Here is a 56,822-nt window from a genome sequence, read left to right on the forward strand (position 1 = left end):
GTGGAATTGCACACCTCAAATACATAGCTGAGTGCTCTGCCCATCGTTGGTTAGGTGGGGTTCATGGAGCGATTACGGTGATCTCGGGGAATTGGCGCTCTACAGCGCGGCGGATTGCGTCTTCCATCGAATGGCCATCTGGTTGCCGGCGAGGGCCACAAACATCCCCGATTCAAGAAGTACGCCCTCTGGCTTACCACCGGGGAGACGGCGCCCAGCTTCGATCAAGTTAGCCCGGAGTGATCCATGACGATCAAGAAGCTGGACGATGGACAGTGGCTGATTGATTGCCGGCCAGAAGGTCGCTCAGGGCCCCGGATTCGGCGCAAGGTGGCCTCTAAGAACGAGGCCATGCACCTTGAACGGCGGATCATGGGAGACGGGTCAAAGGGTGAGTTTAAGAAACAGCCGAAGTTGGACGAGCGTCGACTGAGCGACCTAGTGCGGCTGTGGTATCGATTGCACGGGCAGAATCTGAAAACGGGACTAGAGCGCGAACGGCTATTGCTCGCTATGGCTGAGCGGATGGGGGATCCCAAGGTCCACAAGTTCACTTCCAATCACTTCGCGGCGTACAGAGCGGAGCGGACTGAGGGTAAGTACACTAGAAGTACACCTGGTCGTGGATTCAGCAAGAGTAAAGGCATAGTCAAACCAGTCAGCGCAAATATGCTCAATCATGAGCTAGCCTATCTGTGTGCAGTGTTCAACGAGTTGGAACGGCTTGGTGAGTGGTCAGGTGAGAATCCCTTGGCCAGAGTGCGCAAATTGAAGTTTGACGAAGCTGAGATGGCTTATTTGGACAGCGACCAGATCCAACCTCTCCTCGACGCTTTGGGCAAAGATGATGCAGATGTTCGCCTCATCGCTGAAGTCTGTTTATCCACAGGGGCGAGATGGGGAGAGGCAGAAGGTCTGAAGCCACGACAAGTTAGAAATTGCTTGATTCATTATAGTAAGACGAAATCTAGTAAAAATCGAACTGTTCCGATAAGCGAGGGGTTACAGAGCCGATTAAGCTTGGCTTTACTTTTCAAGCCGAGCTATTCAAAATTTCGCGATGTAGTGGTAGCTACCGGTTTAGAACTTCCTGAAGGGCAACTGACCCACGTTCTTCGTCATACATTTGCCAGTCATTACATAAAAAATGGTGGGGATATTCTGACCTTGCAGAGAGTTCTCGGTCACGCGTCGTTGGCAATGACTCAAAAGTACGCGCATTTCAGTCCCGGGCATCTGGCAGGTGTTGTTAAGCTAAACCCAATCGATTGGAGGAAGGCCAATGAGTGTTGAGGAGTATGATCGAAAAATAAGAAGTATCAAAAAAGAGTTGAGCTTTTATAGTCCTCAATCGATTTTGCGGCAAGTGTTAGGTCAGATGCATTGGGCTCAGTCAGACGAAAATGTTCAGACCGGAATGCCTTGGATTGTATTGTTTTTTCTTAAGCTCGGAATGCTAGAAGGTAAGAGTACCGGTAGGGAAATGTCCAGGCAGGAATTTAATATTCTTGTGAATAGGCTGTTCCGCATGCAGCACCTTGCCTGTCCCATAGAGTTTGGTGGATTCGAGCTGAAATTGAGGTCGATGTTTCTTAATCAATTCTTTTATCAAAGAACCATCCCTGAACAGATTAAGAGTTTGGCAAGGCAGTCAAAATTGTTTTCTGGTGACAATAAAGAATACTCGAAGCGCTTCTCTGAGGCATTTGGAATTAGTATCAACGATTTCTATAATATCAGTATGTATTTTGTTGCGATCGTTGGGCTAGGGGCAAAGGGGCTGATTTCTGTCAATTTGTACCAAATGGTACTCTCGTTGACCCCAGCGGTGAATATTGTGACTCTGGCAAATTACTTGCTTCTGGTTGGTGTGAGAAGTGAGGATCTTCCAACATTTTTTGCTGGGCATAAGTTAAAGTTTGAATTGAATCAGCAAAGCGAATATTTTCAGCCTACACCATTGAAGTGGAAGCCCATTATATTGGATGGCGAAGAGGTCATCATATTTAATGTGGAGTTGTTCTTGAGTGCTATTGGGATGTTAATGCCTGGTCTTATGAAAAATTTGCCTGGCTGGGATTTCAAAGGACATTTTGGAAGGGATTTTGAGCTGTATGTGGGTGGATTTCTTTCGGAGGTTGGAATTCCTTTTAAAAACGAGGATGACCTGAAAGCTATTTTTCGTGCCGAAAGCATGCGTGGCGGTAAGGTTGCAGATTTTTTAGTTTCCGAAGGTGCGAGTAATCTTATTGTTGAATGCAAGGCGATCGAACGTAGTGATATTGTTTCCTCGGTGTTCGAGACTGAGGTTCTCAGAAAGAATCTTGAAGAAAGTTTTTTGAAGTCAATTGTTCAATGTCAGAGCACGGCATTTAGGTTATCTAAGGTGAAAAGCTATGATGGTAAAAAATTCCAAGCTGTTGTAGTGACTCACGAGGATTTTTGGATTTCTTCAGCCGCAGACTTTGAGAGATATATTGACGCGGGGCTCTCGGAGCGGCTGATAGTTGAATATAAATATCTTCCTATACCTCTGACTGAAATTTTGTTTTTAGATGTCAATACTTGGGAAAGTATGTTGGCATCAATTGCTCACCTGGACGTCGAGCTTAGTGTGCTCGTGGACGACTGTGCTAAAGCCCTCACAACACCAGAAGGTAGAAGGTTCACTGCTAGCCAAGCTATGAATGAAAGGTTATCAAAGCGGGTCTATGGCGTTCACTCGCTCACTGAGCATGCAAAGTCGTGGCTAACTTGGTTTGAAGCAACAGTGGAGTCCAATAAAAAGATTTGGCAAGGCAAGGCGGTCGCACTGGTAGACGTCCGAAACCGGTTGCTTCGGTATCTGCATGCTCGGTTTGATGAGGCAAAAGCTGATTGAGTGGACGCTTTGTGGACGATTGGAGGAATGCCGCTTTAGACCGTACGAGCTGTAAAACGGGCAAAGCCGCGCAGTGCGCGGCTTTGAAGGTGGTGGGCCCACACGGACTCGAACCGTGGACCAAAGGATTATGAGTCCTCTGCTCTAACCAACTGAGCTATAGGCCCCAGAGGTCGGCCGGATTATAACGAGGGTTTGCTAAGGGTGCCATCTGAAAGATCCGACAGTGCTATACGAAGAAAGGTGGCGGCGAATTCGTCGGCGGGCAGGGGCAGGCTGACGATGTAGCCCTGGATCTGTTCGCATCCTTCTGCGGCGAGGAAGCGTTGCTGGGCCTGGTTCTCCACGCCTTCGGCGATGATGGTCAACTGCATGCTGCGGCCCAGGGCAATGATGGCGCGGGCGATGGCGGCGTCGTGGGGGTCGTCGGGCAGGCCGCGGATGAACGACTGGTCGATCTTGAGGATGTCCAGCGGCAGGCGCTTCAGGTAGCTCAGCGAGGAGTAGCCGGTGCCGAAGTCGTCGATCGCCAGTTGCACACCGAGGTGCTTGAGCTGGTGCAGGATGGCCAGGGCTTCCTCGGCCTGGCTCATGATGAAGTTCTCGGTGATTTCCAGCTGCAGGTCGCCGGCCTTGAGGTGGAAGGTCTTGAGCAGGTGCTCGATCCGCCGGGTCAGGCTGGGCTGGCGCAATTGAGCACCTGCGAGGTTGATCGACAGCGGGCCGAACGCCTGGTAGGTGCGTTTCCAGGTGTGCATCTGCTGGCAGGCCTGCTCCAGCACCCAGTCGCCGAGCTGGAGGATGCTGCCGTTCTCTTCGGCCAGGTGAATGAACTGCTCCGGCGGCACCTCGCCGAAGGTCGGGTGGTTCCAGCGGATCAGCGCCTCGGCACCGACCAACCCCTGGGTCTTGAGGCTGAACTTGGGTTGGTAGTACAGGCTCAGTTCGTTGCGTTCGATGGCGCGGCGCAGCTCATGCTCGAGGAAAATACGCTCGCTGGCCTGGGCAGTGAGGTCGAGGGTGTAGCTTTCGACGCGGTTGCGGCCCTTGGCCTTGGAGCGGTACATCGCGGCGTCGGCGTTGCGGATCAGTGTGGCGACGTCGGTGCCGTCCTGCGGGTACAGGCTGATACCGATGCTGGCACTGGTGAAAAACTCGTGCTCGCCGGCCTGAACCGGGGCGTGGAAACACGCCAGTAGCTTGTTGGCGATGGCGCTGGCGTCGCTTGGGCGATGCAGGCCGGGCAGCAGGATGATGAATTCGTCGCCGCCCAGGCGGGCGACGGTGTCGACATCGCGAACCTGTTCTTTCAGGCGTTGCGCGATGCCTTTGAGCAACAGGTCGCCGACCGGGTGGCCGAGGCTGTCGTTGATGTGCTTGAAGCGGTCGAGGTCGAGGAACAGCACGGCGCCCTGGCGGCTGGAGGCCTGGGCGCAGGTGAGGGCAGCCTGCAGGCGGCTCTCGAACAGGGTGCGGTTGGGCAGGCCGGTGAGCGGGTCGTGGTGCGCCTGGTAGTCGAGCTTGGCCTGGGCGTGCTTGAGGCTGGAGATGTCGGCGAACACGGCGACGAAATGGGTGGTCTCGTGCTCACTGTTGCGTACGGCGCTGATGGTCAGCCAACTAGGGTAGAACTCGCCGTTCTTGCGTCGGTTGCAGATCTCGCCCTGCCAATGGCCTTCGGCGGTGAGCTGATGCCACATGGCGACGTAGAAGGCGCTGTCATGTTGACCGGAGGCGAGCAGACGCGGGGTCTGGCCAAGGGCTTCGAGCTCGCTGTAGCCGGTGATCTCGCTGAAGGCGCGGTTGACCGCGCTGATGCGCTGTTCGGTATCGGTGATCAGCACACCCTCGGCGGTGTTCTCGAAGACCGTGGCGGCCAGTTGCAGTTTTTCCTGCATCATGTGGCGCTCGGTGATGTCGCGGGTGATGGTCAGCATGCAGTCGATGCCGCCGATCGGCAGTGGCCGAGCGGACATTTCACACAGGCGGATCTGGCCGTCGCTACGGCGGATATGGCAACTGAAATCGCGCGCAAAACCATCGCGCTTGAGCAGTTCGATCAGCCGATCACGTTCGTTGAGGTCGGCCCAGATGCCCAGGTCGAGGCTGTTGTGGCCAAGATTCGGGTTGATGTCGTAGCCGGTCAGCCGGCAGAAACCTTCGTTGGCTTCCAGCAGCAGGCCATCGCTCTGGCGCGACAGCAGCAAGCCGTCGGGCGATGCGTGGAAGGCCTTGGCGAACTTCTCTTCGGAAGTCTGCAACTGTTGCTGGGTTTCCTTGAGCTGGCTGATGTCGCGCACGGCAACCACCAGCGCCGGTGTGCCGTCCAGGTCGAAGCTTTCAGCGGAGGTGAGGCCTGTGAATAACTCGCCGTTGCTGCGCCGGAAGCTCATTTCCAGATTGCGGATGCCGCCCAGTTGCATGCGCTCAAGGATCGTCGGGCCGGAGCCCGCAACGCCCCACAGGTCCAGTTCTGTGGCGGTGCGGCCTATGACCTGGGCTGGGCTCAGGCCGATCTGCTCTTCGAATGCTTTGTTGACCTCCAGCAGGCAGCCGTCGCTGTGGCGGGCGATGAGCAGGATGTCGGGGCATTGCTCAAAGACCGAGGCGAACTTCTGTTCGGATAGGCGCAGGGCATCCTCGGTACGTTTGGTTTCGCTGATGTCGATCATCAGGCCGCGCATCAGCGGCTTGTGGCCTTGCTCGATCATGCTGACGATATTGCGTACCCAGAGGATGTGCCCGTCGGCACGTATTACGCGATAGTCGAGGCTGTGGTCGCGCCCGGCGGCGGTTTCGGCATCGCAGTAGGCCTGGGCCCAGAGGGCGTCTTCGGGGTGCAGGATGCCGCGCCAGAAGCCGGGTTTGAGCCATTCCCGCAGCGGATAGCCGAGCAGGCCCTCGGCGTGCGGGGAGACGTAGCTGTAGGTGAAGTCGTTGGCGTCGGCCTCCCAGGCGATGGCCGAAAGGCTCTCGATCAGGCTGCGGTAGTGGTATTCGCTGCTGCGTAGCTCTTGCTCCAAGGCGATCCGCCGCGAAATCTCCGAGCTGAGGCGGCGATTGATGCGCAGCATGGCGGCGAGGATCAGCAGCACAACGGCCAATGTCGGCAGGCCATAAATCACTAGGTCGCGCCATAAGCTCCGTTGATCGACGACGTTGCCAACCCAGCGCTCCTGAATGTCACTGATTTCGGTACTGCTCAGGTCGGCCATGACTTTGTCGAGAATGCCGATGAGGATTTTCTGTTCTCGTGGGGCGGCCATGGCCAACTGATAGCGGTAGGGCGTCTCGCCACTGACGTACAGGCCATCGAGCTTGAGCTGGCGTAGGCTCCAGATGCTCGATGCAAGGTCGCCAACCACCGCATCCACTTCGTCGGTAGCCAACGCCTGCAGGGCTGAACTCACATTGGGCAAGGCCACCAGATTGAGATCCGGGTGGTGGGTACGCAGCAACTCATGGGGAGCGTAGTTTTCCACGACCGCGATTTTCAGGCCGTACAGGTCTTTGAGGGTGCGTGGCTGAGGGCCGCCCTCGTGGGCGAGGATGACGATGGGGAAATCGAGGTAGGGGCGGGTGAAGGCCAGGTAGGATTGGCGTTCGGGCGTCGACATGATGCCTGGAAGCAGGTCGATACGGTTCTGTCGTGCTTGCTCAAGTACTTGCGACCAATTGCTGGGCTCGATCGGCTGCAGCGTGACGCCCAGGCGTTGCTGGATCAGGGCAATGTAGTCGGCGGCCAATCCCTGATAGCGACCTTCCTGGTCGCGAAATTCGAATGGCGGCCAAGACGCATCCACGCCCAGGCGCAGCTGCGGATGGGCGTTGAGCCAGGCTTGTTCTTCGTCCGTCAGGGGCAGGGCGCCGGCCGCTGTGTTCCAGATCATCAAGAGCAGCAGCAGAAGTGCCGGCATCAAGGGCATGGCGACCTCTCTCTATCAGGGGGCTGATTCGAGTGTAGACGGACGCGGGTGAAGAGTGCCGGTGAATGCGGCAGATTGCCTGCTGCTTTTTGTCGCCCATGAAAAACCCCGGCCTGGGCCGGGGTTCGTCATCACTCGTCGAGGAAGGAGCGCAGATGCTCGCTTCGCGTCGGGTGGCGCAGCTTGCGCAACGCCTTGGCTTCAATCTGACGGATCCGCTCGCGGGTCACGTCGAACTGTTTGCCGACTTCTTCAAGTGTGTGGTCGGTGTTCATGTCGATACCGAAACGCATGCGCAGCACCTTGGCTTCGCGTGCGGTCAGGCCCGAGAGCACGTCGCGAGTGGCTTCCTTGAGGCTTTCGACCGTGGCCACGTCGATCGGGGACTGCATGGTGGAGTCCTCGATGAAGTCGCCCAGATGCGAATCTTCGTCGTCGCCGATCGGGGTTTCCATGGAGATCGGCTCTTTGGCGATCTTCAATACCTTGCGGATCTTGTCCTCAGGCATTTCCATGCGCTCACCCAGCTCTTCCGGGGTCGGTTCGCGACCCATTTCCTGCAGCATCTGTCGGGAAATACGGTTGAGCTTGTTGATCGTCTCGATCATGTGCACCGGAATCCGGATGGTGCGCGCCTGGTCGGCGATCGAACGGGTGATCGCCTGGCGGATCCACCAGGTGGCGTAGGTCGAGAACTTGTAGCCACGACGGTATTCGAACTTGTCCACCGCCTTCATCAGGCCGATGTTGCCTTCCTGGATCAGGTCGAGGAACTGCAGGCCGCGGTTGGTGTACTTCTTGGCGATGGAGATCACCAGACGCAGGTTCGCCTCGACCATTTCTTTCTTGGCGCGACGGGCTTTCGCCTCGCCGATCGACATGCGACGGTTGATCTCTTTGATTTCCGCGACGGTCAGGCCGGTCTCGGTCTCAAGGTCGATCAGCTTCTGCTGGCAGGCGACGATCGCGGCGTCCTTCTCACCCAGGGCGGCGGCCCACTTGGTGCTGCGCTTGGCGAGGTCACCGCTCCAGGTCTGGTCGGTCTCGTTGCTCGGGAACAGGCGCAGGAAGTCGGCACGCGGCATGCGGGCATCACGCACGCACAGTTGCATGATCGCGCGCTCCTGCTGACGCAGGCGGTCAAGGGCACCGCGGACACGCTCGACGAGCACGTCGAACTGCTTGGGCACCAGCTTGATCGGCATGAACAGATCGGCCAGGGCCTGGAGCGCCGCAACGCTTTCCTTGCCACTGCGACCATGCTTCTTCAGGACCTTGTTGGTGGCCTGGAGCTGGTCGGAGACGGCACCGAAACGCTGACGGGCAACTTCTGGATCGGGGCCGCTTTCGCCCTCTTCCTCGCTGTCGTCGCTGTTTTCGTCGCCTTCTTCTTCGTCCTCCGACTCTTCCTTCGCCGCTGCAGTCTTGGCGCCTGGGATCGGTACTTCTTCGGTAGGCGCGGCGATATTGTCGTCAGGGTCGATGTAGCCGCTGAGAACGTCCGACAGACGGCCGCCTTCGGTCGTTACACGGTCGTACTCGCCGAGAATGTGATCGACGGTGCCCGGGAAGTGAGCGATGGCGCCCATGACTTCGCGGATACCTTCCTCGATGCGCTTGGCGATTTCGATCTCGCCTTCGCGGGTCAGGAGCTCGACGGTACCCATTTCACGCATGTACATGCGTACCGGGTCGGTCGTGCGGCCGATATCGGTTTCAACGGCCGCCAACGCTGCGGCGGCTTCTTCGGCTGCGGCTTCGTCGGTGTCGGCTTCCGCCAACAACAGGGCATCCGCATCCGGAGCACTCTCGAATACGTTGATCCCCATGTCGTTGATCATGCGGATGATGTCTTCCACCTGTTCCGGATCTGAAATATCCTCAGGCAGGTGGTCGTTGACCTCCGCGTAAGTCAGGTAGCCCTGCTCACGACCGCGGGTGATCAACTCTTTGATACGAGATTGCTGTTGCGCTTTTCCGGACATAACACCCTATCCACTGAAGGTCTTGGCGGGCAAAAAACAAGCCGAGGATTATACCCGAGCATGGACCTCACGCGCCAGATGAGGTCGGGGTTTGTGCGGGAACATTCCTGCTGAGCAGGGCGAGCAACTGGGATTTTTCCTCGGTGCTCAACTCACTTTGACGTGCTTTCCTGAGCAGATGTTCCAAGCTTCGCTCGCGCTGGCGGGCTGACAAGCTAGTTATGGTGTCGAAAAACTGTTGTTCAAGGTTATCGGCATCGATCAGCCATTCCTTCTCTGCCAGCGCCCGCAACAGACGCCCCTGTTCGGTGCCGTGCCAGCGTGCGATCAGCTGCATGGAGCTTAGCCCAGGATTCTTCTGCACGGCTTCGATCAGGGCCACCAGCAACTGGCTGTAAAGATGTTCTTCGTCGGCGAAATGGCTCGCGTCCTCGACCTTTCCGGCCAGCAGCGGATGGTGCAGCAATGTGCGCAAGGCCGCGAGCGCCGGGGGTTCGACCGGTGCCGGTGTGCGTGGAGGCGCTTCGTCGCGCTGCCAGCCCTTGCCGCCCTTGCGGTTCTTGTCCCAAGGCTTGCCATTGCCATCCCAGGGCTTCTTGCCACCCCCCTTGTTGGGTGTCCAGGGGCGCTGCTCCTGCTGGGTGGGGGCGTAGTCGTAATGCTGTTCGCTGAAGTCCGGCGTGTAGCTGGCCATGGCATCGTAGTCATAGCCTGGATCATAGTCCGGTACGCTGGGTGCGGGCGTATTCTGCGCCAACTGCTCCATTTGTTGCACATCAAGACCAGTAATTTCCTTCAAGCGATTGCGCATTAACTGGCGCAGATTGGCGCCCGGAATCTTTTCGATCAACGGTGCAGCCAGGGTCGCCATGTGCGCCTTGCCTTCCAGCGAGCGTGGGTCGGCTTCGCTGGCCAGTTGCTCGAAGAAATAGTCGGCGAGCGGCTGGGCGTGCTGATGGATGCGGGCCTGGAAGGCGTCGGTGCCTTCGGCGCGGACCAGCGTATCCGGATCTTCCCCTTCGGGCAGGAACAGGAAGCGCGCACGCCTGCCATCCTGCAGGTTCGCCAGGGTGGCCTCCAGTGCGCGCCAGGCCGCCTTGCGCCCGGCCTGGTCGCCGTCGAAGCAGAACAGCACGTTGGGCACCACGCGGAACAATCGCTTGAGGTGCTCTTCGCTGGTCGCGGTGCCAAGGGTGGCCACGGCGTTGCGCAGGCCTTGCTGGGCGAGGGCGATCACATCCATGTAGCCCTCGACCACGATGATTTCGTCGAGGTTGCGGTTGTGCTTGCGTGCCTCGAACAGCCCGTACAGTTCCTGGCCCTTGTGGAACACCGGGGTTTCCGGGGAGTTCAGGTACTTGGGCTTGTCATCGCCCAGCACGCGCCCGCCGAAGGCGATCACCCGGCCTCGACTGTCGCGGATCGGGAACATGACCCGATCGCGGAAGCGATCGTAGCGCTTGCCGGTCTCGGCGTTCTCGATCAGCAGGCCGGCGTCGATCATCACCTTCTGTTGCAGGGTGTCGGCGCCAAGGTGCTTGAACAGGTTGTCCCAGCCCGGCGGGGCGAAACCCAGGCCGAAATCACGGGCAATTTCGCCAGACAGGCCGCGGCCCTTAAGGTACTCGACCGCTGCCTTGCGTGTCGGATGGTTGCGAAGCGCCTGGCGATAGAACTCTGCAGCCGCTTCGAGCAGCGGGTACAGCGGCGAATCAGTGGGCTGGCGCGGCTTTTGTCCGCGTCGTCCCTCTTCGCGCGGCACTTCCATGCCTGCGGCGCGGGCCAGTTCCTCGACCGCCTGGGGGAAGTCCAGGTTGTCGTGGTCCATGATGAAGCCCAGGGCGTTGCCCCCGGCGCCACAGCCGAAGCAGTAGTAGAACTGCTTGTCGGGGCTGACGGTGAAGGACGGCGTCTTTTCCTTGTGGAACGGGCAGCAGGCCGAGTGGTTCTTGCCGGTCTTCTTCAGTTGGATGCGCGAACTCACCACGTCGACAATGTCGGTGCGGTTGAGGAGGTCGTCGATGAAACTCTGGGGAATCAGCCCGGCCATGGCAGTCTCGTTATCTGGCTACTGGCAAGTCTAATCGCTGGAGAGAGCAACAAGGGAGATGCGTGTCTGCGTTTCACCTGCCGCATCGGGCATTCTGGTGAGGCGTATGAATTCTGCCCATGGGCGTTTGCCGGGGCGCCCAAGGCACATGACCGAGGGGGTGAAGCGACAACTGCCATTAGCCCGGCACGAGGCCGGGCTGGGCAGAAGCTTTGCGTAGAACGTCTGTATTAGTACAGACGAACGGCGCGGCGCTGTTCGCGCTGAACTTTCTTGGCGTGACGCTTAACAGCGGCAGCAGCTTTGCGCTTACGCTCGGCGGTCGGCTTCTCGTAAAACTCGCGGCTACGAACTTCAGCCAGTACACCGGCTTTTTCGCAGGAGCGCTTGAAACGACGCAGAGCTACGTCGAAGGGTTCGTTCTCTTTAACTTTGACGGCTGGCATCCAGGGCTACCTTAATTCATTACCGGGGTAGACGTGCTCCTGGCAAAACAAAGGTGTGCTGGAGAACGTCGGTTTTCAAGGGTTGCGGATGTTAACCCTTAGCGTGGCGGAATGCAAAGCCTCTGATCGAAAACCGCTGGTCGGCACTCTGCACGGGGACTAGAATGCGCGGCTTCGAATTCAGCCTCCACAAGGCACGGACCCATGCTAGTACTGGGATTGGAAACATCCTGCGACGAAACTGGCGTCGCATTATACGACAGTGAGCGCGGCCTGCTGGCCGATGCGCTGTTCAGCCAGATCGACCTGCACCGCGTCTACGGCGGCGTGGTGCCCGAGCTCGCCTCGCGCGATCACGTCAAGCGCATGCTGCCGTTGATTCGCGAAGTGCTGGATGAAGCCGGCTGCATCGCCGCCGACATCGATGCCATTGCCTACACCGCAGGCCCCGGGCTGGTCGGTGCGCTGCTGGTTGGCGCCTCCTGTGCACAGGCGCTGGCGTTCGCCTGGGACATTCCGGCAATTGGCGTTCACCATATGGAAGGCCACCTGCTGGCGCCGATGCTCGAAGAGCAGCCGCCGCAGTTCCCGTTCGTCGCCTTGCTGGTATCCGGTGGTCACACGCAGTTGGTGCAGGTCGATGGCATCGGCCAGTACGCGCTTCTGGGTGAAAGCCTGGATGACGCGGCAGGCGAGGCCTTCGACAAGACGGCCAAGCTGATCGGTCTGAATTATCCCGGCGGCCCCGAGATCGCTCGCCTGGCCGAGCAAGGTACGCCCGGACGCTTCGTATTCCCGCGGCCGATGACCGATCGCCCGGGGCTTGAGTTCAGCTTCAGTGGCCTCAAGACCTTCGCCCTGAACACCTGGCAGCAGTGCCGCAATGCCGGTGACGACAGCGAGCAAACCCGTTGCGACCTGTCGCTGGCATTCCAGCAGGCGGTGGTGGAGACTCTGACCATCAAGTGCAAGCGTGCCCTCAAGCAGACTGGCCTCAAGCGCCTGGTCATCGCCGGTGGCGTGAGCGCCAACAAGGCGCTGCGGGCATCGCTCGAGGACATGCTCGCGAGCATCAAGGGCAATGTGTATTACGCGCGTCCGAAGTTCTGCACCGACAACGGCGCGATGATTGCCTACGCCGGCTGCCAGCGCCTGTTGGCCGGGCAGCAGCAGGATCTGGCGATCAGTGTGCAGGCGCGTTGGCCCATGGAGCAGTTGCCGCCGCTGTGAGGCCGAGTTTTTCCCGCGAGTGATTCAGAAATGTCGTTCGCGGCCGGCAAACAGGTCGCGCAGGTTGCTACGGTGTCGCCAGACTATAAGTACTGTCAGCACCGTCATTGGCAGCAGCGCGGCCGGTTCGCGCCAGGCCAGCAGCGGCAGGGTCAGCGGCGTGGCGATCAAGGCCGCCAGCGAGCTGGTGCGGGTGAGGTAGAAGGTCAGCAGCCAGGCGCCGATCGCCAGCAGCGCGGCGGGGAAGTACAGGCCCATGAGCATGCCCGCCGCAGTGGCGACGCCCTTGCCGCCCTGGAAGCGGAAGTACAGCGGAAACAGGTGGCCGATCACGGCGCACAGGCCTATCCAGGCCTGGGCCTGCAGGCTCAGGCCGGCAAGGCTCGCCAGCAGCACGGGCAGCAAACCCTTGCACAGGTCGCCGAGCAAGGTGAGGATGGCCAGCTTGCGGCCTGCCAGGCGCAGCATGTTGGTCGCGCCGGCGTTGCCCGAGCCGCTGGAGCGCGGGTCGGGGTTGCCACTGAGGCGGCTCAGGACAATGGCGAAGGACAGCGAGCCGAGCAGGTAGGCGAGCAGCGCCAATAACCAAAACATGCTAACTATTCCGGGCGGGGACGCCCTGATTCTAACGGCGCCAGTCGCCCTTGTCGTGCTGTGGAGAGAAGTGCTTGGACAGAGTGTTCATCGAGGGACTGGAAGTCGATACCGTCATCGGTGCCTATGACTGGGAGCGGGATATTCGCCAGTGCCTGCGCCTGGACCTGAGTTTTGCCTGGGACAACCGCCCGGCGGCGGCCGGTGACGACCTCAGCCTGGCGTTGGACTACGCCAGTGTCTCGGCACGTATCCAGGCCTTTGCCGAGCAGTCGCGCTTCGAGCTGGTGGAAACCTTTGCCGAGCGCCTGGCGGCGACCTTGATGGAAGAGTTCGAGATTCCGTGGATGCGGTTGAAACTGACCAAGCCCGGTGCCGTACCTGCGGCTCGGGGTGGCGTGGGCGTGGAGATCGAGCGCGGATGTCTCTGAGCACGGTTTACCTGGGGCTGGGCAGCAATATCGACCGCTACCGGCATCTGTGCGCCGGGCTCGATGCGCTGGCGCTCTTTCTCGGTGACATGCGCTGTTCGCCGGCGTTCGAGAGCCAGGCGGTGGGGATCAAGAGCGGGCCGTTCATCAACTTCGTGGTCACGGGCAAGACCGACCTGCCCCTGATGGAGCTGGATCGCCGACTCAAGTTCATCGAGGCGGACAACGGGCGCTATGCCCCGGGGCGCAAGGGCTTGCCGCTGGATATAGACGTATTGATGTATGACGATCTGCACGGCACGTTCGATGGGCTGGTGTTGCCTCGGGCCGAGATCCTGAAGAATGCGTTCGTGCTGTGGCCGCTGTCGTTGCTGGCGCCGGAGCTGGTGCATCCGGGGGCGGGGAAAAGCATGGCGCAGTTGTGGCAGGAAGCGCAGATCGATCAGGTGTTGGCGCCGATCGACTTCGAGTGGCGTGGGTTGCAACTGACGCCTGCGTAAGCCTTGCCGACCTCTTCGCGGGCAAACCCGCGAGAAGGCCGGTCGAGTCAGCTGGCTCGGTAAGCCACGAGCGCTTTCAGGCGTTGGCCTTTGAGTGCCTCCCCCAGGCCCTGGCCGGTGAGCCCCGCCTCCACCAGCGGCTTCACATCCACCGACCGCGCTGCTGCCGCAGCCCCGCGCAGATAATCGGCCTGTGGATAATCCGTATCACCCTGCGACATCGCACAGGCAGCGATGAAGTCCTCGAACCGCTGTGGCCTTCGATAAACGTCGAACTTCTGCAACATCTCCAGTAGCTCCACAGGCGTTAGCTGCAAGGCGTCGTCAGCCTGCCTGGCAAATTCCCCTACCAGCACGGCCAGTTCCTGGCATTCCCGCGGCGCCTTGAAGCGTTGGTTCAGCGCCTTGATCTGCGCCGTTTCCAGGCCCCGCAACAGGCATGCCCAGCGCACGGCCAAAGGCTGCTGATGTTGGGCTGCCTGGCGCAGCGCCGCCAACGTGCCCGCGTTATGCTCCAGTTCGGGCATGAGCTCCTTCAGGGCGCCACATTCACGCAGCACCTGGATAAACACCTGCGGCTCGCTTTCCAGTAACGCCCGTTCGATCTCCTTCCAGCTGCGTTCGGCCGTCAATGCCTGCAGCTCACCTGACTCGGTGATCTGGCGCATGAGCTCGAGGGTGTCGTCGGCAACCTGAAAACCGAGCGGCGCATAGCGGGCGGCAAAGCGGGCAACGCGCAGTACGCGCAGAGGATCTTCGGCAAACGCCGGGGAAACATGGCGAAGAATGCGCTTATCCAGATCAACTTTGCCATGGTAGGGGTCGTACAGGTTGCCTTGGTCATCCTCGGCCATCGCATTGATGGTCAGGTCGCGGCGTATCAGATCTTCCTCGAGTGTGACTTCGGGGCTGGCGTGAAAGGTGAATCCGCCATAGCCGCGACCGCTCTTGCGCTCGGTGCGCGCCAGGGCGTATTCCTCGCCGGTTTTCGGGTGGATGAAGACGGGGAAATCCGCGCCTACCGGGCGAAAGCCCTGAGCCTGCATCTCTTCGACCGTAGCGCCGACCACCAGCCAGTCGATATCGCTGACCGGGCGCCCGAGCAGACGGTCGCGAACCGCGCCGCCAACTTTATAGATGTGCATGTACAACCTCCGTGACTGCCGACAGCATACCTTGTCGGCAGTCACGAGGTCTCAGAGGTGGTGGATGACGGCGAGGTCCATGCGGCCGTAGTCGCCTGGCTCTCCATGCTCGCCGCGGGGCGGCATGTGGTGGGTCTTCATCACCTGATCGCCCTGTACGGTTTCCAGGTGGATGTCGAAGCCCCACAGGCGGTGCAGGTGCTTGAGCACTTCCTCGGTGGAGTCGCCCAGCGGTTTGCGGTTGTGCTGCTGGTGGCGCAGGGTGAGCGAGCGGTCGCCACGGCGATCGATGCTCCAGATCTGCACGTTGGGCTCGCGGTTGCCCAGGTTGTACTGCGCCGCCAGTTGTTCGCGGATGGTGCGATAGCCTGCCTCGTCGTGAATCGCTGGCACCAGCAGGTCGTCGCGTTGGTCGTCGTCGAGGATGCTGAACAGCTTGAGGTCGCGGATCACCTTGGGGGAGAGGTACTGAAGGATGAAGCTCTCGTCCTTGAAGCTGCTCATGGCGAACTTGATGGTCGACAACCAATCGCTGCCGGCGATTTCCGGGAACCAGCGACGATCTTCTTCCGTCGGGTGCTCGCACATGCGGCGAATGTCCTTGTACATGGCAAAGCCCAGGGCATAGGGGTTGATGCCGCTGTAGTAGGGGCTGTCGAAGCCGGGCTGGAACACCACGCTGGTGTGCGACTGCAGGAACTCCATCATGAAACCGTCAGTGACCAGGCCTTCGTCGTACAGGTCGTTCATCAGTGTGTAGTGCCAGAAGGTCGCCCAGCCTTCGTTCATCACCTGGGTCTGGCGCTGCGGGTAGAAGTACTGTGCGATCTTGCGCACGATCCTCACGACCTCACGCTGCCAGGGCTCGAGCAATGGCGCGTGTTTCTCGATGAAGTACAGGATGTTTTCCTGGGGTTCGGCGGGGAAACGCGCGTCGTCCCTGTCGCTGCCCTTTTCCGTGCCCTTGGGGATGGTGCGCCACAGGTCGTTGATCTGCCGCTGCAGGTGTTCCTCGCGCTCCTTCTGGCGCCGGCGTTCTTCCTCGGCGGAGATGGGGTAGGGCCGCTTGTAGCGGTCGACGCCGTAGTTCATCAGGGCATGGCACGAGTCGATGAGGTCTTCCACGGCATCGATGCCGTGGCGTTCCTCGCACTGGGCGATGTACTGCTTGGCAAACACCAGGTAGTCGATGATCGAGCTGGCGTCGGTCCAGGTGCGGAACAGGTAGTTGCCCTTGAAGAAGCTGTTGTGCCCGTAGCAGGCGTGGGCGATCACCAGCGCCTGCATGCAGATGGTGTTTTCTTCCATCAGGTAGGCGATGCAGGGGTCGGAGTTGATGACGATTTCGTAGGCCAGGCCCATCTGTCCACGGCTGTAGGACTTTTCGGTGCTGAGGAATTGTTTGCCGTAGGACCAGTGGTGATACCCCAACGGCATGCCCACCGAGGCGTAGGCGTCCATCATCTGTTCGGCAGTGATCACCTCGATCTGGTTGGGATAGGTATCCAGCGCATAGCGCGCGGCCAGGCGGCTGATTTCCCGGTCGTAGGTCTGGATCAGCTCGAAGGTCCATTCCGAGCCGGTGGAAATGGGTTGGCGTCTCTGTGCTCTGGCGGTCATGTGGCTAACCTGCGCTGGAAGAGTTCACGGAAGACCGGGTAGATGTCACCGGCCGAGACCAACTGTTGCTGGGCGAAGGTGTCGGGAAACGCTTCGCCGATACGTTCGTACTCGTACCACAGTGCCTGATGCTCACGGGGGGTGATCTCGACATAAGTGTAGTACTGCACGTGCGGCATGATCTGCTTGGTCAGGATATCGCGGCAGATGGGGGAGTCGTCGTTCCAGTTGTCGCCATCCGACGCCTGGGCGGCATAGATGTTCCAGTCGCTGGCCGGATAACGCTCGGCCATGATCTCCTGCATCATCTTCAGGGCGCTGGAGACGATGGTGCCGCCGGTCTCGCGCGAATAGAAGAACTCTTCTTCATCCACTTCGCGGGCGCTGGTGTGATGGCGTATGAACACCACCTCGATGCGTTCGTAGTTGCGCTTGAGGAACAGGTACAGGAGGATGAAGAACCGCTTGGCGATATCCTTGGTGGCCTGGGTCATGGAGCCGGAGACGTCCATCAGGCAGAACATCACTGCCTTGGAACTGGGGTTGGGCTGCTTGACCAGCAGGTTGTATTTCAGGTCGAAGGTGTCGAGGAAGGGCAGGCGGTTGATGCGCGCCTTGAGGCGTACGATCTCGGCCTCGACCTCCTGGATGTCGGTGAAATTGTCGGGTTCCTCGACTTTCAGCCGCTCCAGTTCCTTTTGCGCTGCGCGCAGCAGGCCGCGGCTGCTGCCGGTCAGGGCGATGCGTCGGGCATGGGCCGAGCGCAGTGTGCGCACGATGTTGATGCGTGACGGGTTGCCCTCGTTGGCGATACCCGCGCGTACGGTCTTGAAGGTGTCGGCGCCGGTCAGGTGACGCTTGACCAGGTTGGGCAGCTCCAGGTCTTCGAACATGAATTCGAGGAACTCTTCCTGGGTGATCTGGAAGACGAATTCGTCCATGCCCTCGCCGGAATTACCGGCCTTGCCGCGCCCGCCACCGCCACCACCGCCTTGCGGACGAGCGATATGTTCGCCTGCTGTGAATTCCTTGTTGCCCGGATGAACGATGGTCTGCTTGCCGCCACGGCCGTGGTGCAGCACCGGTTCGTCGATATCGCGTCCGGGGATGCTGATCTGCTCACCATGCTCCATGTCCATGATGGAGCGGCGGCTCACCGCCTCTTCGACGGCCTTCTTGATGTGCTCACGGTACCGGCGCAAAAAACGCTGGCGGTTGACCGTGCTCTTGTTCTTGCCGTTCAGGCGTCGGTCGATTACGTAGCTCATGGTGCCTCCGCTAAGAGCAGCTGCAAGCGTCAAGCTGCGAGACAAAACAGCCACTAGCACCGCAAGCCGAGGCGCAGACCTGACGGTCGCGCCATGCAGCTTGCAGCTTGTGGCTGACAGCTTGTCGCTTTATTGCGATTTCCTGACCCGCAGATACCATTCCGACAGCAGGCGAACCTGTTTGTCGGTGTAGCCACGTTCCACCATCCGGGTGACGAAGTCGTTGTGCTTCTTCTGGTCTTCCTTGCTTGCCTTGGCGTTGAAGCTGATGACTGGCAGCAGGTCTTCGGTGTTGGAGAACATTTTCTTCTCGATCACCACCCGCAGTTTCTCGTAGCTCAGCCAGCTTGGGTTCTTGCCATTGTTGTTGGCGCGGGCGCGCAGCACGAAGTTGACGATCTCGTTGCGGAAGTCCTTCGGATTGCTGATGCCGGCCGGTTTCTCGATCTTCTCCAGTTCTTCGTTGAGGGCGATGCGGTTGAGGATTTCGCCGGTTTCCGGGTCGCGGTATTCTTGGTCCTGGATCCAGAAGTCGGCGTACAGCACGTAGCGGTCGAAGATGTTCTGGCCGTATTCGCTGTAGGACTCCAGGTAGGCAGTCTGGATTTCCTTGCCGATGAACTCGATGTAGCGCGGCGCCAGGTACTCCTTGAGATAACGCAGGTAGCGTTCGCGTACTTCGGCCGGGAATTGCTCCTGTTCGATCTGCTGCTCGAGCACATAGAGCAGGTGCACCGGGTTGGCCGCCACTTCGTGCGGGTCGAAGTTGAACACCTTGGAAAGGATCTTGAAGGCGAAGCGGGTCGACAGGCCATTCATGCCTTCGTCGACGCCAGCGGCATCGCGGTACTCCTGGATCGACTTGGCCTTGGGATCGGTGTCCTTGAGGTTTTCGCCGTCATACACGCGCATTTTCGAGTAGATATTCGAGTTTTCCGGTTCTTTCAGGCGCGAGAGTACGGTGAACTGGGCGAGCATCTTGAGGGTGTCTGGCGCGCAATGGGCCTTGGACAGCGAGCTGTTGACCAGCAGTTTGTCGTAGATCTTGATCTCGTCGCTGACCCGCAGGCAGTAGGGCACCTTGACGATGTAGATCCGGTCGATGAACGCCTCGTTGTTCTTGTTGTTGCGGAAGGTATGCCATTCCGACTCGTTGGAGTGGGCCAGCAGGATGCCGGAATAGGGGATCGCCCCAAGGCCCTCGGTGCTGTTGTAGTTGCCTTCCTGGGTGGCGGTGAGCAAGGGGTGCAGGACCTTGATCGGTGCCTTGAACATCTCGACGAACTCCATCAGGCCCTGGTTGGCCCGGCACAGCGCACCCGAGTAGCTGTAGGCGTCGGCGTCGTTCTGCGGGAATTCTTCGAGCTTGCGGATATCCACCTTGCCGACCAGCGCCGAGATGTCCTGGTTGTTCTCGTCGCCGGGTTCGGTCTTGGCGATGGCGATCTGGTTGAGGATCGAAGGGTAGAGCTTGACTACCTTGAACTTGCTGATGTCGCCGCCGAACTCCTGCAGGCGCTTGGTTGCCCAGGGCGACATGATGGTGTTCAGGTAGCGCCGCGAGATGCCGTACTCCTCTTCGAGAATGGCGCCGTCTTCGGTGGCATTGAACAGGCCCAATGGCGACTCGAACACGGGCGAGTCCTTGATGGCGTAGAACGGCACTTTCTCCATCAGCTGCTTGAGTTTTTCGGCCAGCGACGATTTACCGCCACCTACCGGGCCCAGCAGATAGAGGATCTGTTTCTTCTCTTCCAGGCCTTGGGCGGCGTGGCGGAAGTAGGACACGATCTGGTCGATGCACTCTTCCATGCCATGGAAGTCGGCAAAGGCCGGATACCGGCGGATCACCTTGTTGGAGAAGATGCGCGACAGTCTGGAGTTGCTTGAGGTGTCGATCAGTTCCGGCTCACCGATTGCCAGCAACAGCCGTTCAGCGGCCGATGCGTAGGCACTGCGATCCTCTTTGCACAGCTCGAGGTACTCCTGCAGCGAGAGTTCTTCCTGGCGCGTTGACTCGAAACGTTGTTGGAAGTGGCTAAAAATGCTCATGACGTCACCTCGCTCGATACGTGGAGACGACGCCGGATCAGTCAGCTGATGCTGGCATGCAAGCGGCTTTCACCGATTGCTGTTTACCCCCCAGAACACCTTGGAACGCTACCGATGACCCGCACGCCGGTGTACCGGCTCTCCCCTTTTTTGGATGGCCTGCGCTTAAGGATAGTTGGTAATACGCAAGGTCAAGGGCGAGGGGCCGAGAAGTTGCTTTCGACCGTTCGTCAGGTAAGGCGCAAGCCCGCTGGTTGCGCGGGCTTGAGGGGAAATGAAAAAAATTATTCGGCGCTGCCTTGGGCGGTTTCGGCCGGATAGGTGGCGCGCCACAGCTCGAAGCCGCCGTCGACGCTGTAGACGTCCGAGAAGCCCTGGCCTACCAGGTAGGCGGCGGCACTCTGGCTGGAATTACCGTGATAGCAGACCACCAGCGTCGGGGCGTCGAGGTCGGCGTTGCGGATGAAGTCGGCCACCGAGTGGTTGTCCAGGTGCCGGGCACCGGTGATGTGGCCGGCAGCGAAGGCCTGGGGATCGCGAATGTCGACCACCACCGCACCTTGTGCACGCAAGGCCAGGGCCTGTTCCGGGGGGATGCGCTTGAATTCGCTCATGGGTACGCTTTCCTTCAGGTTTGATCGTTGATTCTAGTGGGTTCAGGCGCCGTACGTACGGAGCCTTCGTCGGTGCAGTCGCAGCGGTGGTATTCGCCGCTGTCCAGGTTGTACAGGGTCATGGCGCCGCCCCACACGCAACCGGTGTCCAGGGCGATGACGCCCGGCTCGTCGACCTTGCCTTCGAGGGCGGCCCAATGGCCGAAGATGATCTTCACGTGGCGCGAGCGACGATCCTTGTGGGCGTACCAGGGCTTGTAGCCTTTGGGGGCGCTGTCCAGGCCTTCCTTGCTCTTGAGGTCGAGCTTGCCGTCGGCGGTGCAGAAACGCATGCGGGTGAAGTAGTTGGTGATGACCCGCAGGCGCTCGACGCCGCTGAGGTTCTTGCTCCACTTGTTCGGTTCGTTGCCATACATGCCGTCGAGGTAGAGCTTGAGCCGGTTGTCGTCGCGCAGCACCTCTTCCACCTCTGCTGCCAGTTCCAGGGCCTTGCCCAGTGTCCACTGGGGTGGGATGCCGGCGTGGGCCATGGCGATGCCCCGGGCCTCGTCGTAATGCAGCAGCTTCTGCCGACGCAGCCAGTCAAGCAACTGGTCGGCGTCTGGCGCTTCGATGATCTCGCGCAGGGTGTCGCTTTTCTTCAGGCGCTCGATGTTCTGCCAGGCTGCGAGCAAGTGCAGGTCATGGTTGCCGAGTACGCAAACCAGCGACCCGCGGATCGCATGGAGGTAGCGCAGGGTTTCGAGCGATTCCGGGCCGCGGTTGACCAGGTCGCCCACCAGCCACAGGCGATCGGCCTTGGGATCGAAGTTGACGCGTTCGAGCAGGCGTTTGAGCGGTTGCAGGCAGCCTTGCAGGTCACCGACGGCGTAGGTGGCCATCAGTGCAGGGCTCCAGGCACGGCCAGGCGGAACGGTGCGATCTCGGCGTCGAAGCGCTTACCGTCTTCGGCGAACATCTGATAGCTGCCCTGCATGGTGCCGACACGGGTGCTGATGACTGCGCCGCTGCTGTAGGTATGGCTTTGCCCAGGGGCGATGGTCGGTTGTTGGCCGATGACGCCATCGCCGCGGACTTCCTCGACAGTGCCGTCACCATTGGTGATCAGCCAGTGGCGGGCCATCAGCTTGGCCTTGAGTGTGCCGTTGTTCGACACCGTGATGGTGTAGGCGAAAGCGAAACGGTTGTTATCGGGGTCGGATTGCTCTTTGAGGAAGCGGGTCACGACGCTGACGTCGATCTGGTAGCGGGGGTCGGACATGCAAGGGCCTTGGGCGAACGGGAGCATTAACGCGATTGTCGCAGTCTAGGCCATTGAGAGGGGAGAGAGCCAGCGGTGGGCACTGTCATCGGTGTTGGGTGCTTCGCGGGTAAACCCGCTCCCACGAGGGGGACGGGTTGCCCGCGAAGGGGCAGAAAAGGCTGGGTCAGCCTTGCTGCAGTGCCAGTTGATCAGCCAGACGCACGAAGGCCGCCAGGTCCAGCTGTTCTGGGCGCAGGCTGCCATCGACGCCAGCCGCTTCGATGGCTTGGCTGTCGAGCAACCCCTTGAGTGTGTTGCGCAGGGTCTTGCGGCGCTGGTTGAAGGCTTCGCGCACCACTTGCTCGAGCAGTTTCGGATCCTTGGCCGGGTGCGGCAGCACTTCGTGCGGCACCAGGCGGACAATGGCCGAGTCCACTTTCGGTGGCGGATTGAACGCGCCAGGGCCCACATTGAACAGGTGTTCCACGCGGCAGTGGTACTGCACCATGATCGACAGGCGCCCCCAGTCCCCGCCGCCCGGGCCTGCGGCCATGCGCTCGACCACTTCTTTCTGCAGCATGAAATGCATGTCGCGGATCAGTCCGGCGTGAGCCAGCAGGTGGAAGATCAGTGGCGTGGAGATGTTGTAGGGCAGGTTGCCGACCACTTTCAGGCTGCGCGGCGGCACGCCCAGGGTATTGAAGTCGAACTTCAGGGCATCGCCTTGATGCAGGCGGAAATTGTCGCGATCGGCGAACTTGTGCTGGAGGATGGGGACCAGGTCCTTGTCCAGCTCGACCACGTCGAGTTGCGCGCCGCTGCCCAGCAGGCCCTCGGTCAGGGCGCCCTGGCCCGGGCCGATCTCCAGCAGGTGCTCGCCAGCCTTGGCGTTGATCGCCCGCAGGATGCGGTCGATGATGCCGGCGTCGTGCAGGAAGTTCTGGCCGAAGCGCTTGCGCGCCCGGTGTTGGTAGTGCTCGTTCATGGTCGGTTCTCGGCCATCTGGTAGGCGGTTTCCAGGGCGACGCGCAGGCTGCCGGTGTCGACCTTGCCGCTGCCGGCCAGGTCCAGGGCGGTGCCGTGATCGACCGAGGTGCGGATGATCGGCAGGCCCAGCGTCACGTTGACTGCGGCGCCGAAGCCCTTGTACTTGAGTACGGGCAGGCCTTGGTCGTGGTACATCGCCAGCACTGCGTCGCAGTGCTCCAGATATTTGGGGGTAAACAGGGTATCGGCCGGCAACGGACCGCGCAGGTCCATGCCCTCGGCGCGCAGGCGCTCGAGCGCGGGCTCGATGATGTCGATTTCTTCGCGGCCAAGGTGGCCGCCTTCGCCGGCATGCGGGTTGAGGCCGCAGACCAGGATGCGTGGTTGGGTGATGCCGAACTTGTCGTGCAGGTCGGCATGCAGGATGCGCGTGACGCGCTCCAGGCGTTCGGCGGTGATAGCGTCGGCGATGTCGCGCAGCGGCAGATGCGTCGTTACCAGCGCAACACGCAGACCGTGGGTGGCGAGCATCATCACCACCTGGGCTGTCTGGGTGAGGTCGGCGAGGAATTCGGTATGCCCGGAGAAGGCGATACCGCTCTCGTTGATCACGCCCTTGTGTACCGGGGCGGTGATCATCCCGGCGAAGTCGCCGTCCAGGCAACCTTGGCCCGCGCGGGTCAGGGTCTGCAGGACGAAGGCTGCGTTGCGTGAGTCCAGTTGGCCGGCAGTTACAGGCGTTGCGAGCGGTGTGTCCCACACGTAAAGACTGCCTGCGGGTGCTGGTCGGTCTGGCCAGGCATCCGGCGAGACCGGCAGCAGCACAACCGCCAGCCCCAGCTGCGCGGCCCGCTCGGCGAGCAGGTCACGGCTGGTGATGGCGATCAGGGGGTGCGGCTGAGGCTCTGCGGCGAGCAGCAGGCACAGGTCTGGACCTATGCCGGCTGGCTCACCGGGGGTGACGGCGAAGCGCAGGGGCTTCACTGGGTCGCCTGGTCGGCGCCAGGCAGCTTGATCTCAACGTAGGCTTCGTCGCGGATCTGGCGCAGCCAGGTCTGCAGCTCTTCGTCGTATTTACGGTTGCGCAGTACGTTCAGCGCCTGCTGCTCGCGGGCCTGTTCGGTACTGTCGGTGGCGCGACGGCCGAGTACTTCCAGAACATGCCAGCCGTACTGGGTGCGGAACGGTTTGGTCACTACGCCTTGCTGGGCGTTGGCCATCTGCTCGCGGAATTCCGGTACCAGGCTGTTCGGGTCGACCCAGTTCAAGTCGCCGCCGTTGAGTGCGGAACCTGGATCTTCCGAGAAGCTTTTCGCCAGTTGGGCGAAGTCTTCGCCGTTCTTGATGCGATCGTACAGGCGTTCGGCCAGTTGCTCGGTTGCCGCATCGCTGCGGATCTCGCTGGGCTTGATCAGGATGTGACGGACATGGACTTCGTCGCGCAGTACGCTTTCGCTGCCACCGCGCTTCTCCTCGAGCTTGAGGATGATGAAGCCGTTGGGGATGCGAATCGGCTGGGTGATGTCACCGATGGCCATGCTGCTGAGCATCTTGGCGAAGTCAGGTGGCAGTTGGCCGGCCTTGCGCCAGCCCATCTCGCCGCCTTCCAGGGCGTTTTCGCTGGCCGAGCGGGCGATGGCCAACTGGCCGAAGTCGGCGCCCTGGCGCAGTTGCTGGTAGACCTCGCCAGCCCTGCGTGCCGCAGCCTGGATGGCGTCCGAATTGGCGCTTTCCGGGGTCGGGATCAGGATGTTGGCCAGGCGGTATTCTTCGGACATCTGCATCTTGCCCAGGTCGGAGTTAAGGAAGTTCTTCACTTCCTGCTCGGACACCTGGATGCGCTCGGCCACGCGACGCTGGCGGACGCGGCTGATGATCATCTCGCGCTTGACCTGATCACGGGCGTCGTCGAACGACAGACCATCGTGAGCGAGGGCTGCACGGAACTGATCCAGCGACATGCCGTTGCGCTGGGCGATGGTGCTGATGGCCTGGTTGAGTTCTTCGTCGGTGATGCGAATGCCCGAGCGCTCGCCGATCTGCAGTTGCAGGTTCTCGACGATCAGGCGTTCCAGTACCTGCTGTTCCAGGGCGCCGGCAGGCGGCACGCCACCGCCGCGCTTGGCGATGGTCTGCTGCACTTCGTGTACGCGCTGGTCCAGCTGGCTTTGCATGACCACGTCGTTGTCGACGATGGCCACCACGCGGTCCAGGGGTTGCGGCGCGGCATGCACCGCACCGCTCAGCATTACGGCGCCCAGCATCAGCGGGCGCAGACGATCAATAAGCTTGCTCTTCACGGGTACGGTAACCTTGAATGCCTTGGTCCAGGAACGATTCGACCTTGTTGCCCACGACGCCGCCGAGGCCTTTGAGGACGATCTGCAGGAATACGCCGTGGTCGCCCTTTTCGTTCTGCGGCAGGGCCTGACTGAAGTCGTCGGTGTCGAGCCAGTAGCGGTTGATCAGACGCAGCTTCCAGCAGCAGCTGTCGTACTCGAAACCGCCCATCGCTTCGAGGGTGCGGTTGCGGTTGTAGTCGTGCTGCCAGCGGGCAATGACGCTCCATTGCGGCACGATCGGCCAGATGACCGAGAAGTCGTGCTGCTGGATCTTGTAGTAGTCCTTGATGTAATTCGGATCGCCCGGTGTGCCGTAGTCGCCGCCGCCGACCTTCCAGGTGCCGGTAAGCGAGTCGTACGAAATCGTGTCGTTGCGGTAGCGATAACCGAGGTTGACCACCTTGTTCGGGTTGTCTTCAGGCTGGTAGTGGAACATCGCGCTGCCCGAACGGGTGCTGCGGCTGTCCGGATCCCAGTTGAAGTCCGAGTTGAAGCGCCAGTCGCGGTTGAAGGCGTACTGATACACCAGAGCGTAGGGCGAAACATTGGACTTGGCGTCGTCGCGGGTGCGGTAGTCGATACCCGGCAACTGCACCTTGCGGTCTTCGAAGTAGTAGGCCTGGCCGATGCTGAAGCGCTGGCGCTCGAAGCCGTTTTCCTCGATCCAGCGCGTAGTCACGCCCAGCGACAGCTTGTTCTCGTCGCCGATACGGTCGATACCGCTGAAGCGGTTATCGCGGAACAGCGAGTCGTAGCTGAACAGGGTTTCGCCGGAGTCGAACAGCGGGATGTCCTTCTGGTCCTTGTTAGGGACATAGAGGTAGAACAGACGTGGTTCGAGGGTCTGGCGATAGTTGGTGCCGAACAACGAGGTATTGCGGTCGAAATACAGGCCGCTGTCGACGCTGAAGATCGGGATGTCGCGGTTCAGCGAGCTGTGGTAGCTGCCGTACGCAGGGTTTGCCGACTGAGCGATTGCCTGGGCTTTGCCCTGGCTGTCTAGATCGAGATCATAGCTGGTGTAAGCGTACTTTAGCTTCGGCGTAATGTAGCCATAGCTGGCTTCCATCGGCAGGCTCATCGCTGGGGCGATATTCAGGCGGGTGCCGTTGGCGCGGGCGATGCCGGTCACGCTCTCGTCAATGCGACGACCACCGAGAACATTGCCAAATGGGTCCGTGACAACGCCCAAAGACGCATCAGGCTGACCATCCTTGTTGAACACAAGGTCATTCTTCAAGTTACGATCAAAGCGCACAGCCTCGGTGTCGTAAGAGAAGTTAAAGCCGGCAGGATGATATGGCAGCATCCCGTTAAGCGTAATTTGCGGCAGACGATCATATGGCGTGATCTGCGAGATGGTGGCCATCTCGAACGCATGCACGTTCAACCGCGCAGTGTAGGAGTCGCCGCGATAGGTCAGCGCACCCTGCTGGTTGATGAAGTCACGCTTCTGCACGCCGATCTGGTCGGACTCCAGGTCCTGGAAGTAGAACGGGTCGCTGATGTCGGTGTAGTCCACCTCGGTCATCAGGCGCTCATCCAGGCCGCCCTTGTGCTGCCAGTTGACCATCCAGCGTTCTTTCTTGTAGTCCGTCTGCTTCTCGCGGTCGTTGCTTTCGTCGTTGAGGTAGGCGCCGCCGAACTGACCTTCGCTCGACTTGGTCAGGTAGCGGAATTCGCCTTCCATCAACAAGCCGCGCTTGGCCATGTAGCGCGGATACAAGGTGGCGTCGTAGTTCGGCGCCAGGTTGAAGTAGTACGGCGTGACCAGCATGAAGCCGGTGTCGCTGCTGGTGCTGAACGACGGCGGCAGGAAGCCGGACTGGCGACGGTCGTCGATCGGGAAGTAGATGTACGGTGTGTAGAACACCGGAATATCCTTGACCCGAAGGGTGACGTTGGTGCCGGTACCGAAGCCGGTGGCCGGGTTCAGGGTGATGTTGTTGCCCTTGAGCTGCCATGCGTTGCTGCCCGGCTCACAGGTGGTATAGGTACCGTCCTTGAGGCGGATGATGGCGTTTTCTGCACGCTTGGCGTATAGGGCCGAGCCGCGGATGTGCGACTTGTGCATCACGTATTCGGCGTTGTCGACCTTGGCTTCGCCAGTATCGAGCTGGACCTCGGCCTGGTCGCCCACCACCAGCGTACCGTTGTCGCGAATCTTGACGTTGCCCTTGAGCTCGCCACGGTTCTCGGCCTGGTAGAGGTTGGCTTCGTCGGCTTCGGCCTGCATGCTGCCCTGGCGCATGACCACGTCACCGGCCAGAGTAGCGATCTGCTGCTCCTGCTGGTACTTGGAGACCTTGGCGTTGAGGTAGGTCGGCGACTCGTCCTTGGGCGTGGAGTCGTTCATGCCCGGACGGATCGGCTCGACGTACGCGCCGCCGCAATACGGGCCGGTCTCGGCCAGCTGGGCAGCAGTGAGCTTCTCGCGGGGGACCCAGTCCAGATGGCTGTAGTCTTCGCTGCGCGATTTCAGGCCGCGGCCCTTGCTCTCGGTGACCAGTACCGGCTTGGGCTCGGCACTGCCAGCCGCCTCGGCGGTCTGGGCCTCGGTGCCGCCACTGAGCGCGGCGCCATCGTGCACAGGGCGTGGCGGCAAGTTGCTGGCTGCAGTCTTGGGCTTGCAGTCCCAACCACCGGAGGCGGACACTTGGCAGTCGAACTGCTCGGCAGCCACCACGTACGACGTGGCCAGAGGTTGCAGGGCCAGCAGACCGCCAGTGACCAGCAACGGAAACTTTCTACGAAACGCGGGGGATTTCAATGCCATCTTATTAGTCCGGGCTTCCTGCGTGCCATCTGCCCGCGTGTGGGGCCGCACGCCTCTCGATGGTCTGAAAAAGATGCTGGATAATAAAGCATGACCCGCTTGACGGCTAGGGGCCGTCGGAGACCCTTGTAATGCCTGATCATGATGTACGCCTGCAACAGCTGACTGTGTGGCTCGAAGAACAGTTACAGAATCTTTTTCGCGAAAACGCCTGGGGCGACGTGCCCGCGGGCAGTCTGACCGCCGCCAGCAGCGACGCGAGCTTTCGCCGCTACTTCCGTTGGGAAGGCGGCGGACACAGCTTCGTGATCATGGATGCGCCACCGCCGCAGGAAAATTGCGCACCTTTCGTCGCCATCGACCATTTGCTGGCCGGCGCCGGTATCAACGTGCCGGCGATCCATGCCCAGGATCTGGAGCGCGGCTTCCTACTGTTGAGCGACCTAGGGCGTAAGACTTATCTGGAAATCATCGGTGACGACAACGCCGATAGCCTGTTCGCCGATGCCATCGATGCGTTGCTGGCCCAGCAGCAACTGCCGATGCAAGCGCCGCTGCCGAGCTACGACACCGCGCTGCTGCGCCGCGAACTGGAGCTGTTTCCCGAGTGGTATGTGGGGCGTGAACTGAAGCTGGCCTTCACCGAAGCGCAGCAGGCCAGCTGGCAGCGTATCAGCCAGCAACTGATCGACAGCGCCCTGGCCCAGCCCAAGGTGCTGGTGCACCGCGACTACATGCCGCGCAACCTCATGCAAAGCACCCCCAATCCAGGCGTGCTGGACTTCCAGGACGCCGTCTACGGCCCGGTAACCTACGACATCACCTGCCTGTTCAAGGATGCCTTCCTCAGCTGGCCGCTGGCGCGTGTCGATGGCTGGTTGCGGGATTATTGGGACAAGGCGCGGGCCGCAGGGATTGCGGTGCAGCCTGAGTTCAAAGAGTTCCAGCGTGCCAGCGACCTGATGGGCGTGCAGCGCCATCTCAAGGTGATCGGCATCTTCGCCCGCATCTGCCACCGCGATGGCAAACCGCGCTACCTCACCGACGTGCCGCGTTTCTTCGCCTATATAGATGAAGTGATCGCCCGTCGCCCGGAACTGGCCGAGCTTGGTCAACTGATTGGCGAACTCAAGGCCGGGGCACACCCATGAAAGCGATGATCCTGGCGGCAGGCAAGGGCGAGCGCATGCGCCCGCTGACCTTGCACACTCCCAAGCCCCTGGTGCCTGCGGCGGGCAAGCCGCTGATCGAGTACCACCTCGAGGCCCTGGCCAGGGCGGGGGTGCGCGACGTGGTGATCAACCATGCCTGGCTCGGGCAGCAGATCGAGGATCACCTGGGTGACGGCAGCCGCTTTGGCCTGAAGATCCGCTATTCGCCCGAGGGCGAGCCGCTGGAGACCGGCGGCGGCATCTTCAAGGCGCTGCCGCTGCTGGGGGATGCGCCGTTCCTGCTGGTCAACGGTGACGTCTGGACCGACTACGACTTCAAGCGCCTGTGCCAACCGCTTCAGGGCCTTGCGCACCTGGTGCTGGTGGACAATCCGGGGCATCACGGGCGTGGCGACTTCCGCCTCGATGGCACATGCGTCGTCGATGGCGACGATACCCCCGGCACCCTGACTTTCAGCGGCCTGTCGGTGCTCGACCCGAAGCTGTTCGAAAGCTGCCAGCCCGGTGCCTTCAAGCTCGCACCGCTGCTGCGCCAGGCAATGGCCGCCGGGCAGGTGACTGGTGAGCATTATCCTGGACAGTGGATCGACGTCGGCACCCTCGAGCGCCTGGCCGAGGTCGAGCGCCTGATCGGCGAGCGTGCCTGACATGTGGTGGCCGAGCACAGTGATTGGTGCCGGAGCCGGTTTTGCCGTGGCCAGCATTCCCGGCGCCTTGCTGGGCGCCTTGTTGGGGCAGGCCATGGACCGGCGTCTGCGCCTGCAGGGATGGGATGATGTGCGCGAGCGCCTGGGCGGGCGTCCGGCCTTGCGCGACGAAGAGTTGCTGTTCGTGTTGCTGGGGCGCCTGGCCAAGAGTGATGGGCGAGTCGCGGAAGGGCATATCTACCAGGCTCGTCAGGAAATGACCCGGCTGGACCTTGCAGAGCCCGCCCGCTTGCGGGCGATTGCGGCATTCAACCGCGGCAAGTCGGGCAAGGACCGCCTGGGGCAGTATCTGCGCCGTATCGGCCAGCAGCCCCACGGCGCAGAGGGTACGCTGCGGGCGTGCTGGCGCATGGTCTGGGCCGATGGCAAGGCGGGGCGGCACGAGCGTGAGCTGTTGCTGGACTGGGGCCAGCAATTGGGCATGAGCCGTAACCAGGTGCAGGCCTTGTCACAAGAGTATGAGCCGAGCCGTTCTGCGGTCGGGGGCGGGGTGATGACCTATGCCGCGGCGCTGCGGCTGCTGGGTGTCGAGGCCGATACCGACGGCGATCGGATCAAGCAAGCCTATCGCCGACTGGTGAGCCGGCATCACCCGGACAAGCTGGTCGGAAGCGGTGCGAGCGAGGCCCGGGTGCGCGAGGCGACCGAGCGGACGCGGGAGTTGCACCAGGCCTATGCCCTGATTCGCAAGCGGCGGGGGGTCTGAGGGGCAGCGTGCGGTGGTGGATTCTTCGCGGCACTCAGCCCCTTACTCCGACGCCTGCGGCATCAACCATCCCCGCACCCGCCGGAACAACTGCTCCTGCTCTGCCGCCTTGTCACCCGGCATGGCAATCAGCGACAACTGCCGATACTGACTGTCCTTCTCGCGCTTGCTGGCCTGCAGGCGCAGCTTGGCGGCGTTCTGGTCGCGGGTGCGGGTCACGAAGTAGATATCGGCGGTCGGCACCTTAATCGTCGGCACCAGGGCTTCGAGGTCGTGCTCGACCCGTGCCGGTGTCTGCGCCGAGATCAGTGCCAGCTTCTGCACCTGTGGCGGCTGCTTCTCGCTCACATAGCGCGCGGCCCAGTAGGCCCCGCTGCCATGGCCGATCAGTACGATGCTATGGGCATTCTGCTGCTGGGCGAAGGCCACGGCAGCATCAAGGCGGGCGAAGATGCGGGTGGCGTCGGCCGAGTCGCTCTGCTCGTCGGCCTGCACGGCGTCTGTGCCCTGCGCGGTATCAGCGTCGGCGGCCGTGGCTTGGGCAACGTTGGCGTTGGCGTCGTCCGGCGTATCCTTGGCCGGTGCACTGGCACCCTTGCCCTCATCCTTGACCGGCTTCGCCGCAGGTGTGTCTGCGCTGCGCGCCTGCGGGCTGTCGGCCAGCAGGTCGGGCAGGCTGAGGCTCAGGCTGTGCCAGCCGACATCGGGAAACTTGTTGCGCAGCGGGCCGACGGCATTGGGCCAGTCGGCGGTTTCGCCGGCACCGGGAACGATGATCACGGCGCCTTTCGGGTCGCTGTCGTTGGCCGGTTTCCACAGCGCCAGGAAGTTTTCGCCGTCGGCCTGCAAGGTCTTCTGTTCGGCCTTGGGCACCAGGCGCTCCAGGGCCAGGGCGTCTTCCTGGCTGCGTTCGGCCAGGGGCGCGCGCACGGCAGTCGTTTCGGCCGCGGCGGTGGGTTTCTCGGAGTCGGCGGCGTGGGCCGCGAGCGGTAGGGCCGAGGCCAGGCAGAACATGGCCAGCGTCGTGCGATAAAGTATGAACATGGATCAACCCAAGGCCAGAATGATACCGGCAGCCTAATAGTATTTGCCCGCGACGGCCACGCAGGTGGCCGTCATTGCCAAGACGAGCGTATCGATGAAGCGAATGCGTTGCCTGTTGGTTATCGGCTGGTTGTGCCTGCCCTTGATCGCCCTGGCCAAAGCCCCGGTGCCCCCGTCGGTGGCGCTCGAGCCTGCGCAGCAGCAATGGCTCGACAGCCATCGCAGCCTGCGCGTGGGCCTGGTGCTGCAAGCACCCTATGCCCAGTTCGACCGGCGCCTGCAGCAGTTGTACGGGGCTAACGTCGAGCTGGTGAGCTGGCTGGGGCGTGCCCTGAACCTTGACCTGACCTGGCGCAACTTCCCTGACCAGGCCGCCCTGGAGCATGCGTTGCAGGCTGGCGAGATCGACTTTGCCCCGGGCCTCGTGCAAACCCCGGCGAGCCTGCGCCTGTGGCTGTTCAGCGACCCCTACATGCGTGTGCCGCAGTTGCTGGTCGGCCTGCGCAGTGGTGCGCTGGCGGTCGATCTGGAGCAGCTCGGCGCCAGTGACCGGGTGGCCGTGCGCATGCCTGGCAGCCTGGCCGATTACCTGCGTGGCAACTTCTCCAATCTCAACCTGCAGGGTGTGCCCAATGAGCGCGAGGCGCTGCAACTGGTGCTGGGTGCACAGGCCAGCTACGCCGTGCTCGACGAGGCGCAGTTCAGCCGCCTGTCGCGCGAGAGCGAGTTCGGTGATCTGGTGGTCGTGGGCGATATTGGCCTGCCGCAATTGCTGCGTATCGGCTCGCGCCGCGACTGGCCGCTGTTGGCCGACGTGCTGGGGCGCGGTCTGCAGGCGATGCCGGCCAAGGAACTGGAGCAGATGCACCAGCGTTGGTTGCAACCGAAGTACCCGCGCCTGAGCGAGTCGGCGGGGTTCTGGCAGAACCTTGCGCTGTTGTTCGGCTTGTTGCTGCTCTGCGCGATGGCCACTTTGGCGATGCAGCGTCGTCGGCAGCGCCAGCTCGAGCGAAGCCTGCTGAGTGCGCGTGAGAGCCTGCTCGAACGCCAGACCCGCGAAGAGGCACTGCGGCTGAGCCAATTCTCCATCGACCAGAGCACCGTCGGCATCCTCTGGGTGCATTGGGACAGCCACGTGCGCTACGCCAACCATGCTGCCGAACGCATGCTTGGCCATGGCGAGGGCGAATTGCTCGAGCGACCGCTGATCGATATCGAGCCGAGCCTGCACATGGACCGCTGGCTTGAATTGTGGAAGCGCGCCCGCACGGGTGACAGTGGGGCGCAAGCGTTCGAAACCCTGTGTCGTCGTGCCGATGGCAGCGTGCTGCCGGTGGAGCTGTCACTGAGCTTCCTGCGTTTTCGCGATGCCGAATACCTGGTGGTGTTCATCACCGATATCACCGAGCGCCGCCGCGCCCTGGCGGCCCTGCGCGAGAGCGAGGCGCGGCTCAAGGGCATCGCGGGCAACGTGCCGGGGCTTGTCTTTCGCCTGGAACGTGATCCCGCCGAGGGCGAGCCTGAGTTTCCCTATGTCAGTGAGGGTAGCGAGGCGCTGGTCGGCTATGCCCCCACGCAGATCCAGCAGGCGGACATGGGGCTGCGCAATCTGGTCCACCCCGATGACCGCGCCGACTATCACCGGGTCCAGGACCTGGCGCTGGCCAGTGATCGCGACTGGTCCTGGCAAGGCCGTATTCTCACCCGCGAAGGCCTGCAGCGCTGGGCCGACATCAAGGCCAGCGCCCGGCGCCAGGCCGATGGCCGGGTGGTGTGGGACGGCATTGTCTGGGATATCACCCAGAGCAAACGGGTCGAGTTGGAGCTGGCGCGCTCCCAGGAGCAACTGCGTGAGCTGTCGGCGCACCTGGAGAGCGTGCGTGAGGAAGAGAAGGCGCGGATCGCCCGGGAAGTGCACGATGAGCTCGGGCAGATGCTCACTGTGCTCAAGTTGGAAGTTTCGATGTGCGAGCTGGCGTTCGCCGAGCTCGACCCGGGGCTCAACGAGCGACTCACCAGCATGAAGCGCCTGATCGCCCAGTTGTTCCAGCTGGTGCGCGATGTGGCCACGGCGTTGCGCCCGCCGATCCTCGATGCCGGGATCGCCTCGGCCATCGAATGGCAGGCCCGGCGCTTCGAGGCGCGCACGCAGATTCCTTGCCTGGTGCAGGTGCCGGATAATCTGCCAGCATTGAGTGATGCCAAGGCCACCGGGCTGTTCCGCATCCTGCAGGAGGCGCTGACCAATGTCATGCGCCATGCCAGGGCGCATACGGTGCAGATCGAGCTCAAGCATGAAAATGACTGGCTACGCATGACAGTGATCGACGATGGCGCCGGTTTCAGTCCCGATCAGCCACGCCCCACCTCGTTCGGCCTGGTCGGCATGCGTGAGCGGGTGCTGATGCTCGGTGGCAGCGTGACCCTGGAAAGCGAGCCGGGCGAGGGCACCAGCCTGAGCGTGGCCATCCCTCTTTAGTTAGGAGAAACACCGTGATTCGAGTGCTGGTGGCCGAAGACCACACCATTGTTCGTGAAGGCATCAAGCAATTGATCGGCCTGGCCAAGGACATGCTGGTAGCGGGCGAGGCCGGCAATGGCGAGCAGTTGCTCGAAACCCTGCGCCATACACCCTGCGAGGTGGTGCTGCTGGATATCTCGATGCCGGGCGTCAATGGTCTGGAGGCGATTCCGCGAATCCGCGCGCTGAACAGTCCGCCGGCCATCCTGGTGCTGTCGATGCACGACGAAGCGCAGATGGCGGCACGCGCGCTCAAGGCGGGGGCGGCAGGCTATGCGACCAAGGATAGCGACCCGGCGTTGCTGCTGACTGCGATCCGCCGCGTCGCCGGAGGTGGGCGTTACATCGACCCGGTGCTGGCCGACCGCATGGTCTTCGAGGTGGGGCTGACCGAGACCCGGCCGCTGCACACGCTGCTGTCGGAGCGTGAGTTCTCGGTGTTCGAACGTCTGGCCCAGGGTGCCAACGTCAACGACATCGCCCAGCAGCTGGCGCTGTCGAGCAAGACCATCAGTACCCACAAGGCGCGGTTGATGCAGAAGCTCAAGGTCAACTCGCTGGCCGAACTGGTGAAGTACGCCATGGAGCACAAGCTGGTCTGATTGCGACATGCATCTGTGGGAGCGTGCTTGCCCGCGAACACGGGCGTAGCCCGTGCCAGGCAGCGCGGTGTCTTTTTCGCGGGCAAGCCCGCTCCTACACCGGTTGAAGGTGTCGGGATGAGGAGTGTTCCAATCGCGTCATTCGTGTAGGGCAATCCCTACAACAACTCTTCCATCCGGATGATGGCATTCTCTCAGTACCCCCGATTTCCGGGGCTTTGCCGTTCTTCTAGTCTTTTGCCTACGCAGTCATTCCAACAAGAAGGTGCAGGGCATGAGCGAGGCGAATTCGAACGAGACGCTGGTCAGCTTCCGTGGTGTGCAGAAGAGCTACGACGGCGAATCGCTGATCGTCAAGGACCTCAACCTCGACATCCGCAAGGGCGAGTTCCTCACCCTGCTCGGCCCTTCCGGTTCGGGCAAGACCACCAGCCTGATGATGCTTGCCGGCTTCGAGACCCCAACCGCCGGTGAGATCCAGCTGGCCGGTCGCTCGATCAACAACGTGCCACCGCACAAGCGGGACATCGGCATGGTGTTCCAGAACTATGCGCTGTTCCCGCACATGACCGTCGCCGAGAACCTGGCATTCCCCCTGAGCGTACGCAACCTGAGCAAGACCGACATCAGCGAGCGGGTCAAGCGTGTGCTCAACATGGTCCAGCTCGACAGCTTCGCCAAGCGCTACCCCGGCCAGCTTTCCGGCGGCCAGCAGCAGCGTGTGGCGCTGGCGCGGGCACTGGTGTTCGAGCCGCAGCTGGTGCTGATGGACGAGCCGCTCGGTGCGCTCGACAAGCAGTTGCGCGAACACATGCAGATGGAGATCAAGCATATCCACCAGCGCCTGGGCGTGACCGTGGTCTATGTCACCCACGACCAGGGCGAGGCGCTGACCATGTCCGACCGCGTGGCGGTGTTCCACCAGGGCGAGATCCAGCAGATCGCCGACCCGCGCACCCTCTACGAAGAGCCCGCCAACACCTTCGTCGCCAACTTCATCGGCGAGAACAACCGCATCAACGGCACCTTGCTGGCGCGCAACGGTGAGCGCTGCCAGGTGCAACTGGCACGTGGCGAGAAGGTCGAGGCGCTGGCGGTGAACGTTGGCCAGGCCGGCGAGCCGGTGACCCTCTCGATCCGCCCCGAGCGCGTGCGCCTCAACGGCCACAGCGAGCATTGCGTCAACCGCTTCTCCGGCCGCGTGGCCGAGTTCATCTACCTGGGCGACCACGTGCGGGTGCGCCTGGAAGTCTGCGGCAAGGCCGACTTCTTCGTGAAGCAGCCAATCGCCGAGCTCGACCCGGCCCTGGCCGTGGGCGATGTGGTACCGCTTGGCTGGGAGGTGGAGCACGCCCGCGCGCTCGATCCGATTGCCGAAGCCCACTGATCGATTGCTTCACCAACCCTGTACTGTGGAGAGAATAATAATGCGCAAGCAGTTGAAACTGACCGCCCTGGCCCTGGGGCTGTTCACCGCGGGCCAGGCCCTGGCCGCGGACCTCACCGTGGTGTCTTTCGGCGGCGCCAACAAGGCAGCCCAGGTCAAGGCGTTCTACGAGCCGTGGGAGAAGGCCGGCAAGGGCAAGATCGTCGCTGGTGAGTACAACGGCGAGATGGCCAAGGTCAAAGCCATGGTCGATACCAAGAGCGTGTCGTGGGACCTGGTGGAGGTGGAGTCGCCAGAGCTGGAGCGCGGCTGCCAGGAAGGCCTGTTCGAGGAGCTCGACCCCGCGCCGTTCGGCAACGCGGCCGACTACGTACCCGGTGCGATCCAGGGCTGCGGCGTAGGCTTCTTCGTGTGGTCCACGGTGCTGGCCTACAACGCCGACAAACTCCAGACCGCGCCCACCAGTTGGGCCGATTTCTGGGACACCAAGAAATTCCCCGGCAAGCGCGGCCTGCGCAAGGGCGCCAAGTACACCTTGGAATTCGCCCTTATGGCCGACGGCGTAGCGCCCAAGGATGTGTACTCAGTGCTGCAGACCAAAGCCGGTGTAGACCGCGCCTTCAAGAAGCTCGACGAGCTCAAGCCGAACATCCAGTGGTGGGAAGCCGGCGCCCAGCCGCCGCAGTACCTGGCCTCGGGTGACGTGGTCATGAGCTCGGCCTACAACGGCCGGATCGCTGCGGTACAGAAGGACAGCAACCTGAAGGTGGTGTGGAACGGCGGGATCTACGACTTCGACGCCTGGGCCATTCCGAAGGGTGCGAAGAACGTCGAAGAGGCGAAGAAGTTCATCGCCTATACCGTGCAACCGGCACAGCAGAAAATCTACTCCGAGAACATCGCCTACGGGCCTGCCAACTCCAAGGCCATCGAACTGCTGTCGGACGATGTGAAGAAGGACATGCCGACCACGCCCGAGAACATCGCCAACCAGGTGCAGATCGACGTGGCCTTCTGGGCCGACAACAGCGAGCAGTTGGAGCAACGCTTCAACGCCTGGGCTGCGAAGAAGTAACGCGCCTCAAAGGAGCGCCGGGGTTTGATCGGCGCTCCCTCGTTTTCTGTGTTTTTCGGAGTTCGCCATGGCCATTGCAGTGCCCCTGAATGAAGGCGCAGGTCCAAGTCTCAAACAGCGCCTCAAGCGCGCCGAACGGGTCAACCGCTGGAAGGCCCAGGCGTTGATCGCGCCGCTGGCGCTGTTCCTGCTGCTGGTGTTCCTCGTACCGATCGCCGCACTTTTGTACAAGAGCGTCGAAAACCCCGAGGTGGTCGCAGGCCTGCCGCGCACCGTTGAAGCCGTGTTGCAGTGGGACGGCAAGAGCCTGCCCGACGAGGCGGTATACAAGGCCCTCAGCGAGGACCTGGCCGAATCGCGCAAGAACCAGACCCTGGGCGAGCTTTCCAAGCGCCTGAACATGGAACTGGCCGGCTACCGCAGCCTGCTGTCCAAGACAGCACGTGCACTGCCGTTCAAGACCGAACCGGCTTCCTATAAAGAAGCCCTGCAAGCCCTTGATGAGCGCTGGGGCGACCCGGCCTACTGGCAGGCAATTCGCCGTAACACCAGCGAGGTGACACCTTTCTACCTGCTGGCCTCGCTGGATCACCGCATCGATGATCTGGGCGAACTGGCCAAGACCACCCCTGACCAGGCCATTTATCTGGACATTTTTGCCCGCACCCTGTGGATGGGGGTGGTGATCACCGTGATCTGCCTGGTGCTGGCCTATCCGCTCGCCTACCTGCTGGCCAACCTGCCGACCCGGCAGAGCAACCTGTTGATGATCCTGGTGCTGCTGCCGTTCTGGACTTCGATCCTGGTGCGGGTGGCGGCGTGGATCGTGCTGTTGCAGTCTGGCGGCCTGATCAATAGCGCGCTGATGGCCATTGGCATCATCGACCAGCCGCTGGAGCTGGTGTTCAACCGCACCGGGGTCTACATCTCCATGGTGCACATCCTGTTGCCGTTCATGATCCTGCCGTTGTACAGCGTGATGAAGGGCATTTCGCCGAGCTACATGCGGGCGGCGATTTCGCTGGGCTGTCATCCGTTCGCCAGCTTCTGGCGAGTGTATTTCCCGCAGACCTACGCTGGTGTCGGCGCCGGCTGCCTATTGGTGTTCATCCTTGCCATCGGCTACTACATCACCCCAGCCCTGCTGGGCAGCCCGAACGACCAGATGGTCAGCTATTTCGTCGCCTTCTATACCAACACCAGCATCAACTGGGGCATGGCCACGGCCCTGGGCGGCTTGCTGTTGCTGGCAACCGTGCTGCTGTACCTGATCTATAGCTGGCTGGTCGGCGCCAGCCGCCTGCGCCTGAGCTGAGGAGCCTTGTCATGCTGAGCCCTTACATGTCGCCCGTGGAGCGGGTCTGGTTCTACAGCCTGCGCATTCTCTGCGGCCTGATCCTGTTGTTCCTGGTCTTGCCGGTGCTGGTGATCATTCCGCTGTCGTTCAACAGCGGCAGCTTCCTGGTGTACCCGCTGCAAGGCTTTTCGCTGCAGTGGTACCAGGACTTCTTCGCCTCTGCCGAATGGATGCGCGCGCTGAAGAACAGCATCATCGTCGCTCCGGCGGCCACGGTACTGGCCATGGTGTTCGGCACCCTGGCCGCGATCGGCCTGACCCGCGGCGACTTCCCCGGCAAGTCGCTGGTGATGGCGCTGGTGATTTCGCCGATGGTGGTGCCGGTGGTGATCATCGGGGTGGCCAGCTACTTGTTCTTCGCGCCGCTGGGGATGGGTAACAGCTTCATTTCGTTGATCCTGGTGCACGCGGTGCTCGGTGTGCCGTTCGTGATCATCACCGTGTCGGCGACGCTTCAGGGCTTCAACTACAACCTGGTGCGCGCCGCAGCCAGCCTCGGCGCCTCGCCCTTGCTGACCTTCCGTCGGGTGACCTTGCCGCTGATTGCGCCGGGAGTGATCTCCGGGGCGCTGTTCGCCTTCGCCACCTCGTTCGATGAGGTGGTGGTGACGTTGTTCCTCGCCGGGCCCGAGCAGGCGACCCTGCCGCGGCAGATGTTCAGCGGTATCCGCGAGAACCTCAGCCCGACCATTGCGGCGGCGGCCACGTTGCTGATTGCGTTTTCGGTGATCCTGCTGCTGACCCTGGAGTGGTTGCGCGGACGCAGCGAGAAGTTGCGGACCCAGCAGCCGGCCTGATCCTGCGGCGGCTGCACCGGCCTCATCGCGGGACAAGCCCGCTCCCACGGTTGCCCCGCTGCTCATGAGGGCAGCGTTGTACTGGTAGGAGCGGGCTTGCCCGCGAAGAGGCCAGTGCAACCGTAGCCGATTTCGGGCACTGCTCGACACCAATTGATACCAATCAGCCCCCGTCCACTTCCCTGAGTTACAATGCGCGCCACCGTGATTTCCACCACATAGGTGCGCCATGCAGCCCTACGCTATTGCCCCCTCCATTCTTTCCGCCGATTTCGCCCGCCTGGGTGAGGACGTCGACAAGGTTCTGGCCGCCGGGGCCGACATCGTTCACTTCGATGTCATGGACAACCACTACGTGCCTAACCTGACCATCGGCCCGATGGTCTGCACGGCACTGCGCAAGTACGGCGTGACCGCGCCGATCGATGTGCACCTGATGGTCAGCCCGGTCGACCGCATCATCGGCGACTTCATCGAGGCCGGCGCGACCTACATCACCTTCCACCCGGAAGCGTCGCAACACATCGACCGTTCGCTGCAACTGATCAAGGACGGCGGCTGCAAGGCCGGCCTGGTATTCAACCCGGCCACCAGCCTGGACGCCCTGAAATACGTGATGGACAAGGTCGACATGGTCCTGCTGATGAGCGTCAACCCAGGCTTCGGCGGGCAGAAGTTCATCCCCGGCACCCTCGACAAGCTGCGCGAGGCCCGCGCGCTGATCGATGCCAGCGGACGTGATATCCGCCTGGAGATCGATGGCGGCGTCAACGTCGGCAACATCCGCGAAATCGCCGCTGCTGGCGCCGACACCTTCGTGGCCGGTTCGGCGATCTTCAACGCCCCGGACTACCAGGAAGTGATCGCCAAGATGCGTGCCGAACTGGCCCAGGCCCGCCCATGAGTGGCTTCGAGCAGCTGTTCCCGGGGACGCTGCCCAGGCTGGTGATGTTCGATCTGGACGGTACGTTGATCGATTCGGTACCGGACCTGGCCGCCGCCGTGGACCGCATGCTGCTCGAACTCGGGCGCCCGCCCGCAGGGCTGGACGCCGTGCGCCAGTGGGTGGGCAACGGTGCCGAGGTGCTGGTGCGCCGCGCCCTGGCCGGCGGCATCGAGCACGACGCTGTCGATGCGCAACTGGCCGAGCGTGCGCTGGTACTGTTCATGGAAGCTTATGGTGAAAGCCATGAGCTGACCGTGGTCTACCCGGGCGTGCGCGACACCTTGCGCTGGTTGCGCAAGCAGGGCGTGGAGATGGCCCTGATCACCAACAAGCCCGAACGCTTTGTCGGGCCGTTGCTGGACCAGATGAAGATTGGTCGCTATTTCCGCTGGATCATCGGTGGCGACACCCTGCCACAGAAAAAGCCCGACCCGGCGGCGCTGCTGTTCGTCATGAAGATGGCCGGCATCGCACCCGAGCAGTCGCTGTTCGTCGGCGACTCGCGCAGTGACGTGCAGGCGGCCAGGGCCGCGGGGGTCAAGAGCGTCGGCCTGACCTACGGCTACAACCACGGACGGCCGATCGACGAGGAATCACCGAGCCTGGTACTCGACGATCTGCGCCTGCTGCTGCCCGGTTGCTTAGTCACCGACACTGGGATAACGTGGGCGGACCTTCAAGCCTCCCAAGACAGAGACTCCACTGTGGGTGTTACCGGCAAATTCTGGATGAAAGTCATCAAGGCCTTGGCCCGTTGGCGCTGGCGCGCCTGACTCCCGCTCGCCGGCGCCTGCCGGCCCGTCCGCTTGCCCGAACCCATTGCTGCTTGCCACGAGGCTACCCATGACCCGCGAAGAATTCCTGCGCCTGGCCGCTGCCGGCTACAACCGCATTCCCCTGGCCTGTGAAACCCTGGCCGACTTCGATACGCCGCTGTCGATCTACCTGAAGCTTGCCGACCAGGCCAACTCTTATCTGCTCGAGTCCGTGCAGGGCGGGGAGAAGTGGGGGCGCTACTCGATGATCGGTTTGCCTTCGCGCACGGTGATGCGCGTGCACGGCTACCGTGTGAGCATCCTGCACGATGGCGTCGAGGTAGAGAGCCACGAGGTCGAAGATCCACTGGCATTCGTCGAGTCGTTCAAGGACCGCTACAAGGTCGCCGACATTCCAGGCCTGCCGCGCTTCAATGGTGGCCTGGTCGGCTATTTCGGCTATGACTGCGTGCGCTATGTCGAGAAGCGCCTGGGCGCCTGCCCGAACCCGGATCCGCTGGGGGTGCCGGACATCCTGCTGATGGTCTCCGACGCCGTGGTGGTGTTCGACAACCTGGCCGGCAAGATGCATGCGATCGTGCTGGTCGACCCGTCTGAGGAGCAGGCCTTCGAGCAGGGCAAGGCGCGTCTGGAGGGCTTGCTCGACACGCTGCGTCAGCCGATCACTCCGCGTCGGGGACTGGACCTCAGCGGGCCGATGGCCGCTGAGCCTGAATTCCGCTCCAGCTACACCCGGGACGACTACGAGAATGCGGTCGGGCGGATCAAGGAATATATCCTCGCTGGCGACTGCATGCAGGTCGTGCCGTCGCAGCGCATGTCCATCGACTTCAAGGCTGCGCCCATCGACCTGTACCGGGCGCTGCGCTGCTTCAACCCGACGCCCTACATGTACTTCTTCAACTTCGGCGACTTCCATGTGGTCGGCAGCTCGCCGGAAGTGCTTGTGCGGGTCGAGGATAATCTGGTCACCGTACGTCCGATCGCTGGCACCCGCCCGCGCGGCGCCAACGAAGAGGCCGACCGCGCGCTGGAAGACGACTTGCTGTCGGACGACAAGGAAATCGCCGAGCACCTGATGCTGATCGACCTGGGGCGCAACGATGTGGGGCGCGTGTCGTCCACGGGCAGCGTGCGCCTGACCGAGAAAATGGTGATCGAGCGTTATTCGAACGTCATGCATATCGTCTCGAACGTCACCGGCGAGTTGGCCGAGGGGCTGACGGCGATGGACGCCCTGCGTGCGATCCTGCCGGCTGGCACTTTGTCGGGCGCGCCGAAGATCCGGGCGATGGAGATCATCGACGAGCTGGAGCCGGTCAAGCGGGGTGTCTATGGTGGTGCAGTGGGTTACTTTGCCTGGAACGGCAACATGGACACCGCCATTGCCATCCGTACTGCGGTGATCAAGGACGGCGAGCTGCACGTACAAGCCGGTGGCGGCATCGTTGCCGACTCGGTGCCGGCACTGGAGTGGGAAGAGACCATCAACAAGCGGCGGGCGATGTTCCGGGCCGTGGCGCTTGCCGAGCAGACGCCGCGCGGCTGATGGATGAAGAAACGGCGCTCTGGTGAGCGCCGTTTTTTTTGGTGGTGTGAGGGGGCTGCTGTGCAGCCCATCGCGGGGCCAGCCCGCTCCTACAGGTTCACTGCAATTTCTGTAGGAGCGGGCTGGCCACGCGATGGGTTAACCCTCAAAAGTCCAGGCTCACCGCCAGGCTGACGCCCTGCTGACGCAGCTCATCACTCTTGCGCCAGTTGTAGTTCCCCCGCAGGTTCACCCCCGGCACCAGTTCATGGCTGAGGCCCAGGCTTGCCCGGGTCAGGTTGCTGTGCGGCGTGTAGCCGGCCAGGGTGAAGTCGTTGCCCGGCAGGGTGGTCAGGTGCATGGTCAGGTCCTGGCGGTCATCCTCGAACTCGTGCTCGCGCGCGACCTCGGCGAACAACCGCGTGCTTGGCAGCACCTGCACAGTGCCCAGCAGGCCCGCGCCCAGTCGGCGGGACTTGCGCTCCTGATCATCGAAGCTCAGGGCCGTCGAGCGACCGCTCTTCTCGTCATAACCATCGACCTTGACCCGTGCATAGTCGGCGCTGATGAACGGAGCCAGTTGCCAACGGCTCTCGTCGGCGGCCAGGTTGTAGCCCAGCCGTCCACTGATGGCCCAGGCCTCGCCATCGGTGTCGCCTTTCTCGGTGCGTTCGCTGGCGCCGAGGGCAAAGCTGCGCTTGAGGTCGCTGTAGTCCAGGTGGCCGGCAGTCAGCGTCGTATCGGCCCACCAGCGGTTCTGGCGGAACTGGGCGAAGGCACTGGCCAGGTAGCTGTCGAGCTTGTAGTCCGAGTCCTGTTGGCCTGCCTCCAGTTTCTGTCTGTAGACGCCCGCTGCCAGACCGACGCGCCAGGCATCATCGAGCCGGTAGCTGCCGCCGAGGGTCAGGTTGTAGCCGCGGCCATCGCCACTTGCCGAACTGCGCTGGCTGCCGAAATCCAGGTCCTGGGCGCCGGTGGCGACGAAGGCTTGCCACTGGCCGACCGCCTGCCAGGGTGTCTGCCATTGGTTGCGCAGCTCATCCTGGTGAGCACGCAAGCTGGCGTGGGCCATTTCCGGAAGCAGCGTCAGTTCCCAAGGGGCGGCGAGGATGGAGTAGGCGTAGTCGGCGATCAGTTGCTGGCCGGCAATGGTTGGATGTACCGAGTCGTTGAACAGCAGCCGGGTTGGGTCGGGGTTGGTGCCGTTGGCGCCATAGACCGGGTTTTGCACGCAGCCGTCGCCGCTGTAGCAGGTGCCGACCAGGTTCTGGTCGGCGGCCAGGCCGAACTCCGCCGGGCTGCGCAGCGCTTCGCCGAGCAGGGTGGGGATGTTCAGCGGGATGATTTCGGCATCGATCTGGCGCAATTGGTTGAGCAGCGACTGGTTGAACACGCCCGAGAGCTGCGACAGCGGCCCCTGCTGTGGTGTCCCGCTGAAGTTCGGGGTCTGCCCCAGGTCGGGCAGCAGCCACACCATGATGTAGCGCGCACCGCCCTGTTGCAGGGCCTGGGCGCTGGCGGCGAGGCGCGCACCTGCGGCGGCTGCATCGGCGGCGCTGTTGACCTGCCCCTGCAGGAAGTCGTTACCGCCACCGGTGATGTAGTAGAGCGCATTCGGGTCGGCCCGCAGACCGTTGGCCAGGTAGCCGGGACGCTCACGCAGGACGGCACCTGCGCCAGGGCGCCCGGGAGGAATAACCGCTTCGGAGGTGTCGGTGATCGAGTCGAGGATCTGCTGTGTCGTGTAGCCACCGACGGCCCAGTTGTTGCCGTCGGGGCGACCCTGCACAAGATTGACCAGCGAAGTGGATGGGCCCAGTTCCGTATCGGAAAAGCCCAGCCGCCCGCCAAGGATCATTGGCGATACCGGGGCATAGTTGCCGTTCGCATCGCGATTGGTGAAGCGCATGCCCGGCGTGCCGCCGGTGAGGTCGGGGAACTGCCCGGCATCGCTGAGGCTGTCGCCGAACACGATCAGCGAAGAGTATGGCGAGGGTGCTGCCATGGCCTGGCTGCAGGCGAGGGTGAGCAGGCACAGGGCCGTGCGCAGGAAAGGTGGCTGTCGCATGTGTGAAGTTCCTTTTCATTGTTTTTATGGAGACAAGCCCGAAGACCTTAGCAAAAAAGCGCGCGGTCCGTTCGTTTCCCGGTATTTACGGCGTATTGCGCCTCTCGTCGCGGTAGGCTACTGTGCCGGGACGTATGAGCGAGAACTACCCCGTGTTGATCGTCAGCAAACTCCTGATGCGCGTTATCAAGGCTCACGCCCGTTGGCGTTGGCGCGCCTGACTCTTTCTCCTGCCGGTCCTGTCCGGCCCGTCCCCGTTTGCCCTCCTGTCGTTCCAGTTTCGCCGTCGCGGCAGAACCGCGCCCATGGCCGACGCAGGAAGGTTCGAAAGCACAGTCAGTAGATTCAAGAGGTTGCCCCCAGATGTTACTGATGATCGACAATTACGACTCCTTCACCTACAACGTCGTCCAGTACCTCGGCGAGTTGGGTGCCGAGGTCAAGGTCATTCGCAACGACGAACTGACCATCGCCCAGATCGAAGCCCTCAACCCGGAGCGCATCGTCGTCTCGCCCGGCCCTTGCACGCCCAGTGAGGCAGGCGTTTCCATCGAGGCCATCCTGCACTTTGCCGGCAAGCTGCCGATCCTCGGCGTGTGCCTGGGTCACCAGTCCATCGGCCAGGCGTACGGCGGTGACGTGGTGCGGGCCCGCCAGGTAATGCACGGCAAGACCAGCCCAGTGTTCCACCGCGACCTGGGCGTGTTCGCCGGCCTGAACAACCCGTTGACCGTGACCCGCTACCATTCGCTGGTGGTCAAGCGCGAAACCCTGCCTGACTGCCTCGAAGTTACCGCCTGGACTGCCCATGAAGACGGTTCGGTCGACGAGATCATGGGCTTGCGTCACAAAACCCTGAACATCGAAGGGGTGCAGTTCCACCCCGAGTCCATCCTCACCGAGCAGGGTCACGAGCTGTTCGCCAATTTCCTCAAGCAGACCGGCGGCCGCCGCTAAGGACCGATCATGGATATCAAGAGCGCGCTGAGCCGCATCGTCGGCCACCTGGACCTGTCCACAGAAGAAATGCGCGATGTCATGCGTCAGATCATGACCGGACAATGCACCGAGGCGCAGATCGGCGCCTTCCTGATGGGCATGCGCATGAAGAGCGAGAGCATCGACGAGATCGTCGGTGCCGTTTCGGTCATGCGTGAGCTGGCCGACAAGGTCGAGCTCAAGAGCCTCGACGGCGTGGTCGACATTGTCGGCACCGGCGGCGACGGGGCCAACATCTTCAACGTATCCACGGCCTCGGCCTTTGTGCTCGCCGCGGCCGGTTGCCCGGTGGCCAAGCACGGCAACCGGGCGGTGTCCGGCAAGAGCGGCAGCGCCGACCTGCTGGAGGCGGCCGGTATCTACCTGAACCTTACGCCGGTACAGGTGGCCCGCTGCATCGATAGCCTGGGGATCGGTTTCATGTTCGCCCAGACTCACCACAGCGCAATGAAGCATGCCGCTGGCCCGCGCCGCGACCTGGGCCTGCGCACGCTCTTCAACATGCTCGGCCCGCTTACGAATCCGGCCGGTGTGAAGCACCAGGTGGTTGGCGTGTTCACCCAGGCCCTGTGCCGCCCGCTGGCCGAAGTGTTGCAGCGCCTGGGCAGCAAGCATGTGCTGGTGGTGCACTCCAAGGATGGCCTGGACGAATTCAGCCTGGCCGCACCGACCTTCGTCGCGGAACTGAAGAACGGTGAGATCACCGAGTACTGGGTCGAACCGGAAGACCTTGGCATGAAGAGCCAGAGCCTGCACGGCCTGGCGGTCGAGGATCCGCAGGCTTCGCTGGCGCTGATCCGTGACGCCCTGGGCCGCCGCAAGACCGAAAATGGCCAGAAAGCTGCCGAAATGATCGTGCTCAACGCCGGCGCCGCGCTGTATGCCGCCGACCACGCGATGAGCCTGAAATCGGGCGTCGAACTCGCCCACGATGTACTGCACACCGGCCTTGCCTGGGAAAAACTCCAGGAGCTGGGCGCCTTTACCGCGGTATTCAAGCAGGAGAACGGAGCATGAGCGTACCGACGGTGCTGGAAAGAATCATCGCCCGCAAGTTTCAGGAAGTGGCCGAGCGCAGCGCGCGCGTGAGCCTCGCTGAGCTGGAGCGTCTGGCCAAGGTCGCCGATGCTCCGCGCGGCTTTGCCAACGCCTTGATCGAACAGGCCAAGCGCAAGCAGCCGGCGGTCATCGCTGAAATCAAGAAGGCCTCGCCGAGCAAGGGCGTGATCCGCGAGCACTTCGTGCCTGCGGAAATCGCGGTCAGCTACGAGAAGGGCGGCGCGACCTGCCTGTCGGTACTCACCGACGTGGATTACTTCCAGGGCGCTGACGAATACCTGCAACAGGCCCGCGCCGCCGTGTCGCTGCCGGTGATTCGCAAGGACTTCATGGTCGATCCCTACCAGATCGTCGAAGCCCGCGCCCTGGGCGCCGACTGCGTGCTGCTGATCGTCTCGGCACTGGACGATGTGAAGATGGCCGAGCTTGCCGCCACTGCCAAGGATGTCGGTCTCGATGTGCTGGTGGAGGTGCACGATGGCGAAGAGCTGGAGCGCGCGCTGAAAACCCTCGACACGCCGCTGGTGGGGGTCAACAACCGCAACCTGCACACCTTCGAGGTCAGCCTGGATACCACACTCGACCTGCTGCCGCGCATTCCGCGTGACCGCCTGGCGATCACCGAGAGCGGTATCCTCAACCGCGCCGACGTGGAGCTGATGGAAATCAACGAAGTGTATTCGTTCCTGGTGGGCGAGGCCTTCATGCGGGCCGAGCAGCCGGGCTTGGAACTGCAGCGGCTGTTCTTCCCGGATCAGGTGAAGAAGACTGTTCAGCCTCTGGACTGATCAAGATAAGGAAGCCGGCTTGATGCCGGCTTTTTTGTATGCCTGTTCTGGCCCTTTCGTGGGCAAGTGGACCTAACTTCCAAGGTGGATCAATGACCGATCAACCCCTGGCCCTCACCGTCGAGCAGGGCCTGCACGCCGAACAGGAGCTGCTCGCCGCCGTCTGCCGTGGCGAGCGTGAATCTGGTGTGCTCTTCTGGCGCCCCACCGACCATGCGCTGGTCATGCCACGGCGCATGAGCCGGCTCGATAATTTCGAAGCTGCCTGTGCGGAGCTGGCGATTGCCGGCTGGCCCGTGCTGCTGCGTGAAACCGGTGGTGAACCCGTGCCGCAATCCCACTCGACGGTGAACGTGGCGCTGGTCTACGTCGCACCGCGCAGCGAAGGCGATCACGGACGCATCGAGAACGCATACGAGCGCTTGTGCCTGCCGCTGTGCGATGTCTTGCGCGAATGGGGTGGTGTGGCGTCGGTCGGGGAGATCGACGGTGCGTTCTGCGATGGTCGCTACAACGTCAATCTCAACGGCCGCAAGCTGGTCGGCACTGCCCAGCGCTGGCGCCAGGGGCTGGGCGGCAAGCGCCCGGTGGTGCTGGTGCATGGGGCGCTGCTGCTGGACAACGAGCGTGAGTCGATGGTGGCGGCGGTCAATCGTTTCAACGAATGTTGTGGGCTGGAGCAACGCTGCCGTGCCGACAGCCATATTGCCTTGCATGAAGTGGCGCCCGCAGTCCCTTGGTTCGAACGGCTGTCCCAGGCCTACGCCGAGGTGATCGCGGCGCTGCCCAAGGATTAACGGGTGCCGTAGACCACCATGGTCTTGCCCTTGACCTGCACCAGGCTGCGTTCCTCGAGATCCTTGAGCACGCGGCCGACCATCTCGCGCGAGCAGCCGACGATCCGACCGATTTCCTGACGGGTGATCTTGATCTGCATACCGTCGGGGTGGGTCATGGCATCTGGCTGCTTGCACAGGTCGAGCAGGCAACGAGCGACGCGGCCGGTGACGTCGAAGAAGGCCAGGTCGCCGACCTTGCGCGTGGTGTTGCGCAGGCGCTGGGCCATCTGGCTGCCAAGGGCGTAGAGAATGTCCGGATCGTGGCGGGCCAGCTCGCGGAACTTGTCGTAGCTGATCTCGGCCACCTCGCATTCGGTCTTGGCCCGTACCCAGGCACTGCGCTGCTGTTCGGGGCCCGCCGGTTCGAACAACCCCAGCTCACCGAAGAAATCACCATTGTTGAGGTAGGCGATGATCATCTCGTGACCTTCGTCGTCCTCGATCAGGATGGTCACCGAACCCTTGACGATGAACGACAGCGTCTCGGCTCGGTCGCCGGCGCAGATGATGTTGCTCTTGGCGGCATAGCGGCGGCGTTGGCAGTGCACCAGCAGCTTGTCGATATTCTTGATCTTGGCAGGGAGTGCTGAGGCTACCATCACGAAATCCTGTTCGAGCGACGCAGAGGCATTTTGTAGGAGGTTACTGACAGGGGCGCCAGTGATTTGGCGTCAGCTTATCAGACACTTTGGGTTTATCGGCATGAAACCCTAACGTCTTGAGCTTTTCCGACGGCGCTACAAGGTCTAAGCTGACGGCCTTTTACGAAATCAGGAGTCCGGATAGATGAAGGCGCGCATCCAGTGGGCCGGTGAGGCCATGTTCCTCGGTGAGTCGGGGAGTGGGCATGTCGTGGTCATGGACGGTCCTCCCGAGGCTGGCGGTCGTAACTTGGGCGTACGCCCGATGGAGATGCTGCTGCTCGGCCTGGGTGGCTGCAGCAGTTTCGATGTGGTCAGCATCCTGAAGAAGTCCCGACAGGCGGTGGAAAGCTGCGAAGCCTTCCTTGAGGCCGAGCGAGCCAGCGAAGATCCGAAGGTGTTCACCAAGATCCACCTGAATTTCGTGGTCAAAGGCCGCGGGCTGAAGGAAGCGCAGGTCAAGCGGGCAGTGGAGCTGTCGGCCGAGAAATATTGCTCGGCCTCGATCATGCTTGATCGGGCGGGCGTGGAAATCACCCATGGCTACGAGATCGTGGAGCTGGGTTGAGACTGTGGGGCCGCCTGGCGGCCCCGGTTTTCAGTCCCGCAGGGCTGGCAGCGCGTCCAGTAGCCATTGCGGCAGTTTTGCCCGCAACGATTGACTCAGTCGTTCACGACGCTTCTGGTAGGCCAGGCCTAGGCCGATCACGCCAAGCCCGATCAATGTGATCACCACCGGGAACAGCAGCGACTCGGCGAACACGTCATACGACAGGTAGCCCAGGTACGCAGCCACGCCCATGGCACCGAATACCATGAACATCGGGCGGCGCAGCAGCACTGCACATCCCATCAGGCCAAGGTTGATCAGGCAATAGAGCGCCTTGCCCACTTCACTGTCGCTGTTCATCGAAGTCAGCCCGCCCCAGAAGGCCAGAAGCCCTGCCAGGTAACCCCAGTAGGCGTAGTCGCGGCGCGTGCGACCGTCCACTGCCAGGAACGCGGCCAGCAACAGCAGGCCGAACCACACCGAGACGTTCTGGCGCTGCTCCCAACTGAACACTTCGCCGTAGAACCATTCGCTGAGGTCCATGGACATGAACCACAGGGCCACCGCGATTGGCATCACGATGAAGGGGAAAGGCACCAGGCGCAGCATCGCCAGCCCGGCGACGACGGTTGCCGCTTCCATCAGCAGCCAGCCGCCTTGCACGTAGGTGTAGTACTGGTGGTAGTCGAACTGCACGTCATCCAGCGGCCACCAGCCGAGCAGGCGTTCGAGGGCGAACACTGCCAGCGGTACGATGCTCACGGCGACGGCGGCCAGAACCCCGGCGGCAATGGCCTGCCCGCGGCGCTGGAGTGACAGGGCGAACAGGGTAAGGCTGGCGATATAGAGCAGGGCGATGGCGAGCAGGGCCGAGTCACCAATGCGCATCCACGCCTCGGTGAGCAGCCAGCCCATGGCCGCCATGATCAGCAGTGCGCCGAAGTAGAAGGCGACATGGGCCAACTGGAACCGGCCCTGTTGCTGCGGTTGCTGGCGCAGGAATTCGAGCAGTGCCCGATCCTGGCCTGGCTGGAGGACGCCGGCGCTTACCGCGCTGGCCAGATCCTTGGCATCGAAGCGCTCGGTCATCGGTGGGTCCTAGATGCGGTAGGTGCTCTTGGTCATCACCTTGGCCAGCAGGCTCATGCCGAAACGCACCGGGGCCGGGAAACGATAGCCGCCGGCTTCCAGAGCGGATTCGGCGTGTTGCTCTTCATCGACGCGCATCTGTTCGAGAATGGCGCGGGATTTTTCGTCTTCTTCGGGGATCTGTTCGAGGTGCTCGTCCAGGTGCTTGCAGACCTGGTGCTCGGTGGCGGCGACGAAGCCCAGGCTGACCTTGTCGCTGACCAGGCCGGCGAGGGCACCGATGCCGAACGACATGCCGTAGAACAGCGGGTTGAGCACACTTGGGTGGCTGCCCAGTTGGCGGATGCGCTGCTCGCACCAGGCCAGGTGGTCGATTTCTTCCTCGGCGGCATGCTCCATGGCCTTGCGTACCTGCGGCAGCTTGGCGGTCAGGGCCTGACCTTGGTAGAGCGCCTGGGCGCAGACCTCACCGGTATGGTTGATGCGCATCAGGCCGGCAATATGGCGGGTCTGGGACTCGTCCAGCTCGGCATCCGGCTGGATGATCGCAGGCGAGGGACGGGAAGGTTGGCCGCTGAAGGGCAGCAGGGTGCGCATGGCGGTATCAGCCTGCAGCAACAAGCGGTCGAGCGGCGAATAGTGACGTTCGGTAGCCATCGGGCACCTCCACTAAAGTGATGCCCGACAGTTTAACTCAATCATGCCGGATGGGCTTGCCTTGGGTCAGCCCGGCGGCCAGTTCATCTGACGCTGGCCGAGCACGTGCATGTGAATGTGGTAGACCGTCTGCCCACCCTTGGGGTTGCAGTTCATGACCACACGGAAACCTTCCTCGCAGCCTTGCTCGACGGCCAGGCGCTGGGCGGTGAACAGGATGTGGCCAGCCAGGGCCTTGTCCTCTTCGGTCAGGTCGTTGAGGGTCGGGATGTGCTTTTTCGGGATGACCAGAAAATGTACCGGCGCTGCAGGGGCGATATCCTTGAAGGCCAGGATCTGGTCGTCTTCGTAGATGATATCCGCCGGGATTTCCCGGTTGATGATCTTGAGGAATAGATCGTCCACGTCACTTGCTCCTTGGTGAGGGTCGAAGCGCAGTGTACTCAGCGAGGCGCTGCTCGGACAGAGGTCATTCGGCGCCGATCGGGCAGTAGCGACGATGGATCACGCCCGCCAGCTTGCGGCTCAACCAGCGCGGCAGAAGGCGTGGGGCGAAGGCCAGCCAGCGATTGCGTCGGCCCGGCATGATCAGGGCGCGGTTCTTGTCCAGCGCGCGCACGGTGTAGAGCGCCACTTCTTCGGCGCTCAGGCAGCGCGAACTGCCCTCCAGGCGCGGGATGTGTCGTTTTGCCGAGTGGATCGGGCCCGGGCACAAAACCGACACCTTGACCCCGGTACGACGCAGTTCTTCGCGCAGGGCTTCCGAGAAATTCAGTACATAGGCCTTGCTGGCGCTGTAGCACGCCATCCACGGACCCGGCGCGGCGCTGGCCAGTGAGGCCACGTTGAGGATCTGGCCGCCACCGTGCACCGCCATCAGGTTGCCGATGGCGTGGCACAGGCGGGTGAGGGCGAGGATATTGACCTCCAGCAGGTCTTGTTCGTCGGCCCACTCATGGGCCAGGAAGGGCCCATAGGTGCGCTGCCCGGCACAGTTGACCAGCAGGTCGATGCGCCGCTCGCCCTCTTCCAGCTCGAGTACGAACCCCGAGAGGCGCAAAGGCTGGCTGAGGTCGCAGGCGCGCAGCAAGACCTCGACGCCGAAGCGCTGGGTCAGCTCGACCGCGATTGGCTCGAGGGTTTCGCGGTGGCGTGCCACCAGGATCAGGTTGCGCCCGCGCCGCGCCAGGGCCTCCGCCAGGGCCAGGCCCAGGCCGCTGGAAGCTCCGGTGATCATGGCGTAACGGGTCATGCAAGGCTCCTGGGGGCGGAAGAGGGCGCCTAGTGTACAGCTTGGCTGGGGCTGTTGTGGTCTTTTGCAGGGCTTCAGCGCGCCAGTTCAGCGGTGCGAAGCTGGGCGGCTCGGTATTCGTCACGCAGGCGCTCGATCAGCGCTGCCGTATCGGGCAGGTCATGGATACCGCCCGCGCCCTGGCCCGCCGACCACACGGTTTTCCAGGCCTTGGCTTCTTCATCCAGCGGTTTGAGCTTGGCCTCACCCGGGTTGTGCTTGAGCGCGGCCATGTCGTAACCGGCCTGCTCGAGGCTCTGGCGCAGGAAACTGGCCGGCACACCCGAGACCGCCGGGGTGTGGACGATGTCGGCGGCGTGGGCATCGAGCAGCATTTGTTTGTAGGCACCTTGGGCTTGGCTCTCGCGAGTGGCGATGAAGCGTGTGCCCATGTAGGCGAGGTCCGCGCCGAGCAGACGTGCCGCGAGGATTTCGTGACCGTGGTTGATGCAACCGGCCAACAGCAGGGTCTTGTCGAAGAACTGGCGAATCTCCGCGACCAGGGCGAAGGGGCTCCAGGTCCCGGCATGACCGCCGGCACCCGCAGCCACGGCGATCAGGCCATCAACGCCGGCCTCGGCGGCTTTCTCGGCGTGACGACGGGTGGTGACATCGTGGAACACCAGGCCGCCATAGCCGTGCACCGCGTCTACCACCTCCTTCGCAGCGCCCAGGCTGGTGATCACGATCGGCACCCGGTGCTCCGCGCACAGGGCGAGGTCGGCCTGCAGGCGCGGGTTGCTCGGGTGCACGATCAGGTTCACGGCATAAGGCGCAGGTGCCTGCAATTGCGCAAGGCCCGCCTCGATCTCCTCCAGCCAGGCCTTGAAACCGGCGCTGTCGCGCTGGTTCAGCGCCGGAAAGCTACCCACCACACCGTTGGCGCAGCAAGCCAGTACCAGCTGCGGATTGGAGATCAGGAACATCGGCGCGGCGACCACGGGCAGTCGCAGGCGGTGTTCGAGTGTTGCAGGCAGGGACATGGCAAGGCTCCTTCGCTCAGGGGTTATGCTCAGAACGGTTTGACCACCACCAGAATTACGATGGCCAGCAGGATCAGCACCGGTACTTCGTTGAACCAGCGGTAGTACACATGGCTGCGGGTGTTCTGTCCGGCGGCGAAGCGTTTGCGCTGTGCGCCGCATACGTGATGGTAGCCGGTCAGCAGGATCACCAGGGTCAGCTTGGCGTGCAGCCAGCCCTGGCTCAGCCAGCCGGGCGTCAGGTAGAGCATCCAGATACCGAACACGTAGGTTGCGATCATCGCCGGGTTCATGATGCCGCGGTACAGCTTGCGCTCCATGGTGACGAAGCGTTCCTGGCTGATGCTGTCCTGGCTCTGGGCGTGGTAGACGAACAGGCGCGGCAGGTAGAACAGGCCGGCGAACCAGCAGACCACGCTGACGATATGCAGCGCCTTGATCCAGAGATAGAGCATGGGGGAGTTCCTTCAGGTTTTCACGGTGGTCAGATAGTAGTGGTCCGGCACTGCGAAGGGGTACCCAAGAGTTGTTACAGGCGTCACGTAACCCTATTATCGTGCGCTTTCCAGTGGTCTCGTTGATGAGGGGCAAGCGTTATGATCAAGGTCGGTATCGTCGGCGGCACGGGTTACACCGGTGTCGAACTGTTGCGCCTGCTGGCACAGCACCCACAGGCCGAGGTAGCGGTCATCACGTCGCGCTCCGAGGCGGGTGTCGCGGTGGCCGACATGTACCCGAACCTGCGCGGCCACTATGACGGCCTGCAGTTCAGCGTCCCGGACAGCAAGACTCTTGGTGCCTGTGATGTGGTGTTCTTCGCCACACCGCATGGCGTTGCCCATGCCCTGGCCGGCGAGCTGCTGGCCGCCGGGACCAAAGTCATCGACCTGTCTGCCGACTTCCGTCTGCAGGACGCCGTCGAGTGGGGCAAGTGGTACGGCCAGCCGCATGGCGCGCCGGAACTGCTCAAGGATGCCGTCTACGGCCTGCCTGAAGTGAACCGCGAGAAGATCCGCCAGGCGCGTCTGATCGCCGTGCCAGGCTGCTACCCGACCGCGACCCAGCTTGGTTTCCTGCCACTGCTCGAAGCGGGTCTGGCTGATCCGTCGCGCCTGATTGCCGACTGCAAGTCGGGTGTCAGTGGCGCAGGCCGCGGTGCTGCAGTGGGCTCGCTGTTCTGCGAGGCTGGCGAAAGCATGAAGGCCTATGCGGTCAAAGGCCACCGTCACCTGCCGGAAATCAGCCAGGGCCTGCGCCTGGCGGCGGGCAAGGATATCGGCCTGACATTCGTACCTCACCTGACCCCGATGATCCGCGGTATTCACGCCACCCTCTACGCGAATGTGGTCGACACCTCGGTTGACCTGCAGGCGCTGTTCGAAAAGCGCTACGCGAACGAGCCGTTCGTCGACGTGATGCCGGCCGGCAGCCACCCAGAGACGCGCAGCGTGCGCGGCGCCAACGTCTGCCGTATTGCCGTTCATCGCCCGCAGGGTGGTGATCTGGTGGTGGTGCTGTCGGTGATCGACAATCTGGTCAAGGGCGCGTCCGGTCAGGCAGTACAGAACCTGAACATCCTGTTCGGGCTGGATGAGCGCATGGGCCTTTCCCACGCGGGGCTGCTGCCTTAATCGTCAAGCAGGTGAAAAGGCCCGCCCCGTGCGGGCCTTTTGGTTTGTCTCGACCAAAGCCGCACAATTCTTGACCAATTTTCTCGGAGAAGCGGATAATGCGCGTCATCGAGTTTTATGGCGGCTTACGCCGGGAGAACCAACATGAGCGTCGAAACCTTCACCCCCACCGCTTTGGAGTTTACCCAAGGGGCTGCGCACAAGGTGAAGACCCTGGTATCCGAGGAAGGCAATGATCGCCTCAAGCTGCGTGTGTTCGTCACAGGCGGCGGTTGCTCGGGTTTCCAGTACGGCTTCACTTTCGATGAAGACGTGGCCGATGACGACACCATTGTCGAGCGCGAAGGCGTTTCGCTGGTCGTCGATCCAATGAGCTTCCAGTACCTGGCCGGTGCTGAAGTGGACTACCAGGAAGGTCTGGAAGGCTCGCGCTTCGTGATCAAGAACCCGAATGCCGCCACCACCTGCGGGTGCGGTTCGTCGTTCTCGATCTGAGTCCGGCTTCAACGAAAACGCCGCGCAATTGCGCGGCGTTTTCGTTTCTGTCGATCAGGCCGGGTAGATCGCGCCGAGCACTCGCAGCCCTCTGGCCGCCGTGACGCTTGGGCGGTTCGCCGGGATGCCTTCGAGGCAGCAATGAGCCAGCCATGCGAATGCCATCGCCTCGACCCAGTCCGGGTCAATACCTTGGGCATCGGTGCTGGTCACTTTCACGGCTGGCAGCAGGGCGGCCAGCCTATTCATCAGGGTGCCATTGCGTGCGCCGCCGCCGCAGACCATCAGGGCTTCGGTGCCTTGCTGGGCATTGCGCAAGGCATCGGTGATGCTGCGGGCGGTCAGTTCCAGCAGGGTGGCCTGAACGTCTTCGTCGCGATAACGCGGCAGCCTTGCCAGGTGAGCGTCGAGCCAGGGCAGGTTGAATACCTCGCGCCCGGTGCTCTTGGGGCCATTGCCGGCGAAGAACGGATCGCTCAGCAGCGCTGCCAGCAATTCGTCCTGCACCTTGCCGCTTGCCGCCCATGCGCCATCGGCGTCGAAGGTCTGGCCGCGCTTGCGCTCGATCCACGCATCCAGCAGCACATTGCCCGGGCCGCAGTCGAAGCCATGCACTGGCGTGTCTTGGGCAATGAGGCTCAGGTTGCTGAAGCCACCGACGTTGAGTACTGCCAGGCGCTGCCCCAGGTGGGCGAACAAGGCTTCGTGGAAGGCCGGGACCAGTGGTGCGCCCTGGCCGCCTGCGGCCACGTCGCGGCGACGGAAATCACCCACCACGCAGATGCCGGTCAGCTCGGCGAGCAATGCCGGGTTGCCGATCTGCACGGTAAAGCCGCGGGCTGGTTCGTGGCGGATGGTCTGGCCGTGGCTGCCGATGGCGCGGATGGCGCTGGGCTCGAGTTTCTGCTCGGCCAGCAATTGCCGGATGCCCTCTGCAGCAAGGCTGGCCCAGCGATTTTCGGCCAGCGCTGCCCGTGCGATCTCGTCGGGGCCACTGGCACAGAGGCTCAGCAGGTCCCGGCGA

Annotated in this window: 50 protein-coding genes and 1 tRNA gene (1 of these 51 running past the window's edge); 24 read left to right on the forward strand and 27 right to left on the reverse strand. The window is 62.3% G+C overall.

Annotated elements, in window-relative coordinates:
- Positions 1–246 precede the first annotated feature (246 nt).
- The gene (locus AC2CGW_RS24135) at positions 247–1,293 is read left to right on the forward strand and encodes a phage integrase (RefSeq protein WP_484574722.1); all 1,047 of its coding nucleotides are present in this window, start codon (positions 247–249) and stop codon (positions 1,291–1,293) included.
- Positions 1,283–2,881 (forward strand): GapS1 family protein, encoded by a 1,599-nt coding sequence (gapS1, locus tag AC2CGW_RS24140; RefSeq protein ID WP_484574723.1) that lies wholly within the window; start codon positions 1,283–1,285, stop codon positions 2,879–2,881. The genes AC2CGW_RS24135 and gapS1 overlap by 11 nt, the downstream gene beginning before the upstream one ends.
- A gap of 90 nt (positions 2,882–2,971) precedes the next feature.
- Here gapS1 and AC2CGW_RS24145 read toward each other — a convergent pair.
- The 5 genes from AC2CGW_RS24145 to rpsU form a co-directional block, all read right to left on the reverse strand.
- A tRNA-Ile gene (locus tag AC2CGW_RS24145) sits at positions 2,972–3,048 on the reverse strand.
- A 15-nt stretch (positions 3,049–3,063) separates the two neighbouring features.
- Positions 3,064–6,807 carry an EAL domain-containing protein gene (locus AC2CGW_RS24150; RefSeq protein WP_484574724.1) on the reverse strand — a complete coding sequence of 1,248 codons (3,744 nt, stop codon included), beginning with the start codon at positions 6,805–6,807 and terminating at the stop codon, positions 3,064–3,066.
- Between the two features lie 131 nt (positions 6,808–6,938).
- The gene (gene rpoD / locus AC2CGW_RS24155) at positions 6,939–8,792 is read right to left on the reverse strand and encodes an RNA polymerase sigma factor RpoD (RefSeq protein WP_054892208.1); all 1,854 of its coding nucleotides are present in this window, start codon (positions 8,790–8,792) and stop codon (positions 6,939–6,941) included.
- Between the two features lie 67 nt (positions 8,793–8,859).
- Positions 8,860–10,842: a DNA primase gene (dnaG, locus tag AC2CGW_RS24160; RefSeq protein ID WP_186709537.1), complete on the reverse strand. Its 1,983-nt coding sequence runs from the start codon at positions 10,840–10,842 to the stop codon at positions 8,860–8,862.
- Between the two features lie 230 nt (positions 10,843–11,072).
- The gene (rpsU, locus tag AC2CGW_RS24165) at positions 11,073–11,288 is read right to left on the reverse strand and encodes a 30S ribosomal protein S21 (protein WP_003255575.1); all 216 of its coding nucleotides are present in this window, start codon (positions 11,286–11,288) and stop codon (positions 11,073–11,075) included.
- A gap of 204 nt (positions 11,289–11,492) precedes the next feature.
- Here rpsU and tsaD point away from each other — a divergent pair, with 204 nt between their 5' ends.
- Positions 11,493–12,518 (forward strand): tRNA (adenosine(37)-N6)-threonylcarbamoyltransferase complex transferase subunit TsaD, encoded by a 1,026-nt coding sequence (tsaD, locus tag AC2CGW_RS24170; RefSeq protein WP_186709539.1) that lies wholly within the window; start codon positions 11,493–11,495, stop codon positions 12,516–12,518.
- A 24-nt stretch (positions 12,519–12,542) separates the two neighbouring features.
- Here the strand turns inward: tsaD and plsY are convergent, their stop codons facing one another.
- Complete coding sequence (gene plsY / locus AC2CGW_RS24175) at positions 12,543–13,112, reverse strand: glycerol-3-phosphate 1-O-acyltransferase PlsY (RefSeq protein WP_186667542.1); 570 nt, start codon at positions 13,110–13,112, stop codon at positions 12,543–12,545.
- A 74-nt stretch (positions 13,113–13,186) separates the two neighbouring features.
- Here plsY and folB point away from each other — a divergent pair, with 74 nt between their 5' ends.
- Both folB and folK read left to right on the forward strand, forming a co-directional pair.
- A complete protein-coding gene (gene folB / locus AC2CGW_RS24180) occupies positions 13,187–13,543 on the forward strand; it encodes a dihydroneopterin aldolase (RefSeq protein WP_484574725.1) in 357 nt (118 codons plus the stop codon).
- Positions 13,534–14,043, forward strand: coding sequence for a 2-amino-4-hydroxy-6-hydroxymethyldihydropteridine diphosphokinase (gene folK, locus AC2CGW_RS24185; RefSeq protein ID WP_186667544.1), 510 nt, complete (start codon positions 13,534–13,536; stop codon positions 14,041–14,043). Before folB ends, folK begins: the two co-directional genes overlap by 10 nt.
- A gap of 47 nt (positions 14,044–14,090) precedes the next feature.
- On the opposite strand, the gene AC2CGW_RS24190 is transcribed toward folK, so the two are convergent.
- The 11 genes from AC2CGW_RS24190 to AC2CGW_RS24240 form a co-directional block, all read right to left on the reverse strand.
- Positions 14,091–15,188, reverse strand: coding sequence for a tRNA nucleotidyltransferase/poly(A) polymerase-related protein (locus AC2CGW_RS24190; RefSeq protein WP_186667545.1), 1,098 nt, complete (start codon positions 15,186–15,188; stop codon positions 14,091–14,093).
- Positions 15,189–15,239: 51 nt separating this feature from the next.
- On the reverse strand, positions 15,240–16,808 hold the full coding sequence (locus AC2CGW_RS24195) for a SpoVR family protein (RefSeq protein WP_484574726.1): 1,569 nt from the start codon (positions 16,806–16,808) through the stop codon (positions 15,240–15,242).
- The gene (locus AC2CGW_RS24200; RefSeq protein ID WP_054892216.1) at positions 16,805–18,076 is read right to left on the reverse strand and encodes a YeaH/YhbH family protein; all 1,272 of its coding nucleotides are present in this window, start codon (positions 18,074–18,076) and stop codon (positions 16,805–16,807) included. The genes AC2CGW_RS24195 and AC2CGW_RS24200 overlap by 4 nt, the downstream gene beginning before the upstream one ends.
- A gap of 129 nt (positions 18,077–18,205) precedes the next feature.
- The gene (locus AC2CGW_RS24205; RefSeq protein WP_186667547.1) at positions 18,206–20,128 is read right to left on the reverse strand and encodes a PrkA family serine protein kinase; all 1,923 of its coding nucleotides are present in this window, start codon (positions 20,126–20,128) and stop codon (positions 18,206–18,208) included.
- Positions 20,129–20,412: 284 nt separating this feature from the next.
- Positions 20,413–20,742, reverse strand: coding sequence for a thiosulfate sulfurtransferase GlpE (glpE, locus tag AC2CGW_RS24210; RefSeq protein WP_186667548.1), 330 nt, complete (start codon positions 20,740–20,742; stop codon positions 20,413–20,415).
- Positions 20,743–20,756: 14 nt separating this feature from the next.
- On the reverse strand, positions 20,757–21,623 hold the full coding sequence (locus AC2CGW_RS24215) for a symmetrical bis(5'-nucleosyl)-tetraphosphatase (RefSeq protein WP_484574727.1): 867 nt from the start codon (positions 21,621–21,623) through the stop codon (positions 20,757–20,759).
- Positions 21,623–22,003, reverse strand: a complete 381-nt coding sequence (gene apaG, locus AC2CGW_RS24220; protein WP_186667550.1) for a Co2+/Mg2+ efflux protein ApaG — start codon at positions 22,001–22,003, stop codon at positions 21,623–21,625. The genes AC2CGW_RS24215 and apaG overlap by 1 nt, the downstream gene beginning before the upstream one ends.
- Before the next feature lie 166 nt (positions 22,004–22,169).
- Complete coding sequence (gene rsmA / locus AC2CGW_RS24225) at positions 22,170–22,970, reverse strand: 16S rRNA (adenine(1518)-N(6)/adenine(1519)-N(6))-dimethyltransferase RsmA (protein WP_186667551.1); 801 nt, start codon at positions 22,968–22,970, stop codon at positions 22,170–22,172.
- On the reverse strand, positions 22,967–23,956 hold the full coding sequence (gene pdxA / locus AC2CGW_RS24230) for a 4-hydroxythreonine-4-phosphate dehydrogenase PdxA (RefSeq protein WP_186709543.1): 990 nt from the start codon (positions 23,954–23,956) through the stop codon (positions 22,967–22,969). The genes rsmA and pdxA overlap by 4 nt, the downstream gene beginning before the upstream one ends.
- Positions 23,953–25,272 (reverse strand): peptidylprolyl isomerase SurA, encoded by a 1,320-nt coding sequence (gene surA / locus AC2CGW_RS24235; RefSeq protein WP_186667553.1) that lies wholly within the window; start codon positions 25,270–25,272, stop codon positions 23,953–23,955. The genes pdxA and surA overlap by 4 nt, the downstream gene beginning before the upstream one ends.
- Positions 25,253–28,090, reverse strand: coding sequence for an LPS-assembly protein LptD (locus AC2CGW_RS24240; protein WP_484574728.1), 2,838 nt, complete (start codon positions 28,088–28,090; stop codon positions 25,253–25,255). The genes surA and AC2CGW_RS24240 overlap by 20 nt, the downstream gene beginning before the upstream one ends.
- A gap of 131 nt (positions 28,091–28,221) precedes the next feature.
- On the opposite strand from AC2CGW_RS24240, the gene AC2CGW_RS24245 reads away from it, so the two are divergent.
- Genes AC2CGW_RS24245 through AC2CGW_RS24255 form a run of 3 tightly spaced genes read left to right on the forward strand, consistent with a single transcriptional unit; the run spans position 28,222 to position 30,675 of the window.
- On the forward strand, positions 28,222–29,241 hold the full coding sequence (locus tag AC2CGW_RS24245) for a phosphotransferase (RefSeq protein WP_186667555.1): 1,020 nt from the start codon (positions 28,222–28,224) through the stop codon (positions 29,239–29,241).
- Positions 29,238–29,909, forward strand: a complete 672-nt coding sequence (gene murU, locus AC2CGW_RS24250; RefSeq protein ID WP_186667556.1) for an N-acetylmuramate alpha-1-phosphate uridylyltransferase MurU — start codon at positions 29,238–29,240, stop codon at positions 29,907–29,909. The genes AC2CGW_RS24245 and murU overlap by 4 nt, the downstream gene beginning before the upstream one ends.
- Position 29,910: 1 nt before the next feature.
- Positions 29,911–30,675, forward strand: a complete 765-nt coding sequence (locus AC2CGW_RS24255; RefSeq protein ID WP_484574735.1) for a TerB family tellurite resistance protein — start codon at positions 29,911–29,913, stop codon at positions 30,673–30,675.
- Positions 30,676–30,717: 42 nt separating this feature from the next.
- Here the strand turns inward: AC2CGW_RS24255 and AC2CGW_RS24260 are convergent, their stop codons facing one another.
- Positions 30,718–31,719, reverse strand: coding sequence for an alpha/beta hydrolase family protein (locus AC2CGW_RS24260; RefSeq protein ID WP_484574729.1), 1,002 nt, complete (start codon positions 31,717–31,719; stop codon positions 30,718–30,720).
- Between the two features lie 94 nt (positions 31,720–31,813).
- On the opposite strand from AC2CGW_RS24260, the gene AC2CGW_RS24265 reads away from it, so the two are divergent.
- From AC2CGW_RS24265 to trpE, 9 genes are all read left to right on the forward strand, one after another.
- Positions 31,814–34,198, forward strand: coding sequence for a PAS domain-containing sensor histidine kinase (locus AC2CGW_RS24265; RefSeq protein ID WP_484574730.1), 2,385 nt, complete (start codon positions 31,814–31,816; stop codon positions 34,196–34,198).
- A gap of 14 nt (positions 34,199–34,212) precedes the next feature.
- Positions 34,213–34,842: a response regulator gene (locus tag AC2CGW_RS24270; protein ID WP_054892229.1), complete on the forward strand. Its 630-nt coding sequence runs from the start codon at positions 34,213–34,215 to the stop codon at positions 34,840–34,842.
- Between the two features lie 274 nt (positions 34,843–35,116).
- The gene (locus AC2CGW_RS24275) at positions 35,117–36,229 is read left to right on the forward strand and encodes an ABC transporter ATP-binding protein (protein ID WP_186667559.1); all 1,113 of its coding nucleotides are present in this window, start codon (positions 35,117–35,119) and stop codon (positions 36,227–36,229) included.
- A 40-nt stretch (positions 36,230–36,269) separates the two neighbouring features.
- Positions 36,270–37,304, forward strand: a complete 1,035-nt coding sequence (locus AC2CGW_RS24280; protein ID WP_054892231.1) for an ABC transporter substrate-binding protein — start codon at positions 36,270–36,272, stop codon at positions 37,302–37,304.
- Positions 37,305–37,371: 67 nt separating this feature from the next.
- A complete protein-coding gene (locus AC2CGW_RS24285; RefSeq protein ID WP_186709551.1) occupies positions 37,372–38,619 on the forward strand; it encodes an ABC transporter permease in 1,248 nt (415 codons plus the stop codon).
- Between the two features lie 11 nt (positions 38,620–38,630).
- Positions 38,631–39,458 (forward strand): ABC transporter permease, encoded by an 828-nt coding sequence (locus tag AC2CGW_RS24290; protein WP_054892233.1) that lies wholly within the window; start codon positions 38,631–38,633, stop codon positions 39,456–39,458.
- A 229-nt stretch (positions 39,459–39,687) separates the two neighbouring features.
- On the forward strand, positions 39,688–40,362 hold the full coding sequence (rpe, locus tag AC2CGW_RS24295; RefSeq protein WP_054892234.1) for a ribulose-phosphate 3-epimerase: 675 nt from the start codon (positions 39,688–39,690) through the stop codon (positions 40,360–40,362).
- The gene (locus AC2CGW_RS24300; RefSeq protein ID WP_484574731.1) at positions 40,359–41,177 is read left to right on the forward strand and encodes a phosphoglycolate phosphatase; all 819 of its coding nucleotides are present in this window, start codon (positions 40,359–40,361) and stop codon (positions 41,175–41,177) included. The genes rpe and AC2CGW_RS24300 overlap by 4 nt, the downstream gene beginning before the upstream one ends.
- 70 nt (positions 41,178–41,247) lie before the next feature.
- Complete coding sequence (gene trpE, locus AC2CGW_RS24305; protein WP_065864575.1) at positions 41,248–42,729, forward strand: anthranilate synthase component I; 1,482 nt, start codon at positions 41,248–41,250, stop codon at positions 42,727–42,729.
- 145 nt (positions 42,730–42,874) lie between these two features.
- Here trpE and estP read toward each other — a convergent pair whose 3' ends face one another.
- Entirely contained in the window at positions 42,875–44,776 is a 1,902-nt protein-coding gene (gene estP / locus AC2CGW_RS24310; RefSeq protein WP_484574732.1) for an esterase EstP, read from the reverse strand.
- A 363-nt stretch (positions 44,777–45,139) separates the two neighbouring features.
- On the opposite strand from estP, the gene AC2CGW_RS24315 reads away from it, so the two are divergent.
- From AC2CGW_RS24315 to AC2CGW_RS24330, 4 genes are all read left to right on the forward strand, one after another.
- The gene (locus tag AC2CGW_RS24315; RefSeq protein WP_186667563.1) at positions 45,140–45,733 is read left to right on the forward strand and encodes an aminodeoxychorismate/anthranilate synthase component II; all 594 of its coding nucleotides are present in this window, start codon (positions 45,140–45,142) and stop codon (positions 45,731–45,733) included.
- Between the two features lie 9 nt (positions 45,734–45,742).
- Entirely contained in the window at positions 45,743–46,792 is a 1,050-nt protein-coding gene (gene trpD, locus AC2CGW_RS24320; protein WP_186667564.1) for an anthranilate phosphoribosyltransferase, read from the forward strand.
- Positions 46,789–47,622: an indole-3-glycerol phosphate synthase TrpC gene (gene trpC / locus AC2CGW_RS24325; RefSeq protein WP_288375702.1), complete on the forward strand. Its 834-nt coding sequence runs from the start codon at positions 46,789–46,791 to the stop codon at positions 47,620–47,622. The genes trpD and trpC overlap by 4 nt, the downstream gene beginning before the upstream one ends.
- A 92-nt stretch (positions 47,623–47,714) precedes the next feature.
- Positions 47,715–48,419 carry a lipoate--protein ligase family protein gene (locus AC2CGW_RS24330; protein WP_186720097.1) on the forward strand — a complete coding sequence of 235 codons (705 nt, stop codon included), beginning with the start codon at positions 47,715–47,717 and terminating at the stop codon, positions 48,417–48,419.
- Here the strand turns inward: AC2CGW_RS24330 and crp are convergent.
- Complete coding sequence (crp, locus tag AC2CGW_RS24335; protein ID WP_054925379.1) at positions 48,416–49,060, reverse strand: cAMP-activated global transcriptional regulator CRP; 645 nt, start codon at positions 49,058–49,060, stop codon at positions 48,416–48,418. The two genes, AC2CGW_RS24330 and crp, sit on opposite strands and share 4 nt — an antisense overlap.
- Before the next feature lie 187 nt (positions 49,061–49,247).
- Here crp and AC2CGW_RS24340 point away from each other — a divergent pair, with 187 nt between their 5' ends.
- The gene (locus AC2CGW_RS24340) at positions 49,248–49,670 is read left to right on the forward strand and encodes an OsmC family protein (RefSeq protein ID WP_028689009.1); all 423 of its coding nucleotides are present in this window, start codon (positions 49,248–49,250) and stop codon (positions 49,668–49,670) included.
- Between the two features lie 30 nt (positions 49,671–49,700).
- On the opposite strand, the gene AC2CGW_RS24345 is transcribed toward AC2CGW_RS24340, so the two are convergent.
- The 6 genes from AC2CGW_RS24345 to hemJ form a co-directional block, all read right to left on the reverse strand.
- Positions 49,701–50,741: a DUF2157 domain-containing protein gene (locus AC2CGW_RS24345; RefSeq protein ID WP_186709558.1), complete on the reverse strand. Its 1,041-nt coding sequence runs from the start codon at positions 50,739–50,741 to the stop codon at positions 49,701–49,703.
- A gap of 9 nt (positions 50,742–50,750) precedes the next feature.
- Positions 50,751–51,398, reverse strand: coding sequence for a 2-polyprenyl-3-methyl-6-methoxy-1,4-benzoquinone monooxygenase (coq7, locus tag AC2CGW_RS24350; protein WP_112897195.1), 648 nt, complete (start codon positions 51,396–51,398; stop codon positions 50,751–50,753).
- Positions 51,399–51,464: 66 nt separating this feature from the next.
- Complete coding sequence (locus AC2CGW_RS24355; protein ID WP_063542456.1) at positions 51,465–51,803, reverse strand: histidine triad nucleotide-binding protein; 339 nt, start codon at positions 51,801–51,803, stop codon at positions 51,465–51,467.
- A gap of 64 nt (positions 51,804–51,867) precedes the next feature.
- On the reverse strand, positions 51,868–52,650 hold the full coding sequence (locus AC2CGW_RS24360) for an SDR family NAD(P)-dependent oxidoreductase (protein WP_186667568.1): 783 nt from the start codon (positions 52,648–52,650) through the stop codon (positions 51,868–51,870).
- A gap of 74 nt (positions 52,651–52,724) precedes the next feature.
- Complete coding sequence (locus AC2CGW_RS24365) at positions 52,725–53,672, reverse strand: NAD(P)H-dependent flavin oxidoreductase (protein WP_484574733.1); 948 nt, start codon at positions 53,670–53,672, stop codon at positions 52,725–52,727.
- 29 nt (positions 53,673–53,701) lie between these two features.
- On the reverse strand, positions 53,702–54,127 hold the full coding sequence (gene hemJ, locus AC2CGW_RS24370; RefSeq protein ID WP_186709560.1) for a protoporphyrinogen oxidase HemJ: 426 nt from the start codon (positions 54,125–54,127) through the stop codon (positions 53,702–53,704).
- Between the two features lie 141 nt (positions 54,128–54,268).
- On the opposite strand from hemJ, the gene argC reads away from it, so the two are divergent.
- Entirely contained in the window at positions 54,269–55,303 is a 1,035-nt protein-coding gene (gene argC, locus AC2CGW_RS24375) for an N-acetyl-gamma-glutamyl-phosphate reductase (RefSeq protein ID WP_063542462.1), read from the forward strand.
- 144 nt (positions 55,304–55,447) lie between these two features.
- On the forward strand, positions 55,448–55,798 hold the full coding sequence (gene erpA, locus AC2CGW_RS24380) for an iron-sulfur cluster insertion protein ErpA (RefSeq protein ID WP_186667571.1): 351 nt from the start codon (positions 55,448–55,450) through the stop codon (positions 55,796–55,798).
- Positions 55,799–55,852: 54 nt separating this feature from the next.
- Here erpA and AC2CGW_RS24385 read toward each other — a convergent pair whose 3' ends face one another.
- Positions 55,853–56,822: the 3' portion of an anhydro-N-acetylmuramic acid kinase gene (locus tag AC2CGW_RS24385; protein ID WP_484574734.1), read on the reverse strand. The gene runs 122 nt beyond the window's last position; only the last 970 of its 1,092 coding nucleotides appear in the window; its start codon lies off the right edge, out of view — the gene reads right to left on this strand; it ends in the stop codon at positions 55,853–55,855.

This window comes from Pseudomonas sp. SYWMCR5 (genome assembly GCF_057197165.1).

Coding starts and splice junctions, on each gene's coding strand:
- AC2CGW_RS24345 (WP_186709558.1), bottom strand. CDS start 50,741: ATGACCGAGCGCTTCGATGCCAAGGATCTGGCCAGCGCGGTAAGCGCC.
- AC2CGW_RS24215 (WP_484574727.1), bottom strand. CDS start 21,623: ATGGCCACCTACGCCGTCGGTGACCTGCAAGGCTGCCTGCAACCGCTC.
- AC2CGW_RS24300 (WP_484574731.1), top strand. CDS start 40,359: ATGAGTGGCTTCGAGCAGCTGTTCCCGGGGACGCTGCCCAGGCTGGTG.
- AC2CGW_RS24200 (WP_054892216.1), bottom strand. CDS start 18,076: ATGAGCTACGTAATCGACCGACGCCTGAACGGCAAGAACAAGAGCACG.
- AC2CGW_RS24365 (WP_484574733.1), bottom strand. CDS start 53,672: ATGTCCCTGCCTGCAACACTCGAACACCGCCTGCGACTGCCCGTGGTC.
- trpC (WP_288375702.1), top strand. CDS start 46,789: ATGAGCGTACCGACGGTGCTGGAAAGAATCATCGCCCGCAAGTTTCAG.
- folK (WP_186667544.1), top strand. CDS start 13,534: ATGTCTCTGAGCACGGTTTACCTGGGGCTGGGCAGCAATATCGACCGC.
- AC2CGW_RS24195 (WP_484574726.1), bottom strand. CDS start 16,808: ATGACCGCCAGAGCACAGAGACGCCAACCCATTTCCACCGGCTCGGAA.
- trpE (WP_065864575.1), top strand. CDS start 41,248: ATGACCCGCGAAGAATTCCTGCGCCTGGCCGCTGCCGGCTACAACCGC.
- rpe (WP_054892234.1), top strand. CDS start 39,688: ATGCAGCCCTACGCTATTGCCCCCTCCATTCTTTCCGCCGATTTCGCC.
- glpE (WP_186667548.1), bottom strand. CDS start 20,742: ATGAGCGAATTCAAGCGCATCCCCCCGGAACAGGCCCTGGCCTTGCGT.
- crp (WP_054925379.1), bottom strand. CDS start 49,060: ATGGTAGCCTCAGCACTCCCTGCCAAGATCAAGAATATCGACAAGCTG.
- rpsU (WP_003255575.1), bottom strand. CDS start 11,288: ATGCCAGCCGTCAAAGTTAAAGAGAACGAACCCTTCGACGTAGCTCTG.
- AC2CGW_RS24245 (WP_186667555.1), top strand. CDS start 28,222: ATGCCTGATCATGATGTACGCCTGCAACAGCTGACTGTGTGGCTCGAA.
- tsaD (WP_186709539.1), top strand. CDS start 11,493: ATGCTAGTACTGGGATTGGAAACATCCTGCGACGAAACTGGCGTCGCA.
- AC2CGW_RS24265 (WP_484574730.1), top strand. CDS start 31,814: ATGAAGCGAATGCGTTGCCTGTTGGTTATCGGCTGGTTGTGCCTGCCC.
- coq7 (WP_112897195.1), bottom strand. CDS start 51,398: ATGGCTACCGAACGTCACTATTCGCCGCTCGACCGCTTGTTGCTGCAG.
- gapS1 (WP_484574723.1), top strand. CDS start 1,283: ATGAGTGTTGAGGAGTATGATCGAAAAATAAGAAGTATCAAAAAAGAG.
- AC2CGW_RS24280 (WP_054892231.1), top strand. CDS start 36,270: ATGCGCAAGCAGTTGAAACTGACCGCCCTGGCCCTGGGGCTGTTCACC.
- rpoD (WP_054892208.1), bottom strand. CDS start 8,792: ATGTCCGGAAAAGCGCAACAGCAATCTCGTATCAAAGAGTTGATCACC.
- trpD (WP_186667564.1), top strand. CDS start 45,743: ATGGATATCAAGAGCGCGCTGAGCCGCATCGTCGGCCACCTGGACCTG.
- AC2CGW_RS24205 (WP_186667547.1), bottom strand. CDS start 20,128: ATGAGCATTTTTAGCCACTTCCAACAACGTTTCGAGTCAACGCGCCAG.
- AC2CGW_RS24285 (WP_186709551.1), top strand. CDS start 37,372: ATGGCCATTGCAGTGCCCCTGAATGAAGGCGCAGGTCCAAGTCTCAAA.
- AC2CGW_RS24135 (WP_484574722.1), top strand. CDS start 247: ATGACGATCAAGAAGCTGGACGATGGACAGTGGCTGATTGATTGCCGG.
- AC2CGW_RS24150 (WP_484574724.1), bottom strand. CDS start 6,807: ATGCCCTTGATGCCGGCACTTCTGCTGCTGCTCTTGATGATCTGGAAC.
- plsY (WP_186667542.1), bottom strand. CDS start 13,112: ATGTTTTGGTTATTGGCGCTGCTCGCCTACCTGCTCGGCTCGCTGTCC.
- murU (WP_186667556.1), top strand. CDS start 29,238: ATGAAAGCGATGATCCTGGCGGCAGGCAAGGGCGAGCGCATGCGCCCG.
- AC2CGW_RS24240 (WP_484574728.1), bottom strand. CDS start 28,090: ATGGCATTGAAATCCCCCGCGTTTCGTAGAAAGTTTCCGTTGCTGGTC.
- argC (WP_063542462.1), top strand. CDS start 54,269: ATGATCAAGGTCGGTATCGTCGGCGGCACGGGTTACACCGGTGTCGAA.
- hemJ (WP_186709560.1), bottom strand. CDS start 54,127: ATGCTCTATCTCTGGATCAAGGCGCTGCATATCGTCAGCGTGGTCTGC.
- AC2CGW_RS24275 (WP_186667559.1), top strand. CDS start 35,117: ATGAGCGAGGCGAATTCGAACGAGACGCTGGTCAGCTTCCGTGGTGTG.
- AC2CGW_RS24315 (WP_186667563.1), top strand. CDS start 45,140: ATGTTACTGATGATCGACAATTACGACTCCTTCACCTACAACGTCGTC.
- estP (WP_484574732.1), bottom strand. CDS start 44,776: ATGCGACAGCCACCTTTCCTGCGCACGGCCCTGTGCCTGCTCACCCTC.
- AC2CGW_RS24360 (WP_186667568.1), bottom strand. CDS start 52,650: ATGACCCGTTACGCCATGATCACCGGAGCTTCCAGCGGCCTGGGCCTG.
- AC2CGW_RS24260 (WP_484574729.1), bottom strand. CDS start 31,719: ATGTTCATACTTTATCGCACGACGCTGGCCATGTTCTGCCTGGCCTCG.
- AC2CGW_RS24330 (WP_186720097.1), top strand. CDS start 47,715: ATGACCGATCAACCCCTGGCCCTCACCGTCGAGCAGGGCCTGCACGCC.
- AC2CGW_RS24290 (WP_054892233.1), top strand. CDS start 38,631: ATGCTGAGCCCTTACATGTCGCCCGTGGAGCGGGTCTGGTTCTACAGC.
- rsmA (WP_186667551.1), bottom strand. CDS start 22,970: ATGAACGAGCACTACCAACACCGGGCGCGCAAGCGCTTCGGCCAGAAC.
- erpA (WP_186667571.1), top strand. CDS start 55,448: ATGAGCGTCGAAACCTTCACCCCCACCGCTTTGGAGTTTACCCAAGGG.
- apaG (WP_186667550.1), bottom strand. CDS start 22,003: ATGTCCGACCCCCGCTACCAGATCGACGTCAGCGTCGTGACCCGCTTC.
- dnaG (WP_186709537.1), bottom strand. CDS start 10,842: ATGGCCGGGCTGATTCCCCAGAGTTTCATCGACGACCTCCTCAACCGC.
- AC2CGW_RS24255 (WP_484574735.1), top strand. CDS start 29,911: ATGTGGTGGCCGAGCACAGTGATTGGTGCCGGAGCCGGTTTTGCCGTG.
- AC2CGW_RS24340 (WP_028689009.1), top strand. CDS start 49,248: ATGAAGGCGCGCATCCAGTGGGCCGGTGAGGCCATGTTCCTCGGTGAG.
- AC2CGW_RS24190 (WP_186667545.1), bottom strand. CDS start 15,188: ATGCACATCTATAAAGTTGGCGGCGCGGTTCGCGACCGTCTGCTCGGG.